Consider the following 57,671-nt stretch of genomic DNA (forward strand, 5'->3'; position numbering starts at 1 on the left):
CGGAAGGTGGTGCCGATCGGGTGGATGGGGGGCAGGTAGACGACGTCGAAGCCCATCGCGGCGATCGCGGGCAGCCGGCGGGCGGCGGTGCGGAAGGTGCCGTGGGGCTGGGTGGCGGTGCCCTCGGAGCGGGGGAAGAACTCGTACCAGGCGCCGTACAGGGCCCGTTCCCGCTCCACCAGCAGCGGCAGCGTCTCCGAGGCCGTCACCAGCTCCCGCAGCGGATGCCGGGCCAGCACCGCGTCCACCTCCGGCGTCAACGCCGCCGCCAGACGGGCGGCGGGCGGGCGGCTCTCGTCGCGCAGGTCGGCGACGGCGGCCAGTACTATGTCACGTTCCACTGGCGGCAGACCGTCCGCCGCCCGCTCGTACAGCCGCGCCCCCTCCTCCAGCACCAGATCCGTGTCCATCCCCGCCGGGATCTTGATCTGGGCGTGATGGCGCCAGGTGGTGATCGGGTCGCCCCAGGCCTCCACGGTGTACGTCCAGCGCCCGGGGGCGCCCGCGGTGACGGTCGCGCCCCAGCGGTCGGTGCCCGGCGCCAGCTCGCGCATCGGCGTCCAGGGGCCCGGGCGGCCCTCGGGATCGGTCAGGACGACGTTCGCGGCGACCGCGTCGTGCCCCTCACGGAAGACGGTGGCCGAGATCTCGAACGACTCGCCGGTGACGGCCTTGGCGGGCCTGCGGCCGTGCTGGACGACCGGGCTGACGTCGAGGACCGGTATGCGCCCGATGCCGGCGGTGTCGCCCGCGGAGGGTGGCTCCGGGGCCGGCGGTCCGGAATCGGCCGGGCGCACGGGAGGCGCTTCGGTGCTGGGTGTCGGGGGTGCTGACGAGTGGTGCGTGGCGGGCATGACCGCTCCTGTCCGCGTCATACAGGTGGTGGGCGGATGGGTGTGGGGAGGTGGGTCCTGCGTGGGGTGGTGCTGGGTGTTTCTCCGGAGTACCCGAGAGACGGGCCGGTCTACCGGAGGAGCCTTCCCACCCTATTCGGGTGGGCAATCCGGCACTTTGTTAACTACTCACGCGTATGTCTACGCACAAGACCGGCCCCGTTCGTGAACGAACGGGGCCGGAAACCGGACTCTTCGGTGACGAGTCCGGGACTGCGCCCCTAGGAGGGCGGTACTTGCAGCAGTTCGTCCGGTGACCCGAGGCCCCGCCCGGACACCTTCCCGGGTACCGCCAGCTTCACCAGCGCCCTGGCGACCTGGGCCGGGGTGGCCTTCGGATGGGCGGCCAGGTAGAGGGCGGCCGCACCCGTGGCGTGCGGAGTCGCCATCGACGTACCGGAGAAGGTGGCTTTCCCGGTGTCGCTCGTGTACCAGGCCGAGGTGATCGACACACCGGGGGCGAACAGGTCGACGGCCGAGCCGAAGTTGGAGAAGGCCGCCCGTGCGTCCTTCTGGTCCGTCGCGCCGACCGTGACGGCCTCGTTGACGTCGGCCGGGGAGTACAGGGCGGCCGCCAGGCCGTCGTTGCCCGCGGCGACGACGTAGGTGACACCGGAGGCGATGGAGTTGCGTACGGCCGCGTCCAGCTGGGCGTTGTGGGTGCCGCCCAGGCTGAGATTGGCCACGGCGGGCTTGCGCGCGTGCCTGGTCACCCAGTCGATACCCGCGATGACCTGCGAGGTCGTACCGGAGCCGTCGTCGCCGAGGACGCGGACGGAGACCACCTCGGCCCGTTTGGCCACCCCGTAGGTGCGGCCCGCGATGGTGCCGGCGACATGGGTGCCGTGCCCGTTGCCGTCGGCGGCGGCCTTGTCGTTGTCGACGAAGTCCCAGCCGTAGCTCGCCCGCCCGCCGAAGTCCTTGTGCGTGATCCGGACGCCGGTGTCGATCACATAGGCCGTCACCCCGGCGCCCGCGGACCGGGGCCAGGCGTACGCCTTGTCCAGGGGCAGGGCCGGCCGGTCGATCCGGTCCAGGCCCCAGGACGGCGGGTTCCTCTGCGTGTCGTCGAGGGCGACGCGGGTGTCCTGGACGACCGAGGCGACCTGCGGGTCCGCCGCGAGGAGCCGGGCCTGTCTCTCGTCGGCCCGGACCGCGTAGCCATTGAGAACCGTGCCGTAGGTCTGGCTTATTCTCGCCCCATATTTCTCGGCGATGCCCTTTCCCGTCGCCGACGGGGCCTTCGTACCCCCCTTGAGCGTCACCAGATAGCTTCCGCTGACGGAGCCGGGCTCACCGGCGCCGAGTATCCGCCCCTGAGCTGCGGCGTGCGCGGGCAGGGTGCCGGACGAGAGCGCGGCGACGCAGGCCACCGCGGTCAGGCCCCCCAGCCGGCGCAGACGCAGTGTTCGCGTCCGTGCCATGTCCGAGTTCCCCCTCCTTCGGCTGCACCTGGCAGCCTCCCGTGCAGCCTCTCGTGCGGTGAGAAACGCCACAAGGGTGCCCACGGGGCGGAATCGGCCATGTCGGCCATGGCGGACGGGCGAAGGTTGCGGTGATTTCCGGACTGTGTACGACTGTGCGACAGGCTTGGGTGTCCCGTGGTTGTGGAACCCCTCTCCCGGATACCGTCGATGTTGACGACGGGGCGCACACTGCCGTGCGTCCTCCTGTTGTGCACGTATGCCGAGGTGGAATGTGAAGGCGATCCGGCGATTCACTGTCCGTCCCGTTCTCCCCGAACCCCTCCGGCCGCTCGGTGATCTGGCGCGCAATCTGCGCTGGTCCTGGCATGCCGAGACCCGTGACCTCTTCCAGTCCGTCGATCCCGAACGCTGGGCCGCCTCGGAGGGCGATCCCGTCCGGCTCCTGGGCGGCGTCTCCCCGACGCGCCTCGCGGAGCTGGCCGAGGACCGCCGCTTCCTGCGCCGGCTGGGCGCGGTGCAGGACGATCTCAACGACTACATGACCGGTGAGCGCTGGTATCAGACGCAGTCCGGTGAACTGCCCGCCGCCGTCGCCTACTTCTCGCCCGAGTTCGGCATCACGGCAGCCCTGCCGCAGTACTCCGGCGGCCTCGGCATCCTGGCCGGCGACCATCTCAAGGCGGCCAGCGACCTGGGTGTCCCGTTGATCGGTGTGGGCCTGCTCTACCGGCACGGCTACTTCCGCCAGTCGCTGTCCCGGGACGGCTGGCAGCAGGAGCACTACCCGGTCCTCGACCCCAACGAGCTGCCGGTCGCCCAGCTGAGCGAGGACGACGGCACCCCCGCCCAGGTCGCCCTCGCGCTGCCCGGCGGCAAGCGGCTGCACGCCCGCGTCTGGCTGGCCCAGGTGGGCCGGGTCCCGCTGCTGATGCTGGACTCCGACGTCGAGGAGAACGACCCCGGCGAGCGCGGGGTGACCGACCGGCTCTACGGCGGCGGCAGCGAGCACCGCCTGCTGCAGGAGATGCTGCTCGGCATAGGAGGGGTCCGGGCGGTACGGGCGTACTGCCGGCTGACCGGCCACCCGGAGCCGGAGGTCTTCCACACCAACGAGGGGCACGCGGGCTTCCTCGGCCTCGAGCGCATCGCCGAGCTGTGCGCCCGGGGGCTGGACTTCGACTCCGCGCTGGAGGCCGTCCGGGCCGGTACCGTCTTCACCACCCACACCCCGGTCCCGGCCGGCATCGACCGCTTCGACCGCGAACTCGTCGCCCACCACTTCGGCTCCGACGCGGAGCTGCCGAGCATCGACGTCGATCGGATCCTCCAGCTCGGCATGGAGACCTACCCCGGGGGCGAGCCCAACCTGTTCAACATGGCCGTGATGGGCCTGCGCCTCGGCCAGCGCGCCAACGGCGTCTCGCTGCTGCACGGGCAGGTCAGCCGGGAGATGTTCTCCGGACTCTGGCCGGGATTCGACCCCGAGGAGGTGCCGATCACCTCGGTCACCAACGGGGTCCACGCGCCCACCTGGGTGGCCCCCGAGGTCTTCCGGCTCGGCGCCCGGCAGATCGGCGCCCAGCGCACCGAGGACGCGCTGACGGTCGGCGGCTCGGACCGCTGGGACGCCGTCGCGGAGATCCCGGACCAGGACATCTGGGAGCTGCGCCGCAACCTGCGCGAGCAGCTGGTGGACGAGGTACGGTCCCGGCTGCGCGCCTCCTGGCGGCAACGCGGCGCCGGGACGGCCGAGCTGGGCTGGATCGACGGCGTCCTCGACCCGGACGTGCTGACCATCGGCTTCGCGCGCAGGGTCCCGTCGTACAAGCGGCTGACGCTGATGCTCCGCGACCGCGACCGGCTGATGGACCTGCTGCTCCACCCCGAGCGGCCCGTCCAGATCGTCGTCGCGGGCAAGGCGCATCCGGCGGACGACGGCGGCAAGCGCCTGGTCCAGGAGCTGGTCCGGTTCGCCGACGACCCGCGGGTGCGCCACCGCATCGTCTTCCTGCCCGACTACGGCATGGCGATGGCGCAGAAGCTCTACCCCGGCTGCGACATCTGGCTCAACAACCCGCTCCGGCCCCTGGAGGCCTGCGGCACCTCGGGCATGAAGGCGGCGCTCAACGGCTGCCTCAACCTCTCGGTCCTGGACGGCTGGTGGGACGAGTGGTTCCAGCCGGACTTCGGCTGGGCGATCCCGACGGCGGACGGTGTGGGCACGGACCCCGACCGCCGGGACGACATAGAGGCCGCGGCGCTCTACGACCTTCTGGAGCAGCGGGTGGCGCCCCGCTTCTACGAGCGCGGCCAGCACGGGCTGCCCGACCGCTGGATCGAGATGGTCCGCCAGACGCTGACGCTCCTCGGCCCCAAGGTGCTGGCCGGCCGGATGGTCCGTGAGTACGTCGAGCGGCTCTACACGCCCGCCGCGCACGCCCACCGGGCCATGGACCCCGACTCGGCGCGCGAACTCGCCGCCTGGAAGGGGCGGGTGCGGGGCGCATGGCACGGGGTGACCTTCGACCACGTCGAGACCTCCGCCGCCACGACCACCGCGGAACTCGGCAGCACGCTCGGGCTGCGGGTGCGCGTCGGGCTCGGCGAACTCGGCCCCGAGGACGTCGAGGTGCAGGTGGTCTCGGGCCGGGTGGACTCCCAGGACGGCATCGCCGACGCGACCACCGTCCCCCTCAAGCCGGCGGGCGGCCCCGACCCCGAGGGCCGCTGGATCTACGAGGGCCCCCTGTCGCTGGACCGCACGGGCCCCTACGGCTACACCGTCCGCATCCTGCCGACCCACCGACTCCTCGCCTCCAGCACGGAGCTGGGCCTGGTGACGGTGCCGTCGGAGGAGACCGCGGAGGGAGCGGGGGTGCTGTTCCGCTGAGGGGCTAGAACTCCGACACGGGGGCGCAGAGCCGGCGCAGCACCCGGCCGCAGCGCCGGGCGTAGGCGTTCTGCAGCCCCCGGGTCGCCGGGCCGCCGGCCCTCGCGTACCACTTGGCGGGGCGGCTGAAGGCGGTCACGGTCAGCCATACCGTGCCGTCGCCGGTGCGCTCCACCAGGAAGGACTCCTCGCCGCACTCCGGGTGGCCGGCCAGCGTTCCGTAGGCCCAGCCGACGCGGCGGGGTTCCTCGACCGTGTAGACGATCCGGCAGGGCGCCTTGATCATGCCGGCGAGGGTGACGGTGACGTCGACGTCCGGTGCGGCCCGCTCCGCCGCCGTGTCGATGCCGACGCCGAGCTCACGGTGCATCTCCCAGGTCAGCACCGCGTCGGCGGCTCGGCGGAAGACCTTCTCGCCCTCGCCGATCCGGGACCGCACATGCAGGGAGTGGAAGCCCGGCGGGCAGAAGCCGGCCCGACGAGTCGCGCCGACGTCTTGGTACGTGAAGGACATGGGACACAAGGGTAGGGCGGTACCCGGGACCGCCTTCGTCCCGGGTACCGCCCGCCAACCCCCCTCGGGTCAGCTCACGTTGACGGCGGACCAGGCGGCCGCCACCGTGTTGTACTCGGTGCTGCCGGAGCCGTACAGGGCGGCCGCGGCGCTCAGCGTGCCGGTGCGGGCCGACTTGTAGTTGGTCGTCGACGTGAAGTACGTCGTCAGCGCCTTGTACCAGATCTGCAGCGCCTTGGCGCGGCCGATGCCGGTGACCGTGGAGCCGTTGTACGTCGGCGAGTTGTAGCTCACCCCGTTGATCGTCTTCGAGCCGCTGCCCTCGGACAGCAGGTAGAAGAAGTGGTTGGCGACACCCGACGAGTAGTGCACGTCGAGGTTCTTGACGGACGAGGACCAGTTGTCGGCGCTGCCGCCGTCCTTGCTGGGCTTGTCCATGTAGCGCAGCGGGCTGCCGTCGCCGTTGATGTCGATCTTCTCGCCGATCAGGTAGTCACCCGGGTCGGAGGCGTTGGCGGCGTAGAACTCCACGCCGGTGCCGAAGATGTCGGAGGTCGCCTCGTTCAGACCGCCCGACTCACCCGAGTAGTTGAGGCCGGCGGTGTTCGCGGTGACACCGTGGCTCATCTCGTGGCCGGCCACGTCCAGCGAGGTCAGCGGGTGGGTGTTGCCGTCACCGTCGCCGTAGGTCATGCAGAAGCAGTCGTCGTCCCAGAAGGCGTTGACGTACGAGCTGCCGTAGTGGACGCGGGAGTAGGCGCCGACACCGTCGTTCTTGATGCCGCTGCGGCCGAAGGTGCTCTTGTAGAAGTCCCACGTCTCCTGCGCACCGTAGGCGGCGTCGGCCGCCGCGGTCACGTCGGTGGTGGAGCTGGAGGCGGTGCCGGTGCCCCACGTGTTGGTGGTGTTGGTGAACAGGGTGCCGGTGCCGGAGCTGGTGGTGTGCTTCAGGTTGTACGTCTTGTGGCCGCCGCGCGAGGCGTCGGTCAGCGAGTACGTCGAACCCGACAGCGTGGTGGTCAGGCTGACCGTGCCCGAGTACAGCGTCTTGCCGGTGCCGGTCGCGTTCTCGATGCCCTGGTACTCGAAGAGCTTCTTGCCGGTCGCGGCGTCGGTGATGACGTGCAGCTGGTTCGGGGTGCCGTCGTCCTGCAGGCCGCCGACGACGGTCTCGTAGGCGAGGACGGGCGTGCCGGAGCCGGCCCAGATCACCTTGCGGGCGCCGTCCGCGGCGGTCTTGGCGGAGCCGAGGCTCTTGGCGGCGGACACCGCCTGCTTCTCGGCCTTGGCGGCGGTGATCTGCGGCTTGAGCGAGGCGACCTTGATGGCCGCCTTGGTCGCTCTGGTGACACCCTCGGCCTTGCCGGCCTTCGAGGTGTGCACCACGAGGTCGCCGCCGAGGACCGGCAGGCCCGCGTAGGTGCGCTCGTAGCGGGTGTGAGTGGTGCCGTCGGCGTCCCTGACGACGTCCTTGACGACCAGCTTCTCCTTGGCGCCGAGGCCTATCCGCTGGGCCGTCTCGGCGACGTCGGCCTGGGCCTTCTGGATGAGCGAGGTGCGTGCGGCGGCCGACAGCAGGGTCGGTGCGGCGGCCGGGTGGGCGATGGCCGTGTCCGCCTGGGTCTGGGCGGAGGCCGCACCGGTGGTCAGACCGGTGGTGAGGAGGGCTCCGGCGGCGACGGCGGTCGCGATGGCCAGAGTCGTGCGCTTGTGACGCGCGTAGAGGGGGGTCACACAAGCTCCTTGTGGTGGGGGAGTCCTCACCCGGCGTGGGGCAGCCGGAGGAGGGGGTGCAGTGAAGTTGTGCGGCGGTTGTGAGGAAGCGTGGCACCAGGGGCGCGTACATGTCATGACCCCGACGTGATGTTGGCCGAAAACCGTCTCCCAGGTGAACGTTTCAGGAATGTAAACGGGCGCCGCCCCGGGGAGTCGCAACCCCCGGGACGGCGCCCTCGTTCCTGTGCCGTCACCCGCGGTCTACGGGAACGTCAGCTTCCAGCTGTTGATCTTCCCGACGTCCTGTGCCGCCTGATCCTGAACCCGCAACTTCCAGGTCCCGTTGGCCGTTTCGGACGAGGCGTTGACCGTGTAGGTCGCCTGGACGTTGTCCGCCGAGTCGGAGGAGCTGAAGTTCTTCAGGCGGTACGCGGTGCCCGACGGACCCAGCAGATCGATCACCAGGTCGCCCCGCCAGGTGTGGGTGATGTCGACGCTCACCTGAAGGTTGCTTGGCGCGTTTCCGCTCCTGCCGGAGACGGTGATCGAGGAGGTGACGGCGGGCCCGTTGTCCGGGATCGACACGGGTGTCGTGTTCTCGTACGACGTCCCGCCTCCGCCGCCCCCGCCGGAGCGCGAGCCGACCGCGATGGCCGCCCAGGCGTCCTGCACCGCCTTGTACTCGGTGCTCGTGGTGCCGTACAGCTCACCGGCCGCCGCGAGGGTGCCGGTGCGGGCGGAGGCGTAGTTGGTGGTGGACGTGAACTTGGTGGTCAGCGCCCGGTACCAGATCTGCAGCGCCTTGTCCCGGCCGATGCCGGTGACCGGAAGCCCGTCCGCGGTGGGCGAGTTGTAGCTGACGCCGTTGATGACCTTGGCGCCGCTGCCCTCGCTCAGCAGGTAGAAGAAGTGGTTGGCCGGACCGGACGAGTAGTGCACGTCCAGGTTGCCGAGCCCCGAGTACCAGCTGTCCTTGGACGAGCCGTCCTTGCTGGGCTTGTCCATGTAGCGCAGCGGGGTGCCGTCGCCGTTGATGTCGATCTTCTCGCCGATGAGGTAGTCGCCGACGTCGGTCGAGTTGTTGGCGTAGAACTCCACGCCGGTGCCGAAGATGTCGGAGGTGGCCTCGTTCAACCCGCCCGACTCACCGCTGTAGTTGAGGCCGGCGGTGTTCGCGGTGACGCCGTGGCTCATCTCGTGGCCGGCCACGTCGATGGCGGTCAGCGGGTCCGCGTTGCCGGAGCCGTCGCCGTAGGTCATGCAGAAGCAGCCGTCGTCCCAGAACGCGTTCACGTACGAGTTGCCGTAGTGGACGCGGGAGTAGGCGCCGACGCCGTTGTTCTTGATGCCGCTGCGGCCGAAGGTGTTCTTGTAGAAGTCCCAGGTCTCCGCGGCCCCGTAGTGCGCGTCGGCGCCCGCCGTCGCGGCGTTCGACGTGGTCCCGTTGCCCCAGGTGTTGGAGGTCTGCGAGAACAGCGTGCCGGTGCCGGACGTACCGTGGTTCAGGTTGTACGTCTTGTGGCCGCCGCGGTCGCCGTCGGTCAGCGTGTAGTTCGAGCCCGACTGGGTCGTCGTCAGCGAGACCGTGCCGCTGTACTGGGTGTTGCCGACACCGGTCGCGGTCTCGATGCCCTGGTACTCGAAGAGCTTCTTGCCCGTGGTCGCGTCCGTGATGACGTGCAGCCGGTTCGGCGTGCCGTCGTCCTGGAAGCCGCCGATGACGGTCTCGTACGCCAGGACGGGCCTGCCGCTCGCCGCCCAGACGACCTCGCGGGCGCCGTCGGCGCTCGCCTTGGTGCCGCCGAGGGCCTTCGCCCGGCTGACGGCCTGCTTCTCGGCGGCCGCCTTCGTGATGTCCGGAGTCAGGTCCGCGACCTTGATCGCCGCGTTCGTCGCCTTGATGACGTCCTTGGTGGCGCCCGACTTGGCGGTGTCGACGACCAGGTCGCCGCCGAGGACCGGCCGCCCGGCGTAGGTGCGCTCGTAGCGGGTGTGCACGGTGCCGTCCGCGTCCTTGACGACGTCCCGGGCTATCAGCTTCTCCTTGGCGCCCAGGCCGATGTCCCGGGCGGTCTGCGCGCGGGCGGTGTCGGCGTCGCGCAGCAGCTCGGCACGCTGCGAGGGGGACAGGTGAACGGCCGCGTGGGCGGGGTTGCCCTTCACTGCGGCCGACGGAGCCTTCTGGGCGGGGGCGGCGGACGCTGCGCCCGACTGGACGGCCGCGGCGAGCAGGGCGGTGACCCCGGCGAGGGCCACGGCGGCGGCCCGGCGGTGCGCGGTGTGGGAGGTGCGTCTGCGAGAGGAACTGCTTCTCAACACTGACTCCTTCTGCATGGCCACGGGGTGCGCGGCCAGGGGAGATCCGGACGGTGGGTCGACCGTCCGGGCAGAACTGGGGGTGGAGCTGTGGGGTTGCTGTGTTGAAGCTGTGGGAAGGGTGGCAGCAGTCTGCGGTTTCTGTCAGGACCGCGTCAGGAAGTTGGCCGGAAATGGTTCGTTGTCCGGAGGTTCATGTTCGGTATGCGGACCATTGGCCGGTCGTCCGTGCTGTAGCTGCCGCCTGCGCCCCTGGTGCGGGGTCACCCGTGCCAGGTCCGCCACAACGCCGCGTACGCCCCCGCCGCGGTCACCAGCTCCTCGTGCGTGCCGAGTTCGGTGAGGAGGCCGTCCGCCATGACCGCCACGCGGTCCGCGTCATGGGCGGTGTGCAGACGGTGGGCGATGGCGATGACGGTACGGCCCTCCAGCACGGCCGCCAGGGCGCGCTCGGTGTGCCGGGCGGTCGCCGGGTCGAGCAGCGCGGTCGCCTCGTCGAGGATCAGCGTGTGCGGGTCGGCCAGCACCACCCGGGCGAGGGCGAGTTGCTGCGCCTGGGAGCCGTCCGTACGGCGGCCCCCCTCGCCGAGCCTCGTGTCGAGGCCGTCCGGCAGCTCCCGCACCCACTCGTCGGCGCCCACCGCCGTGAGCGCCGCCCACAACTCCTCGTCCGACGCGGCCGGTTCGGCGATACGGAGGTTGTCGCGGACGGTGCCGAGGAAGACGTGGTGCTCCTGGGTGACCAGGACGACCTGCCGGCGCAGCTGCTCGGGGCCGAGCTCGACGACGGGCACCCCGCCCACGGTCACCGTGCCCTCGGTCGGCGCGTCGACGCCCGCGAGGAGTCGGCTGAGGGTCGTCTTCCCCGCGCCGGACGGACCGACGACGGCCAGCCGTTCACCGGGCCGCACCGTCAGGTCGACCCCGCGCAGCACCTCGCCGCCGCGGTCGTAGGCGTACCGCACCCCCCTCACGTCGATCCGGTCGCCGGCCGGCACGGCGGCGTCCGACGTCTCCGTCCGCGGGGCCCGGGCCAGCCCCTCCACGCGGGCGAACGAGGCGCCGCTGTTCTGCAGTTGCTCGACCCGCATCAGGATCTCGTCGAGGGGGCCGCTGAGCCGCTGCAGATACAGCGCCGCCGTGACGACCGCGCCCAGGCTGAGGGTGCCGCGGTCGTGCAGCAGGCCGCCGACGAGGAGGACGGAGGCGACCGGGACGAGGTAGGAGATCTCGACCGACGGGAAGAACACGGTGCGCAGGAACAGGGTGTGGAGGCGGGTGCGGCGGGAGGTCTCCAGGGCGTCGCGGCTCGCCGAGACACGGCGCTTCTCCAGGCGCAGCGCCTCGACCGTACGGGCGCCGGCGGCCGTGGCCGCGAGGATCTCGGCGACGTCGGAGGTGGCGGCCCCCTCGGCGAGGTAGCCGGCCCGCGCCCTGGCCAGATACCAGCGCAGGGCGCACCAGATGCCGACCAGCCCGAGCAGTCCGCAGGCGCCGAGCAGGGGGTTCAGCGCGAACACCGCGCCGAGCAGGAACAGCGCCTGAACGCCGTTGACGAGCAGGTCCGGGCCGACGTCGCGCAGGGTGGTGCCGACCAGGGCGACGTCCGCCGTGCCGCGGGCCGTGAGATCGCCGGTGCCGGCGCGTTCCACCACGGCCGCGGGGAGGGCGAGGGCGCGGTCGACGAACTGTTCGCGGACGCGGGCGAGGGTGCGTTCGCCGAAGCGGTGGCCTGTGTAGCGCGCCCAGCGGGCCAGCATCAGCTGGGCGAGGGAGCAGAGCAGGATGGCCAGGGCGAGGTGGTCGACGGCCCCTACACCCTTGCCTGCGCGGACGTCGTCGACGATGCGGCCGACCAGGTAGGGGCCGGCGAGGCCCGCTGCGGCGGCGAGGGCGTTGAGAGTGAGGGTGGCGGTGAATGCCTTTGCGTCCGCGCGGAGGAGGCGGATCATTGCTCGGCGGACGTCTTGGGGGGCGGCTACGGGGAGTTTGGACGGGGAGAGCGGCCCCTGAGGGAGTTGTCCGGCTGTCACCTCAATGCCTCCTCGGCGTCTTCGTCCCGGGCCACCAGCGCCCGGTAGCCCGACGCTCCTTCGAGCAGCTCACGATGGGTGCCCACGGCCTCGGCCTTGCCGTCCACCAGGAAGTACACGACATCCGCCCGGTCAAGGACCAACGGGGACGTGGTCGTGACCAGGGTCGTTCGGCCCTGCCTCGCCTCCCGCAGCCGCTGGGCCACCCGGGCCTCCGTGTGGGCGTCCAGGGCCGATGTCGGTTCGACGGCGAGGAGGATCTCGGGGGCGGCGAGCAGGGCGCGGGCGAGGCGGACGCGCTGGCGTTGGCCGCCGGAGAGGTTGCGGGCCTGGGCGTCGATCGGGGAGTCGAGGCCGTCGGGGAGGCCCTGGACGATGTCCTCCGCGACCGCTGCGCGCACGGCCCGTTCGATGTCCTGCTCCCGGCGTTCCTCGCGTCCGGCGATCAGGGACCGCAGCGGTTCCGCGAACAGGTCGGCCTCGTGGTCGGCGACCAGAATGTGCTCCCTGACCTGCTTCAGGGCGATCTCGTCGAGCGGGACGCCGCCCCAGGTGGCCGTGGAGGGCGTGTAGCGGCCGAGGCGGTCGACCACCGCGGCCGCGTCGGCCGGGCGGGCGCAGGCCAGGGCGGTGAGGCGGCCCGGGGCCACCCGTACACCGGACTGCGGGTCGTGCAGTGCCGACGGCTCGGCGGGCGCGTCGCGGGTGCCGGTGTCCGTCAGCGGCTCCAGGCGCAGGAACCGTACGACCCGGCGGGCCGACACCAGGCCCCGGCTGAGCTGGTAGCCGCACTCGACCCAGAAGGCCACCGGGCCGACCAGGACCGCGACATAGCCGTAGACGGAGACCAACTCGCCGATGGTGATGGAACCCTGGGCGGCGAGGCGGGCGGCGAGCCAGGTGACGACCGCTAGGAAGAGGGTGGGCAGGCCGACGCCCAGCGCCTGGACCCAGCTGGTGACCGCGCCGACCCGGTAGCCCTGGCGGCGCAGGCGCTGTGAGTCGCGCTGGAAGGCGTCCGCGAACAGGCCCTTGCCGCCGAGGCCGTTGAGGACGCGCAGTCCGCCCGCGAGGTCGGCGATACGGGCCGTGAGGACGCCCTGCCGCTCCCGGTACTCCGTCTCGGCGCCCTGCAGCCGGGCGAGCAGCGGTCCGACGAGGACGACGATGACGGGGAGCCCGAGCAGGACGACGGCCGCGATGAGAGGCGAGACGGCGAGCAGGAGGCCGGCCACCACCAGATACGCCACGACGGCGCCGACCCCGGGACCGACCACCGTGAGTGACTGGCTGATCGTCTGGACGTCGCCCACCCCGATGGTGACGACCTCGCCCGCCCCCACCCGGCGGTGCAGCGCGGCCCCCAGGCGGACCGCCTGTCCCACGATCACCTTCACGGTGCGGAAGTTGGCGTCCATCCGCACCCGGGTCATCGTGCGGTGCCGCATGATGCTCACCCAGCCGTTGAACGCCCCGACCGCGAACAGGGCGGCCGTCCAGCCGGCGAGGGCCGGGTAGTCGCCGGGTTCGAGGCCCTGGTCGATCGCGCGGGACAGGAGATACGGCGTGGCGGCCAGCAACACCATCCAGACGCTGCCGAGCACCGCACCGGCGAGCGAGCGGCCGGGCTGGCAGCGCACCAGCCAGAGCAGATAGCGGGCACCGCCGCGACAGTCGGGCTCGCCGGGCTCCTCGTACGCGTCGATCATGCTTCCCCGATCCCGGATCCGCGGATTCCTCTTGCACCGGCGGACCTGGAGGTTACCGACGGTGAGGACGGGCTGCCCATCGAATTGATCCCCGGGGCGGGGAGCCCGGTTGTCACGCCAGGCTGTCGCGCCATGCCCGGTGCAGATCGGCGAAACGGCCCGTGCCGGCGATGAGGTCGGCCGGGGTGCCGTCCTCGACGATGCGGCCGTGCTCCATGACCAGGACCCGGTCCGCGATCTCCACCGTCGACAGCCGGTGCGCGATCACCACGGCCGTACGGCCGCGCAGCACGGTCAGCATGGCGCGCTGCACGGCCCGTTCGCCCGGGATGTCGAGGGAGCTGGTCGCCTCGTCGAGGATGAGCACGGCCGGGTCGGCGAGCAGGGCGCGGGCGAAGGCCACCAGTTGGCGCTGCCCCGCGGAGATGCGTCCGCCGCGCTTGCGTACGTCGGTGTCGTAGCCGTCGGGCAGGGAGCTGATGAACTCGTGCGCGCCGATCGCCTTCGCGGCCCGCTCGATCTCCTCCCGGGTCGCGTCCGGCCGTCCGATGGCGATGTTCTCGGCGACCGTGCCGGAGAACAGGAACGCCTCCTGCGTCACCATCACCACCCCGCGCCGCAGTTCGGGCACGGCCAGGTCGCGCAGGTCGACGCCGTCCAGGAGCACCCGGCCGTCGGAGGGGTCGTAGAAGCGGGCCAGCAGCTTGGCCAGCGTCGACTTGCCCGCGCCCGTCGAGCCGACGACGGCGACCGTCTGCCCGGCGGGGAGGGTCAGGTCGAAGCGGGGCAGGACCTCGCCGCCGGTGCGGTAGCCGAAGCGGACACCGTCGAAGACGACCTCGCGGCCCGGGTGTTCGCTCTTGAGGGGCGGCAGTTCCCGGGGCTCGGAGGGGGCGGGGACGGACGGGGTCTGGGCGAGCAGCCCGGCGATCTTCTCCAGGGAGGCGGCCGCTGACTGGTAGGAGTTCAGGAACATGCCGAGCCGGTCGATCGGGTCGTACAGGCGGCGCAGATAGAGCACCGCCGCGGCCAGCACGCCCAGTTCGAGCGAGCCGCCCGCGACCCGGTAGGCGCCCCACAGCACGATCACCGCGACCGCCGTGTTGGCGACCAGGCGCGAGCCGACGACATAGCGGGCCATCTCCAGCAGCGCGTCGCCGTTGACGCGTTCGTGCCGCCGGTTGAGCACCCGGAACTCGGCGTCGTTGGCGTCCTCGCGGCGGAACGCGCGCACCGGGCGGATGCCGTTCATCGTCTCCACGAACTTCACGATGACGGCCGCGATGGCGGTGGAGCGCACCCGGTACACCCGTACCGCGCGGCGCCGGTAGACCCGTACCAGCAGATACAGCGGCACGAAGGACGCCACCGCGACCGCGCCGAGGCCGAGGTCCAGCCAGAGCAGCATCGCCGAGATGTAGACGAACGACAGGACGACCGTCACCAGCTCCTGCAGGCCCTCGTTCAGCAGCTCCCGCAGGGACTCGACGTCCGTGGTGGAGCGGGAGATCAGGCGGCCGCTCGTATAGCGCTCGTGGAAGTCGATGCTGAGCGCCTGGGCGTGGCGGAAGATCCGGCCGCGCAGGTCGAGCAGCACGTCCTGGTTGACGCGGGTGGAGGCGATGACGAACGCGTACTGCAGCCCGCCGGAGACCAGCGCGCACAGCAGGTACCCGGCGCCGACCGCGATCAGCGGACCGTGGTCGTCGCGCCGGAACGCCGGTACGGCGCTGTCGATCGCGTACGCCACCAGCAGCGGGCCCGCCTGCACCGCCGCCTGCTGGAGCAGCAGCAGGAAACTGGTGAAGGCGACACGGGCCTTCATCGGCGCGAGCAGGGAGCGCAGCAGCGCGCGGGTGGCGCCCGGGGGCGTGGGCAGGACGTCCCGGTCGAAGGGGTCGCGGGCGTCCTTGGGCCGGGGCAGGTCCGGTTCGTCGTCGGCCGTCGGGACGGATGTCGTCGGGGCCGTCATCGCTCGTCCTCCGCTTCCTCGGTACCGGACATCAGATGGGCGTACTCGGCGTTGGTGCGCAGCAGTTCGTGATGGGTGCCGACGGCGGTGATCCGGCCGCCGGAGAGCAGGGCGACCCGGTCGGCGAGCAGGACGGTGGAGGGGCGGTGGGCCACGATCAGGGCGGTGGTGTCGGCGAGGACGTCCCGCAGGGCGGCCTCGACGGCGGCCTCCGTGTGCACGTCCAGCGCGGACAGCGGATCGTCCAGGACCAGGAACCGGGGTCTGCCGACGACCGCCCGCGCGAGCGCCAGCCGCTGCCGCTGGCCGCCGGAGAGGCTGAGGCCCTGCTCGCCGACCTGGGTGTCGGTGCCCTGGGGGAGGGCGTGCGCGAAGTCGGCCTGTGCCACCGCGAGGGCGCGGTTCAGCTCGGCGGCGCCCGCGCTGCCGCCCGCGCCCATGAGGACGTTCTCCCCGACGCTCGCCGAGAAGAGCGTGGGCTCCTCGAAGGCCATGGCGACCTGGGCGCGCAGCTCCTCGCGGGACATGGCGGCGATGTCCGCGCCGTCCAGGGTGATACGGCCCGACGTCACCTCGTGCAGGCGGGGGACGAGCGCGGTGAGGGTGGTCTTTCCGCTTCCGGTGGCGCCGACGAGGGCCATGGACTCGCCGGGCCGGATGTGCAGGTCGACGCGGTCGAGGACGGGCGGGGAGTCGGGCGGCGCGTCGGGGTAGCGGAAGCGGACGTCGTGGAAGCGCAGTCCGCGTTCCCCGGAGCGCTGTGCGCCGGCGCCGACGGCAGGGTCCTCCGGGGCCTCGTCCATCACCTCGAAGTACCGCTCGGTCGCCGTCGCCGCCTCCTGGCTCATCGCCAGCAGGAAGCCGATCGACTCCACCGGCCAGCGCAGCGCCAGCGCCGTCGACAGGAACGCGACCAGCGTCCCCGCGGTCAGCGAGCCGTCGGCGACCTGCACCGAACCCACCACCAGCGCCGCGCCGATGGCGACCTCGGGCAGGGTGACGATGACCGCCCAGATCGTCGCCAGCAGCCCCGCCTTGCGCAGCTCCGTCCCCCGCAGGGTCCGCGCCAGCTCCCGGAACGCCCGCGCCTGGCTGCGGTGCCGGCCGAACCCCTTGATGATCCGGATGCCGAGCACGCTCTCCTCGACGACCGTGGTCAGATCGCCCACCTGGTCCTGCGCGAGGCGCGCCACATGGGCGTACCGCTTCTCGAAGATCACGCACATGACCATCACGGGCACGGCCGGACCGAGGATCACCAGTCCGAGCGTCCAGTCCTGGAGCACCATGATGACCACGCCGATCAGGATGGTCACAAAGTTGACCAGCAGGAACGTCAGCGGGAAGGCCAGGAACATGCGCAGCAGCATCAGGTCCGTGGTGCCCCGCGACAGCAGCTGGCCCGAGGCCCAGCGGTCGTGGAAGGCGACGGGGAGCCGCTGCAGATGCCGGTACAGATCCGCCCGCATGCCCGCCTCGACGCTCGACAGCGGGCGCGCCACCAGCCAGCGCCGCAGCCCGAACAGCACCGCCTCCCCGACGCCGAGCAGCAGCAGGTACAGCGCGCCCAGCCACACACCGGCCGGGTCCCGGTCGGCGACCGGACCGTCCACCATCCACTTCAGGACCAGCGGGATGACCAGACCCACGCAGGAGGCGAGGACCGCCACGGCGGCGGCGGCCAGCAGCCGCGCCCGTACGGGCCGCACATAGGGCCACAGACGCAGCAGGGTGCGTACGGCCGATCGGTCCTTGGTGGTTGCACGTGTCGTGGGCATCAATGTGAGCGTACGGACCGGCACTGACATCGCCCACCGAGTTTTGGCCGGACCGGGGTCGGCCGCTGGTCCTACGACCTGCGCGTTCGAGGGGTCGTACACCGGCATCAACCGATCGGCTGATGCGCCTTCGAGCGCGACGGCCGATGTGGCGGCGGGCCGCCCACCGCGAACCTGATGCCATGTCCGTCATCGAAGTCAGCGAACTGCGCAAGTCCTACGGCGGCCGGCCCGCCGTCGACGGCGTCTCCTTCGCCGTCGAGGAGGGCGAGATCTTCGGGATCCTCGGCCCGAACGGCGCCGGCAAGACCACCACCGTCGAGTGCGTCGAGGGACTGCGCGTCCCCGACGGCGGCCGCGTCCGCGTCACCGGCCTCGACCCCGTCGCCGACCACGCGCGCGTGGCCCGAGTGCTCGGCGCCCAGCTGCAGCAGAGCGAGCTGCAGCCCAAGCTCACCGTCCGCGAGGCGCTGGAGCTGTACGCCTCCTTCTATCCGCACCCGCTCGACTGGGCGCCGCTCGCCGAGCGCCTGGGCCTCACCGCGAAGCTCGGCACCCGGTTCGCCAAGCTGTCCGGCGGTCAGAAGCAACGCCTGTTCATCGCCCTGGCGTTGATCGGCAACCCACGCGTCGTCGTCCTCGACGAGCTCACCACCGGCCTGGACCCGCGGGCCCGCCGGGACACCTGGCAGCTCATCGAGGACGTCCGGGCGAGCGGGGTGACGGTCCTGCTGGTCACCCACTTCATGGAGGAGGCGCAGCGGCTGTGCGACCGGATCGCCGTCATCGACAGGGGGCGGGTGGCCGCCCTGGACACCCCGGCCGGTCTGATCCGCCGCTCGGCGGGCGCCACCGTCATCAGCTTCACCCCGTCCGCCCCACTGGACGACGGTGACCTCCAGGCCCTCCCCGCGCTCGCGTCCGTCGAGCACAAGGACGGCCGGATCACGCTGGCCGGCACCGACGAGACCGTCAACGCCGTCATCACCCTCCTCGCCCGCCACCGCGTCACCGCCCACCAGCTCCGCGTCGTGGACGCCACGCTCGACGACGCCTTCCTCGACCTGACGAAGGCCGACAGGGCCGACACGGCCGACACGGCCGACACGAAGGAGACAGCGTCATGAGCACCGCCGTACTGCGCACCGAGGTCCGGCTCTTCCGCCGCGAACCCGGGGCCGTCTTCTGGATCCTGCTCTTCCCGACCCTGCTGCTGGTGATCCTCGGCTCCATCCCCGGCTTCCGGGAGCACCAGAGCGACCTCGGCGGACTGCGCACCATCGACGTCTACGTCCCGGTGGCCGTCCTGCTCGGTCTGATCGTCGGCGGCCTGCAGTCCATGCCGCAGACCCTCACCGGCTACCGGGAGCGCGGCATCCTGCGCCGGATGGCCACCACACCGGTCCGCCCGTCGGCCCTGCTGTCCGCACAGATGGTGGTGTACGGCGGCGCCGCCCTCGCGTCGGCGCTGCTCGCCCTCGCGGTCGGCCGGCTCGGCTTCGACGTACGACTGCCCGAGCAGCCCCTCGGATACGGCCTCGCGCTCGTCCTCGCCGTACTGGCCGCCCTCGCCCTCGGATCGGTGGTGTCCGCGCTGTCCCGTACGACGAAGATCGCCGGCGCGATCGGATCGGCCGTGTTCTTCCCCGCGATGTTCTGCGCCGGAGTCTGGCTGCCGGTGCAGTCCATGCCGCATCTGATGGGCAGGATCGTCGGGTACACCCCCTTCGGGGCGGCGGCGCAGGCACTGAACCAGGCGGCCGCCGGGCACTGGCCGGGGTGGGGTCACCTGGGTGTGCTGGCGGTGTGGATCCTGCTGCTGACCGGCGCCGCCGGCCGCTGGTTCCGCTGGGAGTAGGGACGGGCCCGTGCAGACTGGGGAGATGACCGCGAGGGACAGCCAGATCGAGCGGCGCTGGGATCAGCTGCACACGTGGGGGCCCTACGCCCTGCTCGCCACCGGTCTCGGCCCCGCGATCGCCATGGCTGATCCGCGGGCCCACCCGGTCAGGTGGTACACCGGCTGGGCCCTGGTCGGCTGCGCGGTCGTACTCCAGCTGCTGTGGCACGGACACCGGCTGCGCCGTCCCGACCGGGCCCGCGTTCCGTCCCGGCTCGGCACGGCGTACTACGTCGTCCGGTGGGCCCTCGCCTTCGCCCTCACCTGGCTCAACCCGTTCTTCGCCTTCTACGCCGCCAGCGGCTACATGGACGCCGACGAGACCATCCCGGGCAGCAGATGGCAGCGGCTCGGTCTGTTCGCGAGCGCGATCACGGTGGCCGCGGCACAGACCGGCGGGATGCCGTTCACCAGCGGGCTCCAGTGGCTGGTGTTCGCCGCGCTCCTGTTCTTCAACTCCGGCCTGCAGATGGTGGTCGCCCACCTCACCACACAGGAGACCCAGCGCTCCCACGAGCGCAAGGAGACGATCGCGGAACTCGAGCGCACCAACGCCGCCTTGCAGCAGGCCCTCGACGAGAACGCCGCCCTGCACGCCCAACTCCTCGTCCAGGCACGGGAAGCGGGGGTCGCCGACGAACGCCGGCGTCTCGCGGCGGAGATCCACGACACCATCGCCCAGGGCCTGACCGGCATCATCGCCCAGCTCCAGGTCGTCGCGAACACCCCGGAACGGGAGCCGGCCCGCCGACACCTGGACCGCGCCATGGAACTGGCCCGGCACAGCCTCGGCGAGGCCCGCCGCTCCGTGCACAACCTCGCCCCGGTCGCCCTGGAGAACGACGGCCTCCCCGAAGCGCTCAAGAAGACCGTCGCCGAATGGGGCGAACGGACCGGGGTGCGCGCCGAGTTCACCGTCACCGGCACCGCCGAACAGCTCCACGAGGAGGTCTCCGCCACCCTCCTGCGGATCGTCCAGGAGGCCCTGTCCAACGCCGCCCGGCACGCCCGCGCCACCCGGGTCGGTGTCACCCTCTCCTTCCTCGGCGCGGAGGTCATCCTCGACATCCGCGACGACGGCACCGGCTTCGAACCGCGCACCGTCCCCGCCCGCAGCAGCACCGGCGGCTTCGGCCTCGACGGCATGCGCGCCCGCGCCGAACGCATCGCCGGCACCCTCACCGTGGAGTCCGAGCCGGGGCACGGCACGGCGCTGTCGGCTCGCGTACCGTTGGTCCGCCATGACCAGTGACCCCGTGACCCTGCTGATCGTCGACGACCACCCGGTCGTGCGCGACGGCCTGCGCGGCATGTTCGAGTCCGCGCCCGGCTTCACCGTCCTCGGCGAGGCCTCGGGCGGCGTCGAGGCCGTGGACCGCGCGGCCGAACTCGACCCGGACGTCGTCCTGATGGACCTGCGCATGCCGGGCGGCGGGGGAGTGGACGCCATCCGCGAGCTGACCCGCCGTGGCGCCCGCGCCAAGGTCCTGGTCCTGACGACGTACGACACCGACTCCGACACCCTGCCCGCGATCGAGGCCGGCGCCACCGGCTACCTCCTCAAGGACGCCCCGCGCGACGAGCTGTTCAGCGCCGTCCGGGCGGCGGCGGACGGCCGTACCGTCCTGTCCCCGGCCGTCGCCTCCCGCCTGGTCTCGGCCGTGCGCGCCCCCGGCAACGAACCCCTCTCCGCGCGCGAGCGCGAGGTCCTCGCCCTGGTCGCCAGGGGCACCTCCAACCGCGAGATCGCCCGTGAACTGTTCATCAGCGAGGCGACCGTGAAGACCCATCTCACCCACCTGTACGCCAAGTTGGGCGTCGGCGACCGCGCGGCGGCGGTGGCCACCGCGTACCAGAGGGGCATCCTCGGCTAGTCCGGGTAGGGCAGCAGGGTGCTTGCGATCCCCTCCCAGGCGTCCTTCAGTTCCGCGAGCAACTCCGGCTCGTCCGGCGCCAGATCGGCCTGCTCGCGCAGGTCGGTGCCGAGGTCGTAGAGGTGGTCGTCGCCGTCGGAGTCCTGGTAGTACTTCCACCCCCCGCGCCGCAGGGCCCGGTTGTCCCGCACCCGCCAGAACAGGTCGCGTTCCGGGAGCCGTTCGCCGCGCAGCAGATAGCCGGCGAGGCTCGTGCCGTCGAGCGGATACGCCGGGTCGGGGCGGGCGCCGGCCACCTCCAGGAAGGTCGCCGTCCAGTCGGGGGAGAAGTTCGGCTCGTGGCTGACCTGGTTGCCGTCGATCCGGTGCGGCCAGCGCACGATGGTCGGGACCCGGATACCGCCCTCCTGCAGCACGAACTTCTCGCCGCTGAGCGGCCACAGGTACGACCAGCGCTCACCGCCGTTGTCGCTGGCGAAGTACACCAGCGTGTGCTCCTCCTGCCCGGAGCGGCGCAGCGCGGCGAGCACCTCGCCGACGGCCGCGTCCAGGCTCTCCACCATCTCCGTGTACTTGGCGACGGAACCGCCGTCCCAGTGGTTGAGGGCGTCGCTGATCTCCCGCTGCGTCTTCGCCGCCCGGATCTTCGCGGCGATCTCGGCACCGGTCTCCGCGTCCCCCTCGGCCAGCCACGGCCAGTGCGGGGTGGTGAAGTTGAGGTTGAGCAGCCAGGGCCGGTCGTGCTCGCGGCGCACGTACTCCACGGCGCGCTCGGTCAGGACGGTCGTGTAGTACCGCAGGTCCTTGTACTCGGCGTCGCCCTCGTAGAGGTCGTGGTCACCGAGCTGCCCGAGCTTGGAGAAGTACTCCAGGACGCCCCCGTGATTGCCGAAGAACTCGTCCCATCCGGACTTGGTGGGGCTGTAGTCGGGCAGCCAGCCGCAGTGCCACTTGCCGATGAGCGCGGTGGCGTAACCGGCCTTCCGCAGCAGCGAGGCGAGGGTCGGGTGACTCGGGTCGAGCCCCTGCGAGCGGTTGTTGACCGGCTCCGCGAGCCCGCCCTTGGTACGTCCCGGATACCGTCCGGTGTAGAGGCTGAACCGGGTCGGCGAGCAGGTCGCGGAGCCCGAGTACGCGTCGGTGAACCGTAAGCCCTGCCGGGCCAGCCGATCCAGGTGCGGGGTCTTGATGTGCGGGGCGCCGTAGGAGGACAGGTCGGCCCAGCCGAGGTCGTCACCGAGGATGACCAGGAGGTTGGGGCGCCGTCCGGACGTGGTGGTCCGGGCTCTGAAGGGCTGTTCGGCGGGGGCGGATCGGGCCGCTTCGGCGGTGGCGGCCGCACCGGCGACGGCGGTGACGGCACCACCGCCGACCAGGCCGGCGAAGGAACGGCGGGAGATCTCAGACATGTGCCTCAGTCGATCAGCGCTCGATGAGCCGTGGCCAGGGGTACGGCCGGGATTTCACCGGTCCGCAACGTTGCCTCAGCCCACCACCCGCAACAACAGCACCGCCCGCGCCGGCACCGTCACCGCCGTCCCCGCCCGGTGCTCCACCCCCGGCTCCTCCGCCTGTGTCTCCCTCGACGTGTCGACGACCACCTCGTACCGCTCCGCCCACGGCGGACCCGGCAGCAGGAAGGCGACGGGACGGTCACCGGCGTGCAGGACGGCGAGGAAGCTGTCGTCGAGGATGGGATCGCCGTGCTCGTCGCGGCCCGGGATGTCCCGGCCGGAGAGGTACATGCCCAGCGTGCCGGCGGGCGCGTACCAGTCGCGTTCCGTCATCTCCGTGCCGCGGGAGGTGAACCAGGCGAGGTCGCGCAGTCCGTCCGCCGAGTGGGCGCGGCCCGAGAAGAAGGCGCGGCGGCGCAGCACCGGATGCCGGTGGCGCAGGGCGATCAGCCGGGACGTGAGGTCGAACAGCGCCCGCCAGCCGGGCTGCTCCAGCAACTCCCAGTCCAGCCAGCTGATTTCGTTGTCCTGGCAGTACGCGTTGTTGTTGCCCCGCTGGGTACGGCCGAGTTCGTCGCCGGCGACCAGCATCGGCACGCCCGTCGACAGCAGCAGGGTGGTCAGCAGATTGCGCAGCTGGCGGCGCCGGAGCCCCCGGACGCGCTCGTCGTCCGTCTCGCCCTCGGCCCCGCAGTTCCACGCCCGGTTGTCGTCGGTGCCGTCCCGATTGTTCTCACCGTTGGCCTCGTTGTGCTTGCGTTCGTACGACACCAGGTCGCGCAGGGTGAAACCGTCGTGCGCGGTGACGAAGTTGACCGAGGCGTAGGGGCGGCGGCCGCCCCAGGCGTAGAGGTCGCTGGAGCCGGACAGGCGGTACCCCAGGTCCCGTACGTCCGGCAGCGCGCCCCGCCAGAAGTCCCGCACCGCATTGCGGTACCGGTCGTTCCACTCCGTCCACAGCGGCGGAAAGGCGCCGACCTGGTAGCCGCCCGAGCCCACGTCCCACGGCTCGGCGATCAGCTTCACCCGCCTGAGCACCGGGTCCTGCGCGATCACCGCGAGGAACGGCGACAGCATGTCGACGTCGTGCATGGAGCGGGCCAGCGCGGCCGCCAGGTCGAAGCGGAAGCCGTCGACGCCCATCTCGGTGACCCAGTAGCGCAGGGAGTCGGTGATCAGGCGCAGGACGTGCGGCTGGACCACGTGCAGGGTGTTGCCGCAGCCCGTGTAGTCGGCGTAGCGCCGCGCGTCCGACTGGAGCCGGTAGTAGCCGCGGTTGTCGATGCCCTTCAGGGAGAGCGTCGGGCCCAGCTCGCCCGCCTCCGCCGTGTGGTTGTAGACGACGTCCAGGATCACCTCGATGCCGGCCGCGTGCAGCGCGCGCACCATCCGCTTGAACTCGCCGACCTGCCCGCCCGTCGTGCCGGAGGCGGCGTACGCGGCGTGCGGGGCGAAGTAGCCGATGGAGTTGTAGCCCCAGTAGTTCTTCAGCCCCCCGCGCAGCAGATGGTCCTCGTGGGCGAACTGGTGGACGGGGAGCAGCTCGACCGCCGTGACGCCCAGCTTCACCAGGTGCTCGATGGCCGCCGGGTGCGCGAGACCGGCGTACGTGCCGCGCAGCTCCTCCGGGATGCCGGGGTGCAGCTTGGTGAAGCCCCTCACGTGCAGTTCGTAGATGACGGAGTCCGCCCAGGGGGTCTTGGGGCGGCGGTCGTCCGACCAGTCGTCGTCGTCGTGGACGACGACGCCCTTGGGGACATACGGCGCCGAGTCCCGGTCGTCGCGGACGGTGTCGGCGACATGCTGCTGCGGCCAGTCACGCACATGCCCGTACACCTCGGGCGGCAGCCCGAAGTCGCCGTCCACCGCGCGCGCGTACGGGTCGAGCAGCAGCTTCGCCGGGTTCCAGCGGCCGCCCGTCCACGGGTCCCAGCGGCCGTGCACCCGGTAGCCGTACCGCTGCCCCGGCATGACCCCCGGCACGAAGCCGTGCCAGATCTCGTGCGTGAGCTCGGTCAGCCGGGCCCGGGTCTCCTTGCCGCCCTCGTCGAACAGGCACAGGTCCACCGCCTCCGCCCCGCCCGCCCACAGCGCGAAGTTGGTCCCCGCCACCCCGTCCGGACCGACCCGGAACCTGGCCCCCAGCGGCGTCGGCGCACCCGGCCGCACCGGCACCGCGGGCACCCTGCGCGGTGCCCCGTTCACCGCGGCGGCCGGAGCGGCGCGCTCCTCCGTCACCGCCTCCTGCTCGGCTGCGCTGGACACCAGACCGCCTCCCACGGCTCCCGGAACGACCTGGCAGGAGCGTACGGCGTCCCGGCCGCGGCTCCCCTTCGCGTCGCCCTCCCCACAGTTCTGCCCAGACCTTGCCTCGCACTCACGTTTCCCCAGGGCGTGCCTGATCGTTGGGGAGTCCGTGAGGCATGCACACAGGCGCGCGCGGCGCGCGGGGGCCGTCCTGGCCGCCGTACTGACATGGGCAGGACTGCTGGCCGGCTGCACTTCGCACGGCGGCGGTATCGACGAGGTGCTTGGCAAACCCCCGGCCCCCGAGGACGTCATCCGCGTCACCCCCGACGACGGCAGCAAGGACGTACGCCCGGACCGGCGGCTGGTGGTCCGGGTGCCCAGCGGGCGCTTGGAGTCGGTGAAGGTCGTCAGGTCCCAGGACGCGCAGGACACCGACGTCCCCGGCCGCGTCTCCGACGACGGACTGCGCTGGGAGCCGACCGACCCGCGTCTGGCGCTGGCCGCCAAGTACACCGTCGACGCGGTCGCGCTGGACGGCCACGGACGCAGATCGGCGCGGCACACGACCTTCACCACCTACGTCCCCGACGAGCGGTTCGTCGGATATGTCACCCCCGAGAACCGCGCGGTCGTCGGCACCGGGATGATCGTCTCCCTGGGGTTCAACCGGGAGATCGACAACCGTGAGGCCGTCGAGCGGGCGATCCGGGTCACCGCCCGCCCGGCCGTCGAGATCCGCCCGCACTGGTTCGGCAAGGACCGCCTCGACTTCCGCCCTGAGCACTACTGGAAGCCCGGCACCCGGGTCACCGTCGATCTGCGGCTGCGGGACGTCGAGGGGGCGCGGGGCGTCTACGGCATCCAGTACAAGACGTTCTCCTTCACCGTCGGCCGCAGCCAGGTCTCCCTGGTCGACGCGGCCCGGCACACCATGGAGGTACGGCGGGACGGCGCGCTGCTGGCGAGCGTGCCCGTCACGGCCGGCTCGCCCAAGCACACCACCTACAACGGGAAGATGGTGGTGATGGAGATGCTCGAGGTCACCCGCATGAACAGCCGCACGGTCGGCTTCGGCGGCGAGTACGACATCCCCGACGTCCCGCACGCCATGCGCCTGACCGACTCCGGCACCTTCGTGCACGGCAACTACTGGGCGCCGGACGCCCCCGGGCACGTCAACGTCAGCCACGGCTGCGTGGGGCTCCGGGACGTCAAGGGCGGCGGCTCCGACACCCCCGCCGGCTGGTTCTTCGACCGCAGTCTCGTCGGGGACGTCGTCGAGGTCGTCCACAGCAATGACAAAAAGGTCGCTCCCGACAACGGACTCGGCGGGTGGAACATGGGGTGGAAGGAGTGGAAAGCGGGCAGTTGATGTTGCGACAGAACGGTGACCTTCGGCTGACACGAATCTCAAAACCCTGCGGTTAATATGCGCCAATGCGCTCGCCTGGCGCGCAGGGGTGGGGCCTGACCAGGCCCGGGAGGGGAGAACCAGTTGAACGTGCGACCGATATCGGGGGCGTCGGTGGGCGCACGCGGGCGGGGGAGCAAGAAGGTCTCGGCGCTGATACTCGGCGCCCTGCTGCTCACCGTCACCGCGTGCGGCGGGGGCGGCTCGGGCTCCGGGGCCGGGGCGGGTTCCGGTGACGGCAAGGGCAAGAACGCGGACAGCGCGCAGAGCAAGCAGTCCGAGGCCGTCGTCGCCATCGCCCCCAAGGACGGCGCGACCTCCGTCGACACCAGCGGCGCCCTCAAGGTCACGGCGAGCAAGGGCAGGTTGACGCAGGTCGAGGTCAAGGACCCCAAGGGCGAGGCGATATCCGGGTCCATCACCGACGGGGGCGCCTCCTGGACGCCGGCCACGCATCTGGCCGCGTCCACCAAGTACACCGTGCACGCGGTCGCCAAGGACTCCGAGGGGCGGCAGGCGGCCGAGGACTCCAGCTTCACCACGCTGACCCCGAAGAACACCTTCATCGGCAGCTTCACCCCCGAGGACGGCTCCACGGTCGGCGTCGGGATGCCGTTCTCGATCCGCTTCACCCGGGGCATCACGCACCCCGAGGACGTCGAGAAGGCCATCAGCATCAAGACCGAGCCGGCCGTCGACGTCGAGGGCCACTGGTTCGGCAACGACCGCCTCGACTTCCGGCCCGAGCAGTACTGGAAGTCCGGCACGAAGGTCACCGTCAGCCTGAACCTCGACGGCGTGGAAGGCCGTCCGGGGGTCTACGGCAAGCAGGCCAAGACCGTGAAGTTCACCATCGGCCGCAGCCAGGTCTCGATCGTGGACGCCAAGAAGCACACCATGAAGGTGATGCGCGACGGCAAGGTCTTCAAGACCCTGCCCGTCACCACCGGCAAGCCCGGCTACGACACCTGGAACGGCCAGATGGTCATCAGCGAGAAGCTCCGGGTGACCCGAATGAACGGCGACACGGTCGGCTACGGCGGCGAGTACGACATCAAGGACGTCCCGGACGCCATGCGCCTGACCGACTCCGGCACCTTCGCCCACGGCAACTACTGGGGCGGCGACGCCTTCGGCAACTACAACGCCAGCCACGGCTGCATCGGCCTGCGGGACGTGCGCGGCGGCTACGACCGCGGTGTGCCGGGCGCCTGGTTCTTCGACCACTCCATCATCGGCGACGTGGTCACCGTGAAGAACTCCGACGACAAGACGGTCGACCCGGCCAACGGCCTCAACGGCTGGAACATGTCCTGGGACGCCTGGAAGTCGTAAGAGCGCCCTGACGCACTGCTTTCGCTGACGTGCGGCCCCGGTGTGAGCTACTGCACCGGGCCCGTTCCCGTTAGTCCCCGTTAACCTGCCTCCATGACCGTGAATCTCGAAGTCGCCGAAGGCGTCGGCACCATTCGGCTCGACCGGCCGCCCATGAACGCGCTGGACGTCGCCACGCAGGACCGGCTGAAGGAGCTCGCCGAGGAGGCGACCCGGCGTGAGGACGTCCGGGCCGTGATCGTCTACGGCGGGGAGAAGGTGTTCGCGGCGGGCGCGGACATCAAGGAGATGCAGACCATGGACCACACGGCGATGGTCCTGCGCGCCCGCGCCCTGCAGGACTCGTTCACGGCGGTCGCCCGCATCCCCAAGCCGGTGGTCGCGGCGATCACGGGCTACGCCCTCGGCGGCGGCTGCGAGCTCGCCCTGTGCGCCGACTACCGGATCGCCGCGGACAACGCCAAGCTCGGCCAGCCGGAGATCCTGCTCGGCCTGATCCCGGGCGCGGGCGGCACCCAGCGGCTGTCCCGGCTGATCGGCCCGTCCAAGGCCAAGGACCTCATCTTCACCGGCCGGATGGTCAAGGCGGACGAGGCGCTGACCCTGGGGCTGGTGGACCGGGTCGTCCCGGCCGACGAGGTGTACTCCGCCGCGCACGAGTGGGCGGCGAGGCTGGCGCAGGGCCCGGCGCTCGCGCTGCGGGCCGCGAAGGAGGCGGTCGACACCGGTCTGGAGACGGACATCGAGACCGGGCTCGCGGTCGAACGGAACTGGTTCGCGGGCCTGTTCGCCACCGAGGACCGGGAGCGGGGCATGCGCAGCTTTGTGGAGGAGGGTCCCGGCAAGGCGAAGTTCCTCTGAACCCCTTGCAATTGACACGGTGTCTGATCCGGGGGTCCCTCGATGGGGCGGTTTATGGGAGCCTTAAGGCAACCTTAAGTCTGCCTTGTCGAGGGGGCCCGTCGATTGCCTTCAGCTGAGCCTTCGCCGCAGGTCGGACGGGCTGCGGAGAGTGCCGAACTGCCTGTGGCATATGCCGATCGGGGGGTTCGGAATGATGGGTTCCGGGGGGTGTATTCCTTCGGAACGGCCCCGGAGCGCGCCGTGGACGGCCATGATGGGGGCATGGCGGGGCTGGAAGGCATCGAACAGCCGCGGGGACAGAGCCGTGCGACCGCGGCGCGCTGGTCGCCTGCGGTGGAGGACGAACGAGCGCTCAAGGCGCTGGAGTTGTTCGGCAACCCGACCGAGGCCGAGGTCCCCCTGCCGTCCCGCCCCGAGTCCGCGGCGACCGCCCGCCGGCTCGCCCAGGTCGTGGTGCTCCGGCACTGGGGGCTCACCCCGAAGATGACCGAGGACGCGGTCCTGCTGGTCTCGGAGCTCGTCGGCAACGCCGTCCGGCACACCGGCGCCCGGGTGTTCGGCCTGCGCATGCGGCGCCGGCGGGGCTGGATCCGTGTCGAGGTCCGCGACCCCTCCCGGGGGCTGCCCTGTCTGATGCCGGTTCAGGACATGGACATCAGCGGCCGGGGCCTGTTCCTGGTCGACAAGCTCGCCGACCGCTGGGGCGTCGACCTGCTTCCGCGCGGCAAGACAACCTGGTTCGAAATGCGCGTCGCCGACCGCTAGGGCCTGCCGCACCATTCCCGCCTGCCACCCCACGCCTGGCGCGGGCTCGCGCGGGGATCCATGGGGCGGATTGTGCTCGCCGCGACCCGAACATTGTCCCCAATCGCGGCAATCAGCCGTTTTCTTACCTGGCGCCCCTTAAATGGTGCGGGTGACCCCGACCGACCGCCGCACGGCCCTGCGCACGGGTGCCGGCCTCCTCGCCGCAGGCGCCCTCACCGCCGGATGTGCCACGCACGGCGCCGTCGCACATCCCGCGTCCACCGCGTCCTCCCCGTCGTCCACGACGTCCCCCGACCCCTCGGCCCGGGCCCCGCAGGCGGCCCCCGGTCCCCGCCGCTACCCGGGCCGGCCCGCCCAGCTCACCCACGGCCCCCGCACCCGCCCCCGGGTCGCCCTCACCTTCCACGGGCAGGGCGACCCCGCCATCGCCCACTCCCTGCTGACCGAGGCCGAGAAGCGCGGCGCACACCTGACCGTGCTGGCCGTCGGCACCTGGCTGGACGAGCATCCGGACATCGCCCGCCGCATCCTCGACGGCGGCCACGACCTCGGCAACCACACCCAGCGGCACCTGGCCATCGACACGATGCCCGAGGCCCGGGCCCGTACCGAGATCACCGCGTGCGCCGACCGGCTGCGGCACCTCACCGGCTCCATCGGCACCTGGTTCCGCCCCTCCCGCGCCCCGCAGGCCTCTCCTCTGGTCGCCCGTCTGGCCCGGGACGCCGGGTATCCGCACGTCCTGTCGTACGACGTCGACTCGCTCGACTACACGCGGCCCGGCGCCGCCGCCATCACCCGGAAGGTGCTGGCCGAGGTGCGGGGCGGTTCCGTGGTGAGTATGCATTTCGGTTATCCGGACACGGTCGCCGCCCTCCCCGCCGTACTGGAAGGACTCGCCCACCGCGGTCTGGCCGCGGTGACCACCACGGAGTTGTTCAGCTGATGCAGCGCACCCGAATCGCCCACGCCCTCGTCGTGACCGTCGCCCTCGCCTCCCTGGCGGCCTGCTCCCAGGGCTCGAGCGGGCACAAGGACGAGGCGCTCGGCAGCAAGGCGCCCGTCGCCCCGGCGCAGCGCAAGGCCGTCCCGGGGCTGCCCGGCATGCCCCCGGTCCTCGACCCGAGGGACGTGTACGCCGCCGACCGCCCGAACCGGCTCTCCCCGGTCGTCCGGGACTTCCCGTCCCGGGTCTACGTCCCCAACACCAACTCCAACACCGTCTCGGTCATCGACCCGAAGACGTACCAGGTCGTCGAGACGATCCCGGTCGGCGTGCAGCCCCAGCACGTGGTGCCCTCCTGGGACATGAGGACGCTGTGGGTCAACAACGACCGGGGCAACACCCTCACCCCCATCGACCCGCGCACGGGCAAGGCGGGCAAGCCGGTCGACGTGCACGACCCGTACAACCTCTACTTCACGCCGAACGGCAAGTACGCCATCGTGATGGCCTCCCTCGACCGCCGGCTCGTCTTCCGCGACGCGCACACCATGGAGACGGTGAGGTCGGTCCCGGTCAGCTGCTACGGCGTCAACCACGCCGACTTCTCCGCCGACGGCCGCTACTTCATCGTCTCGTGCGAGTTCAGCGGCGAACTGCTGAAGGTCGACACCGAGCAGATGAAGGTGATCGGGCAGCAGAAGCTGCCGTTCCACGGCTCCATGCCGCAGGACGTCAAGATCTCGCCCGACGGCAAGCGGTTCTACATCGCCGACATGATGGCCGACGGTGTGTGGATCCTCGACGGCGACACCTTCGCCAAGCCGTCCTTCCTGCCCACCGGCAAGGGCGCCCACGGCCTCTACATCAGCCGCGACTCGCGCGAGATGTACATCTCCAACCGCGGTGAGGGCACCATCTCCGTCTTCGACTTCGCCGAGAACAGGCTCACCAAGAAGTGGCGTCTGCCGAACGGCGGCAGCCCCGACATGGGCGGCGTCTCCGCCGACGGCAAGGTGCTGTGGCTGTCCGGCCGCTACAACGCCGAGGTGTACGCCATCGACACCCGAACCGGCGAACAACTCGCCCGCATCAAGGTCGGCAGCGGCCCGCACGGCCTCGCGGTCTACCCCCAGCCGGGCCGCTACTCCCTCGGCCACACCGGCATCTTCCGCTGACTCAGCCGCGCCGCAGCAGCAGGGCCTCCGCGCCCACCGGCCGGTAGCCGGCCGCCAGGAACGTCCGCATGCTGCGGGCGTTCCCCGGCGCGACCTGGGCCCACAGCGGCTCGGTGACGAGATGCCGGGCGGCCCTGACCAGCGACCGGCCAAGGCCCCGGTGCCGTACCGCCTCGTCGACCTCGACCGACACCTCGAGCCGGCCGCCGATCCCGCGGCCCGTCACCAGCACCCCGCCGTCCGTCGTCCACGCGCGCACGTCGTCGCGCCGGCCGCGGGCGTACACGATCCGCGGATGCGCGCCGTCCTCGATCTCCCGCAGCGCGACCGGCGGTTCACCCGGCAGGGGCGCGCCGACCAGCATCGCGTCGATGGTCTCGGCCGTACGGCCCGTGCGCTCGGCGAACGCCGCCAGGAACCGGGGGTTCATCGGCGCGGCGAGCGCGTCGCAGCCGGTGGCGCGCAGGGCGTCGTACACCCAGTCGGGGTCCTCGTCGGTGAAGACGACTGCGTGCGCGGTGAACGCGAGGACGCCCGCGTCCCGTTCGCAGGCCTGCGGCACGACCGTGGTTCTGCCGTCCGCGGGTGGGAGGACACCGCGGGCCGCCGCGTCGAGAATGTCCCGCAAGGTCTCCATGACCGCGCTCCTTGAGTCTCCACCCACTGGAAGGCCCAGACTCGCAGACATGATCGACGACAGCACCGGGCTTTTCACCATCGGCGAGCTGGCACGGTCCACCGGGCTGACCGTGCGCACCATCCGCTACTGGTCCGACGAGGGCGTCCTCACCCCGGTGGGCCGTTCCACGGGCGGTTACCGGCTGTACGACGCCGAGTCCGCGGCCCGGCTGGAGCTGATCCGCACCCTGCGCGAGCTGGGGCTCGGCCTCATCGACGTACGCCGGGTGCTGGACGGCGAGCGGACGGTGGCGGAGGTCGCGGCGGCGCACGTGGCGGCGCTGGACGCGCAGATCCGCTCGCTGAGGGTGACCCGCGCGGTGCTGTCGACCGTGGCACGACGTGGCTCGAGTGCGGAGGAGATGACCCTGATGAACAAACTGGCGCGGCTGTCCGCGGCCGAACGCAGGCGGATCATGGAGGAGTTCGTGGAGGAGATGTTCCACGGTCTTGACCTCGCGGACCCGGACGTCCGGGAGCGGATGCGCAGCACCGCCGTGAACCTGCCGGACAACCCGACGCCGGAACAGGTCGACGCCTGGGTGGAGCTGGCGGAGCTGGTGCAGGACCCGGAGTTCCGGGCGCGGATGCGCAGGGCGGCCGAGCTCAATCACGCCGGGCGGGGGCCCGACACCCCCGCCGGCGCGTCCAGGTGGTTCGCCAAGCGGCTCGTGGAACTGGTGGGCAACGCGCGTGAGCGCGGGATCGCCCCCGAGTCGCCGGAGGCCGACCAGGTCCTGCGGGACCTTTTCGGCGACACCGACCTCACCGCGGTCCTGGAGCGCATCGACGCGACCCACAACCCGAGGCTCGCCCGGTACCGCGAACTGCTGGGCATCCTCAAGGGAGCGCCGGTGCACACCTACGCCGAGGAGTTCGCCTGGGTGGGGGCCGCACTGCGGGCGCGCACGGGCGGCTAGTCTGACCTGCGGCAGTACGCCGGTAAGACAGAGCAAACGCGACAAAAAGGGGCGGATCGGTGGCGGACATCGAAGCAGCGCGCAAGGAGTTTGAGCGGATCGACACCGACGGCGACGGGGTCATCACCGCCGCCGAGTTCAAGGCCGCTCTCGCCCAGGGGGGCGACTGGAACGTCACCGAGTCGGTGGCCGAGGTGATCATCAAGACGCGTGACCTGAACGGCGACAAGGTCCTGTCGTTCGACGAGTTCTGGGCCTATCTGAACAAGTGACGCGCGCGGTCGCCGCGCACGGTGAAGGGGGCGCCGCCGGCGCCCCCTTTGTCTTCCCCGTCCGGCCCACCCCGCGGAATACTCCGCGGACCGCCCGGGTTGACGCCGCTCAGACCTATGCGTGTGCATCGACCATGGAAGGGCCAGTCATGAAGATCGGCATCATCGGGGCGGGCAACATCGGCGGCAACCTCACCCGGCGGCTCACCGCACTCGGCCACGACGTCTCCGTCGCGAACTCGCGCGGTCCCGAGACGCTGGCCGCGCTCGCCGAGGAGACCGGCGCGACGGCGGTGCGCGCCGAGGAGGCGGCGCGGGGCGCCGAGGTCGTCGTGGTCACCGTCCCGCTCAAGGCGGTCCCCGACCTCCCGGACGGCCTGCTGGACGGTGCCGCGGAGAACGTCGCGGTGATCGACACCGGCAACTACTACCCGCAGCAGCGGGACGGCCGGATCGCCGGGATCGAGGACGAGGGCCTGACAGAGAGCGCCTGGACCGCGCGGCAGATCGGGCACACCGTGATCAAGGCCTTCAACGGCACCTACGCCCAGGACATCCTGGACCGGCCCCGCCCGGCCGGCGACCCCGACCGCATGGCCCTCCCGGTCGCCGGCGACGACGAGGCCGCCAAGCGCGTAGTACGGGACCTGATCGACCAGCTCGGCTTCGACACGGTCGACGCGGGCACCCTCGCCGACTCCTGGCGCCAGCAGCCGGGCACCCCGGTCTACGGCCTGCGCGAGGGCGTGGACGGAGTGACCAAGGCCCTGGCGGAGGCCTCCCCGGAACGTCCGGCGGACTTCCGCGGCTGACCCTTCCGTGGGCCGCTCAGCCCTCGGCGGCCCACTTCTTCAGCGCCGCCTTGTCGGCGAAGTCGGCGACGTCCTTGTCGTGGGGTTCGCTGGTGTACTGGTGGAAGCGCCACGTGGCCTTGATACGGGGCTTGCCCGCCGTGACGTAGTCGGCGATCCAGAGACCGTCGCCGGCGTACGAGGTGTCGTCGATGTTGAGCCAGAAGTCGCGGTTGCAGTAGAGGAGGACCCTGTTGTCCGGGCGCAGGGCCTTCACCTTGCGGATGAAGCGGTCCTTCTCCGCGTTGCTCGCGTGGGTGCCGGAGCTGGTCGTCTCCCAGTCGACGGCGAGGATGTCGCCCGCCCTCTCCGGGGCGTGCTGGACGAAGTACTCGGCCTGGGCGTCGAGGTTGCCCGGCCACAGGAAGTGGTAGAAGCCGACGACCAGGCCGGCCTCGCGGGCCGTCCTGGTCTGGGCCGCCAGTCTCGGGTTGACGTACGAACGGCCCTCCGTCGCCTTGACGAAGGCGAAGGAGAGGCCGTCCGTGGCGTACGAGGACGACTGGTAGGCGCTGACGTCGATACCGTGCAGCATGGGGGGACTCCCTGAAGTTCCGTCGTGGGGACAGGAGTTTGCGGCACCCCATACCTTAGGACGTCAACTTCTCGCGGCCACCGAACTCAGTACGGACGCCGACTTGGCCGACCAGTCCGAGGTGATCACGCTCGCGTGGTCCGCCGCCAACAGCGCCAGCCTGGCGGCCACTTCGGCGTCCGTCGGGGCCGTCGAGGAGATCGCCGGCGAGACGCCGTACGCGTCCGTCATGATCAGGATGTAGTGGTTCGCGGAGTAGAACGACGTGTCGTAGCCGTTGTTGACGTACGTCGCCGCGTCACCGTCGAAGAAGACGAACCACGGGCGGATCGAGGCGTCGTAACGGGACGTGCGCGGGTCGCCGTTCGCCGCGCCGAGTACCGCCGGGAAGGCCTCGGCCGCCGAGATGTCGCCCGCCGCGTACAGGTCGCGCAGATGGTCGCCGTACTCCTCGTCCGTCCAGTAGTGGTCGAACGGGTTGGACTCCTCCACCGTGCCCGGGATCAGCTCGAAGATGAACTTGCCCTTCAACTGGTCCCGCGTCGGCCAGGCGTTCGCCTTCGCCGCCGCGTCCGGCGTGGAGTACGAGGAGCCCAGCAGATCGGCCGGCTTGTAGACGCTGCTGCCGAGCTTCCGCGAGACCAGGGTGTCGAATTCGTCGGGGCCGAGACCGACGTCGTTGTTGAAGCCGACCTTCATCTCGACCTTCACGACGATCGGCGCGTGGTCGGGGTGGAGCTGCTCCCAGGCCGCCATGTTGTCCAGGCAGCTGCCGAGGTCCTGGTTGCGGTTCTTGCTGTAGAGCTCGCTGGGCTTGCTGGCGTACTCGCAGTTGTTGTTGTCGCCGAGCGGGTTGCTGTGGCTCACCCGCCAGCGCCGGCTGACGCTGTCCGCGTACACGTCCAGCTCCAGCAGCGAGGCACCCGAGTCCAACGCCTGCGCCCAGTAGGTGTACTTGTCCTTCTCGTACGCGTTGTGCGTACCGATCGTCGTCGTCTGCGCGAACGTCGGCGACGCCGCGTGCGCGTGACCGGGCACCACCACCAGCATCGCGGCCGCACCCACGAGCGCCGCCAGCCGTCTCACCACCCGCATGGGTCAATTCCCCTTCACCTTGGCCGAGTTGGCCGAAGCGTACGGGCAGGGGGTTACTGAGCGGTAGACCTAAGGGGAACGTCGACTTCCGTACGGCAAAGGGGAGTTCAGCACTCGATGATGTTCACCGCGAGCCCGCCCCATGCCGTCTCCTTGTGCTTCACGTGCATGTGGACGGCTGTTGATCATGGATTCGACCTGCAGTTATGGCATATCCGGACTCACTTTGAGTCACGCCAGGGACTTTTTGGCGCGGTATTATCAGCACGAGTGAAGGAGCGTGATCGTGCAGGGAATCTCCTCCGACGATCTGGTCGTGCAGCTTGTGCGGCTGGTCCCGGAAGTGAATCCTTTCCTCGAGGAGGAGGCCGAGCGTGAGGGGTTGCGTGCATCGCAGGTAACTCACTGGGAACAACTCGATATTCATCCGATGAATTTCCTGTCAAATGTGCTGATTTACCCTCTGCTCAAGCCCTTGATGAGGTCTCCCGAGCTCGACGCGGAACAGAAGGAACTTCTCGAGCGTTGCTTCGAGTTCATCGAGGCGCTCGAGGAAGACCCTACGGGTTGGCTGGTCACCACGGCCTACCACGCTTTCTTGGAGTTCTTCCTGGACAGTGAGGAAGTGCTCGACCGCGCCGTCCGGTTCGCCTGGCGGAAGACCCGGGCGGAGATCCTGGCGATGCTGAGAGGCTGGAACGTCCCCGTGGTCCCCTCCTGGGAGGACCCGTCACGTGAAGCTTCTCCTTGATCGTGGGCACCTGGAGACCGGGCCCTGTGAGCCGAGAAGAAGCAGTGCCGGGTGCGCAGTAAAAATACGAGCGGTACCCAGAGGGTGAGGTCCTGAGCGAGTTCCCCGGGCGTCATGAGTGCTGGGGTTCGCGGCCGAGGTCGGGGCAGCAGCACGGTTATCGCGCTCAACCTCGATCTTTCGTGGCGGGATGGACGGTTCTGGATTGCCTCGTCTGTCGGCCGGTTGGCCGGCCGGTACTGCTGAACCTGCACCGCACCGCAGCGACGCTGCCGACGTTAGGACGGCCGGTACGCAGTCCTCTACCTGAACCGCCTCGGTTGCCGCCGCACACTACCCTGACGCGGATTTCGAGTGGAGCCAACCACGGGGTGGCAGACAATTGCTGTAAGAATTCTCGCCGTCTGTGAGAAGACGACAACCTCGGTGCGCCGGCTCTTTGCCGCCCGTCTGATCAGGAAAAACGTCACTCAGCAGCGCGACCGGGCACCACGCGGCACGATCGCTCACGGGCTCGTAATGCGTGGGTCCCGAGTTTGCCACGAAGGCCTGCGGTCGGTCAGGTCCCGTTCATGACCACGTGAGGGTCGCCGCTCTCCAAGTCAGGGTGATGGCGTCGCCGTTGAGAAGTGTGTCTGCGAAGGCGGTGACCTGCCGGACGACGTCCGTGAGGCGTTCGGGGTAGCTGGTTGCGGCGGGGCCTTGTCGGCGGCGCCAGGCGGTGTAGGACGTCTGGCGGCGCTCGCCGAGGTCGGTGATGGTGGAGCTGAGCGGTTTCAGAGTGATGCCGCGGTGTGTGGCGGTAGCGGTCAGTGCTGTGGTGAGTTCTTGGCCGTCCAGGTCGTTGAGGGTGAGCAAGCGGTAGAGGTCGCCGTAGTCGCGGTCGCGGGTGTTGAGGTCGCCGAGTGAGACGGCGGTGGAGAGTTTCTCGGCGATGACGGTGATCAGTGGGTAGCCGAAGATCTGGAAGCTTTCCTCCTTGAGCTGTTGCGGGTAGTCGATGAGCCGAGGACCGGGCGTGACGGGGTCGCCGAAGCTGACGTCCAGTTGGAGCTTGAGCCGGGCCCGGGCGATGGAGGCAGTCATGGACAGACGCAGACCGTGGTACTCATCCTCCTCGCGGATAGGGACGGTCTTGAGCGTCGCGGGATCGAATACGACGCCGTCGTCGCTCTCGGTGGCGGCGATGGCCGCGATCCTGTGGATGATCTCGGTTTCTGTGCCTGGGAACGATCGACCGAGGATGTCGATGTCGCGGGTCATTCGACGTGCGCCGAACTGGGCGAGCAGCAGGCCGCCCTTGAGGACGAAGTGCTCCCGGCCCAGGGGCGATGAGGCCAGACGGAAGAGGAACCTTTCAAGGACGTACTCCACCATGACCTCGTCCGTGGACCGGCTGTTGCGGCGGGCCAGGTTGCGCAGGTCGTCGTAGACGCGGCCGGCGGTTGTGTCGCGGGTGGGGTTGGCCATCAGGCGAGCACCGCCTCTACGGCGGGGCGGACGACGGAGAGAGCCTCCAACTCGCGTGCGATTTGCTGGATTTCGCCGACCCCGCCGCGTCCGCTCCGGCGCAGGTAGCGGCCGAGCGCGGACAGGGCGAGGGTTTCACCGAAGCGGCTGCGGTGGCGCATCGCGTCGACGACGCTGCGGGCTGCGTTGTACATGGGGATGGTCTCTCCCGGGGCTGCTTCGAACCGTTCGATACCGAGGTCGAAGGTCTTCACGGCGTACTGCGCCACCACGGTCGGCGGGTAGGAAATCGTCGGGCGGCGTGTACCGCGCGGCACGGCGATGTGTACTGCTGCGGGGATGTCGTCGATCAGCTCATGCAGGGCCAGGGCGGACTCACCGCACACGACGGCGCGAGGGGCCCGTGCGCACACGGCCAGCAGATCCGCGTGGGCCGTCTCCGGCGCGTCTGCCCGCCGGTACACCCCACGGGATAGTTCGTCTATCCGAGCTTCTGCGACCAATTGCGCCAGATCGCGGGGGGAGAGCAGGGCCTGACGTGCTTGCGCCGTCGTGAATGTGGGGGAGAGGTCGGCCAGCCGCTGTTCCAGGCGTGAGTTTTCCGCAGCGTCCATGTATCGAATCGTACCCCTCAGGTGGACCCAGGGGATCGATTTAATACTTCTAGTGTGGGTGAGCGCTGTATCCGGTGTTGATCACACACCGCGAACCCGTAGGTCAAGAGCCCCTTCCATGGGGACTTCCTGGGGACTTTTCAGGGACTTTCACGTCTGTCTCAGGGACATTTCGGGGACTCTCCGCCGCGTAAGCAGGGAAGGCCCCGACAGCACTGAAAGAAACGAATGCGCTGGTCAGGGCCTGTTGCCTCAGCACTCGATGATGTTCACCGCGAGCCCGCCCCGCGCCGTTTCCTTGTACTTGACGGACATGTCCGCCCCCGTGTCCTTCATCGTCTTGATGACCTTGTCCAGGGACACCTTGTGGGAGCCGTCGCCGCGCATCGCCATCTTCGCCGCCGTGACCGCCTTCACCGCGGCCATGCCGTTGCGCTCGATGCAGGGGATCTGGACCAGGCCGCCGACCGGGTCGCAGGTGAGGCCGAGGTTGTGTTCCATGCCGATCTCGGCCGCGTTCTCGACCTGTTCGGGCGAGCCGCCGAGCACCTCGGCCAGCGCGCCCGCCGCCATCGAGCAGGCCGAGCCGACCTCGCCCTGGCAGCCGACCTCGGCGCCGGAGATGGACGCGTTCTCCTTGAAGAGCATGCCGATCGCGCCAGCGGCCAGCAGGAAGCGCACCACCCCGTCCTCATCGGCGCCCGGCACGAAGTTGATGTAGTAGTGCAGCACGGCCGGGATGATGCCCGCGGCGCCGTTCGTCGGGGCGGTCACCACGCGGCCGCCCGCCGCGTTCTCCTCGTTGACGGCCATCGCGTAGAGCGTGATCCACTCCATGGCGTGTGCCAACGGCTCGCCCTCGGCCCGGAGCTGACGGGCGGAGACGGCGGCCCGGCGGCGGACCTTCAGACCGCCCGGCAGGATGCCCTCCCGGGACATTCCGCGCGCCACGCACTCCCGCATGACCCGCCAGATCTCCAGCAGGCCGGCCCGGATCTCGTCCTCCGTGCGCCAGGCGCGCTCGTTCTCCAGCATCAGCGAGGAGATCGACAGACCGGTCTCGTTGGTCAGGCGCAACAGCTCGTCACCGGTGCGGAAAGGATACTTCAGCACGGTGTCGTCCAGCTTGATCCGGTCCGCGCCCACCGCGTCCTCGTCGACGACGAACCCGCCGCCCACCGAGTAGTACGTCTTCGACAGCAGCTCGGCGCCCGAGGCGTCGTACGCCCAGAGCGTCATGCCGTTGGCGTGGTACGGCAGGGCCTTGCGGCGGTGCAGCTTCAGGTCGTCGTCGAAGGAGAACGGGATCTCGTGCCTGCCGAGCAGCCGGATACGGCCCGACTCCTTGATCTGCTCCACCCGGTCGTCCGCCGTCTCGACGTCCACCGTCCGCGGGGAGACGCCCTCCAGGCCGAGCAGCACCGCCTTGGGGGTGCCGTGGCCGTGGCCGGTCGCGCCCAGGGAGCCGTAGAGCTCGGAACGCACGGACGCGACGGAGCCCAGCAGCTCCTCGTTGGCCAGGCGGCGGGCGAACATGCGGGCCGCACGCATCGGTCCCACCGTGTGGGAGCTCGACGGGCCGATGCCGATCGAGAACAGGTCGAAGACCGAGATGGCCACGGGAACTCCTCCGAAAAGGGTGGGGGCACACGTCGTCGGGTGCCCCCACCGGGGAACTACTTGTTCAGACCCGGGTACAGCGGGTGCTTGTCGGCAAGCGCCTTCACCCGGGCCTTCAGCGCCTCCACGTCGTCCTTCCCGAAGGGAGAGGGCGCCTTCAGCGTCTCGGCGATGACGTCCGCGACCTCGGTGAAGTCCTCGGCCGTGAAGCCGCGGGTCGCCAGGGCCGGCGTACCGATCCGCAGCCCCGAGGTCACCATCGGCGGCCGCGGGTCGTCGGGGACGGCGTTGCGGTTGACCGTGATGCCGACCTCGTGGAGACGGTCCTCGGCCTGCTGTCCGTCCAGCGCTGACTCGCGCAGGTCGACGAGGATCAGATGCACGTCCGTGCCGCCGGACAGGACGTTCACCCCGGCCTCTCGGGCGTCGGCCGCCGTCAGCCGCTCGGCGAGGATGCGCGCACCGTCCACCGTACGCCGCTGGCGCTCCTTGAACTCCTCGCTCGCCGCGACCTTGAAGGACACCGCCTTCGCCGCGATCACGTGCTCCAGCGGACCGCCCTGGAAGCCCGGGAAGACGGAGGAGTTCAGCTTCTTCGCGAAGTCCTTGCCGCGGGCGAGGATGATGCCGCCGCGCGGACCGCCGAGCGTCTTGTGCGTGGTGGAGGTGACGACGTCGGCGTACGGCACCGGGTTCGGGTGCAGCCCCGCCGCCACCAGCCCCGCGAAGTGCGCCATGTCGACCCACAGGTACGCCTCGACCTCGTCCGCGATCCGGCGGAACTCGGCGAAGTCCAGCTGCCGCGGGTACGCCGACCATCCGGCGATGATCACCTTCGGCCGGTGCTCCTTGGCCAGCTTCTCCACCTCGGCCATGTCGACGAGTCCGGTCGCCGGGTCCACGTGGTAGGCGACCACGTCGAACTGCTTGCCGGAGAAGTTCAGCCGCATCCCGTGGGTGAGGTGGCCGCCGTGGGCGAGGTCGAGCCCGAGGATGGTGTCGCCGGGCTGGGCCAGCGCGAACAGGGCGGCCTGGTTGGCGGAGGCGCCGGAGTGGGGCTGGACGTTGGCGTACTCGGCGCCGAACAGCGCCTTGAGACGGTCGATGGCGATCTGCTCGGCGACGTCGACGTGCTCGCAGCCGCCGTAGTAGCGGCGGCCCGGGTAGCCCTCCGCGTACTTGTTGGTGAGGACCGAGCCCTGCGCCTCCATGACCGCGAGCGGAGCGAAGTTCTCCGAGGCGATCATCTCGAGGGTGGACTGCTGGCGCACGAGTTCGTCGTCGACCGCGGCGGCGATCTCCGGGTCGAGCTCGTGCAGGGACGTGTTCAGGACGGTCATGCGGCCTCGACTCCTCAGCCGGCGTTCTGGGCGGTGTACTCGTCGGCGGAGAGCAGGTCGACGGGCTCCTCGGTGACGCGCACCTTGAAGAGCCAGCCGCCCTCGAAGGGGGCCGAGTTGACCAGGGACGGGTCGTTCACCACGTCCTCGTTGATCTCGGTGACCTCACCGGTGACGGGGGAGTACAGGTCGCTGACCGACTTGGTCGACTCCAGTTCGCCGCAGGTCTCGCCCGCAGTCACGGCGGAGCCCACCTCGGGAAGCTGGGCGTAGACGACGTCGCCGAGCGCGTTGGCCGCGAACTCGGTGATGCCGACCGTCGAGACGCCGTCCTCGGCGGCCGACAGCCACTCGTGCTCCTTGCTGTAGCGCAGCTGCTGGGGGTTGCTCATGGCCTGAATTCTCCTGTACGCGGGGTGATGAGAAATGCCGGGGGACTGCTGGGGACGTGGACGGGCGGCGGGAAGGCGGGCGGGACCCCGAAGCGGGACCGCCCCCGCACAGTCTCTACTTCTGGCGCTTGTAGAAGGGCAGTGCCACGACCTCGTACGGCTCGTGGCTGCCTCGGATGTCCACACCGACCCCGAGCGTGCCGGGCGCCGAGTGGGCCGCGTCGACGTACGCCATCGCGATCGGCCTGCCCAGCGTGGGGGAGGGGGCGCCGGAGGTGACCTCGCCGATCACCTCGCCGCCGGCCACGACCGGGTACCCGGCGCGCGGGACGCGGCGGCCCTCGGCGATCAGGCCGACCAGGACGCGCGGCGGGTCCTCCTGGGCGCGGGCGGCGGCCTCGGCGAGCGCCTCGCGGCCCACGAAGTCGCCCTCCTTGTCGAACTTCACCACCCGCCCGAGCCCGGCGTCGAAGGGCGTCAGCGCGGTGCTGAGCTCGTGCCCGTACAGCGGCATGCCCGCCTCCAGGCGCAGGGTGTCCCGGCAGGACAGCCCGCAGGGGACCAGGCCGGCGGCCTCGCCCGCCTTGCTCAGCGCCTGCCACAGCTCGACGGCGTGCTCGGGCTTCACGAACAGCTCGAAGCCGTCCTCGCCGGTGTAGCCGGTGCGGGCGATCAGCGCGGGGACGCCGACGACCGTGCCGGGCAGGCCCGCGTAGTACTTGAGGCCGTCGAGGTCGGCATCGGTGAGGGACTTCAGGATCCCGGGCGACTCGGGTCCCTGGACGGCGATGAGGGCGTAGGCGTCCCGGTCGTCGCGCACCTCGGCGTCGAAGCCGGCCGCGCGCTCGGTCAGCGCGTCCAGCACGACCTGGGCGTTGGAGGCGTTGGCGACGACCAGGTACTCGGTCTCGGCGAGCCGGTAGACGATCAGGTCGTCCAGGATCCCGCCGTCGGCCCGGCAGATCATGGTGTAGCGGGCGCGGCCCACGGCGACGGACGCGATGTTCCCGACCAGGGCGTGGTTCAGCAGGGCGGCGGCCTGCGGGCCGGTGACGGTGATCTCGCCCATGTGGGAGAGGTCGAAGAGGCCGGCCCGGGTGCGCACGGCCAGGTGCTCGTCGCGCTCGGAGCCGTAGCGCAGCGGCATGTCCCAGCCGGCGAAGTCGGTCATCGTCGCACCCAGCGAACGATGCAGGGCATCGAGCGCGGTACGGCGGAGTTCGGTGCTGCTCATCGGACGGTCGTCTCCCAGGGCATGACGGGACAGGGCGAGGTCATTCCTCCCCATCTGTCATCGGTACCTGAGAGGTTCGCCCTGATCACGCGAATGACCGGGCTTGCACCGTGGGTGGGGCCACCGCACGGCGGCCCGCTTTTCAGATGTGCCTCGCCCGCGCGGTAACGGGGCCTGAGAGATTCAAGGGAGGGACTTGCTCCTTCGGCGCCCCAGCGACGCAGACGTACTCGCGTACTGGGGACTCTCCCGCGCGGATTCAAACGGCCGGTATGCAGTTGGCGCGCACATCATTGCACGCCTCGTCCGCTCGCGTCAGACCGCTCTTTGTGACGGGCCTGTGGCCGGAACCGAACGGAACCGCGAGACACCGTGCATTACCTTCTCTTTACATTCAGTGGGGAGAAGCTTTCCTGACCCCGCAGGGAGGACGATCACGGTGAACAGGCCCACGGCGTACGCCACGACCTCGGCTCTCACGCTGCCCCGGCAGCCCTCGGCCCCGGCCCGCGAGCGGTGCGACGAGCTCCCGGCCCCCGTCGTCCGCGATCTGCGCGACCGCTCCGGCCGCAGTCCGCACGCCCTGCTCTTCGGACCCCGTGACCTCGTCGTCGTCACCGGCCTGCCCGGCAGCGGCAAGTCCACGCTGATGGCCCGCGCGGTCAGGGGCGCCCGCGTCGACTCCCAGGACGCCCGTGACCGCTGGGAGCGCCGGCTGCCGGCCGCGCTGCCGTACGCGCTCTACCGCCCCCTGGTCCGCCTCGCCCACTACGCCGGTCTGCGCCGGGCCGTGCGCGGCGGCGAGGGAGTCGTCGTGCACGACTGCGGTACGCAGTCCTGGGTCCGCGGCTGGCTGGCCCGCGAGGCCCGCCGCCGCGGCGGCACGCTGCACCTGCTGCTCCTGGACGTCACGCCGGACGCGGCGCTGGCGGGCCAGCGCGAGCGTGGCCGGGGTGTCTCCCGCTACGCCTTCCTGCGCCACCGCACGGCGGCCGCACGGCTAATCCGGTCCGTGGAGCGGGGCGAGCTGCCCGAGGGCGTCGGCTCGGCGGTCCTGCTCGACCGGGACGCTGCGGACGCCGTCGCCAGGATCGGCTTCACGGGCTGACCCCGCGTCGGTCCCGCCCATGCGGCCTCACCCGGATCGGCTTCACGGGCTGACCCCTTGCCGGTCCCACCCGCTAGCCTTTCCGGTCATAGCAGTGGTTCCCAGCAGACGGTCGGACACAGATGGACTTCCCAGCGGATCTCCCCGCGGACTTTCCCGCCCAGGCACACCCCCATCCGCACGGCGGCTGGCCGGGCAACGAGCTGGAGGAGGTGCTCTCGGCCTCCCTCGGCATCCCCTCCGCGGGCGGCCGGATCATCGAGGTGCTCGGCCGCAGCTTCCTGTGGATCCCGCTGCCCAACGGCGGCGGTCCGCTCAGCGGTCCCCTCGACGTGCCCACGCTGGAGATCGAGGGCCAGGCCTACGTCCCGGTCTTCAGCTCCGAGGAACAGTTCCGCCAGGTCGTCGGCGGCCATCTGTCGTACACCGTCGCCCCGGCCGTCGAGTTCGCCCGCGGTCTGCCCCCGCAGGTGGGCCTCGCGGTCAACCCCGACGGCGTCGTCGGCATCCCCCTTCCGCCGGCCGCGGTCGCCGAGCTGTGCCGCGTCGGCCGCACCGCCCTGGACGGCCCCGCCTCCGGCGGCCGCGTCAAGCTCTACGAGCCGGACTGGCAGGACGACCCGATCGACTTCCTGGCCGCGGCCTCCGAGGAGTTCGCCGCCGTCGGCGTGGTGGCCACGGCCCGCCGCTGCCTCGCCGCGATCGAGACGGCGGACCCGGTGATGTTCGTGGGCGTCGAACTCTCGCAGCGCGAGGGCGACCTGAGGGCGCTTCCGCTGGCGGCCCTCGGCCGGGCGGTGACCAGGATCCCCACCCAGTGGCCGGTCAACCTGGTCCTCCTGGACGTGACCGACGACCCGGTGGCCGTCTGGATGCGCGACCGCGTACGCCCTTTCTATACGAGGGATCACTTTTAGGCCGCCGGCGGCGGGGGCAACGCCGCACCTGGGCTCGCGCACGCACAACGGGCCCCGAGCAGCCAGGCGCTTAAGCTGTCACCCAATGCGGGGCAACTCTTCGAAGGGGCGGTACGTCAGGTGAGCGCGAGCCTCAGCGGCGGCGTCGAGCAGATGCTGCGCCAGGTGACGCCCGGGCGCTACGACGCCTACGAGGCACTGCTCAGGGCGCTCGCCACCCCTGGCCAGGGCCAGATCTGGATGCTCCTGTGGCACGGCCAGGCGGGCGCTCCGGACGCCCAGTACGGAAACATGGAAGTGGACGGCTACGGCTACGCCCCGTGCGTCACCTCGGCCCAGGAACTCTCCGCCAGCGGCTGGAACCGCTCCTACGAGGTGGTCGACGGGATCGACGTGGCCCGCACCCTCTACCCCGACCACTTCGGCCTCTGGCTCAACCCGCACGCACCCGGCGGCGGCGTCGGCATCCCCTGGCCGGATCTGCGCCGTATCGCCACCGGCCTGGAGCGCCAGCCCGCCGGCCCGCTGCGGCTGCAGGAGCCGACCATCGAGATCCCGCAGTTCTACGCCCTGCTCACGCAGAACGCCCACCGCACCCCGGCCGTCCGCTCGCTGCGCCGCGCCTGGGTGCAGCCGGCGCTCGGGGCGCCGTATCTCGCCATCGGCCTCGACGTCTACGACACCAGTCCGCCCGCCGTGGACTCGGTGCGGGCGATGATGCAGCAGTCCATCGGCGCGGTCCCCGACGGCCTGCCCGTGTCGACCGTCGCGATGTCCGACGAGTACGACCCCGTCGCGCTGTGGATGCGGGCGAGCGCCCGCCCGTTCTACGACCGCGAGGCCCACGCGCCCGCGCCCGCCCAGGCCCCGGCAGCCGGATACGGCTATCCGCCGGCGCACGGCGCATACTGATACTCGTCTTCTGGTCCAGACCGGACCTCTGGCGATCTGCGCGCGTAGATGGCGCCGTAAGATCCTTTGATGTGCTGAATGTCCGAAATGAACCCGTCCGCCCCCCGTTACCCACTGTCCGGATAACGGAACCCTGCAGCCCGCATCACGTTTACGCATCCTTTCACCGCCAAGTCTGGCAACAGATCGCCAAAGCGTTGAAGACTCCCGCTCCAGGGGACTTCGTCCCCGTGTACGAGGACTGATCACGCCGCCACAGCGGCAAGTGCGGGCCGGCTACCGCCGGTTGAAATCGAAGAGGGGTCCCTGCCTGATGACGGCACCATTGCACGAGCCGACCGCGGAAGCGGCCCCGAGCGCGGCCGAGGAAGCGGCGGTCGCCAGCGCCGACGCGAAGGCCGTACAGGGACGCTCCCTGGGCCGGATCGCCTGGGAGCGCCTGAAGCGGGACAAGCTCGCCCTGGCGGGCGGCATCATCGTGCTCCTGCTCATCGTGGTCGCGGTGTTCGCGCCCCTGATCGCCAGCCTGTACGGCCAGGACCCGGACGCCTACCACGAGAGCCTGATCGACCCGCTCTTCAGCACCCCCAAGGGGTCGCTCGGCGGCGTCAGCGGCACCCACTGGCTGGGCGTCGAACCGGTCAACGGCCGCGACATCTTCGCCCGCATCCTCTACGGCGCCCGGATCTCGCTGCTGGTCGGCTTCCTGTCCGCGATCGTCGCCGTCGTCCTCGGCACGGTGCTCGGCATCCTGGCCGGCTTCTTCGGCGGCTGGGTCGACTCGGTCATCAGCCGCGTCATGGACGGTCTGCTGGCCTTCCCCCAGCTCCTCTTCATCATCGCGCTGGTCTCCGTCATGCCGGACCAGATGCTCGGGCTGAGCGGCTCCAGCGTGCGCGTGTTCGTGATGATCCTGGTCATCGGCTTCTTCGGCTGGCCCTACATCGGACGCGTGGTGCGCGGTCAGACCCTCTCGATGCGCGAGCGCGAGTACGTCGAGGCGGCCCGGTCCCTGGGCGCGGGGCGGTTCTACATCCTGTTCAAGGAGCTGCTGCCCAACCTCGTCGCCCCGATCATCGTCTACACGACGATGATGATCCCCACCAACATCCTGACCGAAGCGGCACTGAGCTTCCTGGGCGTGGGCGTCAAGCCGCCCACCTCGTCCTGGGGGCAGATGCTCTCGACGGCGATCGACTACTACGACTCGGACCCCATGTACATGATCGTCCCGGGTGTAGCGATCTTCATCACCGTTCTGGCCTTCAACCTCTTCGGCGACGGCGTGCGGGACGCGCTCGACCCGAAGGGCTCCCGCTGAACCGCCGTACCGCACAAGCGTCCCGTGGCACCAACACGGGGTCTCTCATCAAATCCGGAGGATCCGAGATCGTGACTACCCAACGCACCTCAGGGCGGCGTAAGCAGGCGTTGGCCGCTGCTGCCGCGGTCGCCGGGCTGCTGACCTTGGCAGCGTGCGGCGGCGGCAACGACAACGGGGGCTCGTCGTCCGGCGCCGCCGGCTTCGACGCCGCGAACAACAAGGTCGCCCAGGCCGATCAGGTCAAGAAGGGCGGCACCCTGAAGTTCGTCAGCACCCAGGACGCCGACTTCTGGGACACCACGCGCGGCTACTACGGCTTCATGTGGGACTTCGCGCGCTACTACAGCCGTCAGCTGCTGACGTACAAGACCGCGCCGGGTGCCGAGGGTGCCAAGCTCACCCCGGACCTCGCCACCGCCATGCCCGAGGTCACCGACGGCGGCAAGACCTACACGCTGCACCTGCGGGACGGCATCACGTGGGAGGACGGCAAGCCGATCACCTCCCAGGACGTCAAGTACGGCATCGAGCGTGTCTGGGCGCAGGACGTGCTGTCCGGCGGTCCGATCTACATCCAGCAGATGCTCGACCCGAACAACACCTACAAGGGTCCCTACAAGGACACCTCCGCGGACAAGCTCGGCCTGAAGGCGATCTCCACGCCCGACGCCAAGACGATCGTCTTCCACCTGCCGAAGCCCAACTCGGACTTCCCCGAGGTGCTGGCGATGGTCGCGTCCTCCCCGGTCCGCCAGGACAAGGACACCAAGGCCAAGTACACGCTGCACCCCTTCTCCTCCGGCCCGTACAAGTTCCAGTCGTACAGCCCGGGCAAGGGCCTGGTCCTGGTCCGCAACACCAGCTGGAAGGCGTCCTCGGACCCCGTCCGCAAGGCGTACCCGGACAAGATCACGCTGGACATCTCGTCCAACCAGAACGACTCCGACCAGCGTCTGATCAACGGCGACTACGACATCGACGCCAGCCAGACGGGCCTCGGCCCGCAGGCGCGCCAGATCGCCCTGAAGCAGCACAAGGGCAACCTGGACAACCCGGTCTCCGGCTTCATCCGCTACGCGGTCTTCCCGCAGACGGTCAAGCCGTTCGACAACATCCACTGCCGCAAGGCCGTCATCTACGCGGCCGACCACGTGTCGATCCAGACCGCGCGCGGTGGCCCGGTCGCCGGTGGTGACATCGGCACCAACATGCTCCCGCCGTCCGTCTCGGGTGGCGAGGGCCAGAAGTACGACCCGTACCAGATCGCCGGTGCCAACAAGAACGGCAACGTCAACCTGGCCAAGCAGGAGCTCAAGGCCTGCGGTCAGCCGAACGGCTTCAAGACCACCATCGCCGTCCGCAACAACAAGGCGCAGGAGGTGGCCACGGCCACGTCCCTGCAGGCGTCGCTGAAGAAGGTCGGCATCAACGCCGACATCTACCAGTACGACGGTTCGCAGAGCTCCGGCATCATCGGCGCCCCGGCGAACGTGGAGAAGAAGAAGCTCGGCATCATCATCATGGGCTGGGGTCCGGACTTCCCGACCGTCCAGGGTTACGGCCTGCCGCTGTGGAACAGCCACTACATCCTGCAGAGCGGCAACAACAACTTCGCCATGATCAAGGACAAGACGATCGACGGCCTGTTCGACCAGTACACCACCACGCAGGACGAGGCCGGCAAGACGCAGATCGCCACGCAGATCAACCACAAGGTGAGCGAGGGCGCGTACTACCTGCCCTTCACCTTCGAGCGGCTGCTGAACTTCCGTTCCTCGCGTGTCGGCAACGTCTACACGTCGAACGCGTACAGCGGCTACTACGACTTCGTCAACCTCGGTCTGAAGTCCACGAAGTAAACCCGGCACACCCGCCGAACGGCACGAAAGGCAGGTGAAGGCCGGCGCGGCGGGACCGTGGGCCACCGGAAGACCTCCGGGGGCCCGCGGTCCTGCGGCGGGCCGTTAGCTGTGCTCGCTTACCTCATCAGGCGGCTCTTCGCCGCCGCAGTGATGCTGGTGGTCATCATCCTGGTGGTCTTCTGCATCTTCTTCCTCGTCCCCAAGTGGGCGGGCGTGGACATCGCCTCAAGCTTCGTGGGCAAGCAGGCCGACCCCGCGTCGGTGGCAGCGGTGCGCGAGAAGCTCGGACTGAGCGACCCGATCTTCGTTCAGGTCTGGCACTTCTTCAAGGGCATCTTCGTGGGCCGCACCTACGCGGCCGGCGGCGATGTCACCCACTGCGCCGCGCCCTGCTTCGGCTACTCGTTCCGTACCGAGCAGGACGTCTGGCCCGTGCTCACCGACCGCTTCCCGGTGACCCTGGGTCTGGCGCTCGGTGCCGCCGTGCTGTGGCTGGTCTTCGGTGTCGCGGCCGGTGTGCTCTCCGCCCTCAAGCGGGGCAGCCTGTGGGACCGCGGCGCGATGGTCATCGCGCTCAGCGGCGTCTCCCTCCCGATCTACTTCACGGGTCTGCTGTCGCTCGCGATCTTCAGCTACGGCCTCGGCTGGATCGACGGCAAGTACGTGCCCCTCACCGACAGCTTCTCCGGCTGGCTGGGAGGCATGATCCTGCCCTGGGTCACCCTCGCGTTCCTGTACGCGGCGATGTACGCCCGGATCACCCGCGCCACCATGCTGGAGATCCTCGGTGAGGACTACATCCGCACGGCGCGCGCGAAGGGCCTCAAGGAGCAGGTCGTCATCAGCAAGCACGCCATGCGCTCCACGATGACCCCCATCCTGACCATGCTCGGCATGGACCTCGGCGCCCTCATCGGCGGCGCGATCCTGACCGAGACGACGTTCAGCCTGCCCGGCCTCGGCCAGGCGGTGCTCAACGCCATCAAGACCCAGGACCTGCCCATCATTCTGGGCGTCACCCTGATCACTTCTCTCGCGGTGCTGATCGCCAACCTCGTGGTCGACGTCCTGTACGCCGTGATCGACCCCCGAGTGAGGCTCACATGACCGAGCTGAGCAAGAGCGGAGCGGCCGTGGGCGAGCCCACGAGCACCTCCCCCGCCCCGACGTCCTTCCTGGAAGTGCGCGACCTGAAGGTGCACTTCCCGACCGACGACGGTCTGGTCAAGTCCGTCGACGGGCTCTCCTTCACGCTGGAGAAGGGCAAGACCCTCGGCATCGTGGGCGAGTCGGGCTCCGGCAAGTCGGTGACCTCGCTCGGCATCATGGGCCTGCACACCGCCGGTCAGTACGGCAAGCGCAAGGCGCAGATATCCGGTGAGATCTGGCTGGACGGCACCGAGCTGCTGTCCGCCGACCCGGACGAGGTCCGCAAGCTGCGCGGGCGCGAGATGTCGATGATCTTCCAGGATCCGCTGTCCGCGCTGCACCCGTACTACACGATCGGCCAGCAGATCGTGGAGGCGTACCGCATCCACCACAACGTCGACAAGAAGACCGCGAAGAAGCGCGCGGTCGAGATGCTCGACCGGGTGGGCATCCCGCAGCCCGACAAGCGGGTGGACAACTACCCGCACGAGTTCTCCGGCGGTATGCGCCAGCGCGCGATGATCGCGATGTCGCTGGTGAACAACCCCGAGCTGCTGATCGCGGACGAGCCGACGACCGCCCTCGACGTGACCGTCCAGGCGCAGATCCTCGACCTGATCCGGGACCTGCAGAAGGAGTTCGGCTCCGCGGTCATCATCATCACCCACGACCTGGGCGTCGTCGCCGAGCTGGCCGACGACATCCTGGTGATGTACGGCGGCCGCTGCGTGGAGCGGGGCCCGGCCGACAAGGTGTTCTACGAGCCCCGCCACCCCTACACCTGGGGTCTGCTCGGCTCGATGCCGCGCCTGGACCGTGAGCAGCAGGAGCGTCTGATCCCGGTCAAGGGATCCCCGCCGTCGCTGATCAACGTCCCGTCCGGCTGCGCCTTCAACCCGCGCTGCCCGTACGCCGACGTCCCCAAGGACAACGTCACCCGCACGGTCCGCCCCGAGCTGACCGAGGTCGGCAGCCAGCACTGGGCCGCCTGCCACATGACGCAGGAGCAGCGGGAGCGTATCTGGACCGAAGAGATTGCGCCGAAGCTGTGAGCGAGGACAAAGCCGTGACCACTCCCGCGAAGAGCGACGGTGCCACCCTCACCAAGGACGCCGCCGCCGGCGAGACCCTGCTGAAGGTGACGGGACTGCAGAAGCACTTCCCGATCAAGAAGGGTCTGCTGCAGCGCCAGGTCGGCGCCGTGCACGCCGTCGACGGCCTCGACTTCGAGGTCCGGGCCGGTGAGACCCTCGGTGTCGTGGGCGAGTCCGGCTGCGGCAAGTCGACCATGGGCCGGCTGATCACCCGGCTGCTGGAACCGACCGGCGGCAAGGTCGAGTTCGAGGGCAAGGACATCACGCACCTCGGCGTCAGCGGCATGCGCCCGCTGCGCCGCGACGTGCAGATGATCTTCCAGGACCCGTACTCCTCGCTGAACCCGCGCCACACCATCGGCACGATCATCGGCGCCCCCTTCAAGCTCCAGGGCGTCGAGCCCGAGGGCGGAGTGAAGAAGGAGGTCCAGCGGCTGCTGTCGGTGGTCGGTCTCAACCCCGAGCACTACAACCGCTATCCGCACGAGTTCTCCGGTGGTCAGCGCCAGCGCATCGGTATCGCCCGCGCGCTCGCCCTGAACCCGAAGCTGGTCGTGGCGGACGAGCCGGTGTCCGCGCTGGACGTGTCGATCCAGGCCCAGGTCGTCAACCTGCTGGACGACCTCCAGCAGGAGCTGGGCCTGACGTACGTGATCATCGCGCACGACCTCTCGGTGGTCCGGCACGTCTCGGACCGGATCGCGGTGATGTACCTCGGCAAGATCGTCGAGCTGGCCGACCGTGAGTCGCTGTACAGGGCGCCGATGCACCCGTACACCAAGGCGCTGATGTCGGCGGTGCCGATCCCGGACCCGCGGCGCAAGAACGAGAAGAGCGAGCGGATCCTGCTCAAGGGCGACGTGCCCTCGCCGATCTCCCCGCCGAGCGGCTGCCGCTTCCACACCCGGTGCTGGAAGGCGACGGAGATCTGCAAGACCACCGAGCCGAAGCTCACCGAGCTGAAGCCCGGCCAGCAGGTCGCCTGCCACCACCCGGAGAACTTCGAGGACCAGGCTCCGCAGGACACGGTCCTGCTGACCATGGCCAAGGAGGCGGCCGAACTGGTCGCCGACGAGGTCCTCGCGGAGTCGGCGGAGACGTCGGCGGCGGTGGCGGCGGAGGTCGCGGAGACCCCGGCGGGCCCCGCGGCCGAGGAAGCCGCCGAGACCCCGGCGACCGAGGAAGCCGCCGCGAGCGCCGAGACGCCCGCGGCCGCCGAGCCGGAGACCGGCGAGAAGTAGGCCGGATTCGTCCACGGGAAGGCCCCGGCAGTCCGAACGGGCTGCCGGGGCCTTCCCGTGTCCCGCGTGGAACAGGAGTCAACCGGCGAGTAGCGCATGACGAGTTGGCAAAGTCGTGTACATGACCGAATGGGGGGAGGCAGGGTCGGCGTATCCGGCTGAATCGGATCACGCACCGAAGGGACGACCCATGGCCTTCTCCCGTTCGGCACGTTTAGGGGCCCTCGCGACAGCGGCGGCCTCTTTTCTTGTCATCGCCGCCTCTCCCGCCCCCACCCCGGGCGCCCCCGGCATCGGCGACACCTACTTCCCGAACCTCGGCAACGGCGGCTTCGACGGCCGGCACTACGACCTCGACGTGGCGTACAACCCGGACACCGACCGCCTCGACGGCCGTACGACCCTCACCGCCCGCGCGACCCAGACCCTCTCGTCCTTCGATCTCGACCTGCAGAAACTGGAGGTCACCCGGGTCGAAGTGAACGGCAGACGGGCCGAGTTCACCCGCGACGGCGACGAACTGCACGTCACGCCCGAGGGAGTTCTCCGCAAGGGGCGCACCTTCAAGGTCACCGTCACCTACGGCGGCGTACCCGAACCCCTCAGCGGGCCCATCGTGTTCGGCTCCGACTACGGCTGGATGAAGACCCCCGACGGCGTCTTCGTCGCCTGCGAGCCCAACGCCGCCTCCACCTGGTTCCCGTCCAGCGACCACCCCTCCGACAAGGCCACCTACGACATCCGCATCAAGGCCCCGAAGGGCCTGACCGGCGTCTCCAACGGCCGGCTGGTCTCGACGTACGACAAGGACGGCTCGACGTACGCCCACTGGCGCGAGAGCAGGCCGATGGCGAGCTACCTCGCTACCGCCACGATCGGGAAGTTCGACGTGAAGACCGGCCGGACCCCGTCCGGCATTCCGATCTACGTCGCCATCGACCCGGTGCTCGCGGGCAGCAACAGCGTCGACGTGTACGGCGTGACGGCCGCCGCCACCGACTACTGGTCGCAGGTCTTCGGGCCCTACCCCTTCGAGGAGACCGGCGCGATCGTCGACGACATGCCCCAGGTCGGGTTCTCGCTGGAGGTGCAGAGCAAGCCGGCCTACTCGGCCGTGCGCAACGAGACCACGATCGTCCACGAGCTGGCCCACCAGTGGTTCGGCGACTCGGTGTCGGTGGAGCGCTGGAAGGACATCTGGCTCAACGAGGGCTTCGCGACGTACGCCCAGTGGCTGTGGGCCGAGCACCGGGGCACCCGCAGCGCCCACGACTCGTTCCTCGCCGCCTACAACTCCCGCCCGGCGGACAGCGCCTTCTGGCAGACCGTCGTCGCCGACCCGCAGCGCGACACCATGTTCGCCTCCGCGGTCTACCAGCGCGGCGCGATGACCCTTCAGGCGCTGCGCGAGCGCATCGGCGACACGGCGTTCTTCCGGCTGCTGCCGACCTGGACCAAACTCCACCGGTACGGCAACGCCGACACCGCCCAGTTCATCGCGCTCGCCGAGAAGGTCTCCGGGCAGAAGCTGGGCGACCTGTTCCAGAAGTGGCTCTCCACCACGGGCAAACCGGCTCTGTGAAACAGCCCGGGTAAGAATGTGGGGTGCTCCAGCAACTGTTCAGCCCCTCCGTCCAGCACACGCTCGACCTCGTCGGCATCTTCGTGTTCGCCATCTCCGGCGCGCTGCTGGCCGTCCGCAAGAACTTCGACGTGTTCGGCATCGCCGTGCTCGCCGAGGTCACCGCTCTGGGCGGAGGGCTGTTCAGGGACCTGGTCATCGGCGCGGTGCCGCCCGCCGCCTTCACCGACCTCGGCTACTTCGTGACCCCGCTGCTCGCCGCCCTGCTGGTGTTCTTCCTGCACCCGCAGGTGGAGCGCATCCAGGTCGGGGTGAACGTCTTCGACGCGGCCGGCCTCGGCCTGTTCTGCGTGGCCGGCACGACCAAGGCGTACGAGTACGGGCTGGGCCTCACCGCGTCCGCCTGCCTGGGCCTGGCCACCGCCGTCGGCGGCGGCGTGCTCAGGGACGTACTCGCCAACGAGGTGCCGTCGCTGCTGCGCTGGGACCGCGACCTGTACGCGGTCCCGGCGATGGTCGGCGCCACCATGGTCGTGCTCTGCATCCGCTACGACGTCCTCGGTCCCCTCACCAGCGGACTGGCCGCGCTCACGGCTTTCGTCCTACGCCTGCTCGCGATGCGGTTCCACTGGCGAGCGCCGCGTGCGTGGAACCGCCGGTCGACGGTTCGCGAGGAGTAGTACCCCCGAGGTGCGCCCTGTGCTGGCCCATCTCCAGCGACAGCCAGCGGAACGCCGGGACGACCTGCGGCCGCCACAGCGCCATGTTGTGGCCGCCGGCGCTCTTCGGGATGAAGACGACGTGCACGGTCGTCGGTGCCTTCGCGATCTGTTCGAGGCCGACGGCGGCCTCGTAGCCGTCGTGCGGCTGGCCGGACATGTACAGCGCGATCCGGGGCGGGGTGAACCGCTTCTTCAGCAGCAGGTAGGGGTTGTTCTCGGCCCGGACCGTGGGGTTCTGCGAGGCGAGCGAGTTGCGTTCGCCGATCGGGTCGTTGTAGCCGGAGAAGCTGATCGCCCCCATGTAGCGGTCGGGGTGCGCCACGGCCAGCTTCACCGCGCAGTGCCCGCCCGCCGAGTAGCCGGCGGTCGCCCAGCCCCGGGGCGCGGGCTCGGCGCGGAAGTTGTCCATGACCATCTTCGGCACGTCGATGCTGAGCCAGCTGTCCGCGTTGACCGTGCCCGGGATGTTCGCGCAGCCGGTGTCGACGCTCGCCAGCAGGTTGGTGCGCGGCGCCACCAGGATGAACGGGGCGACCTGTCCGCTGCGCATCAGCGGCTCCAGCTCGCGGATCACGTGCAGCGAGCCGAACCAGGCCTTCGCCGAGCCGGGGTAGCCGGGCAGCAGCTCCACGACCGGGAACTTGTGGTTCTTGTACCTCGCCTCGTTGTACTGCGGCGGGGTCCACACGTAGACCTCGGCGTTCACGCCGGAGATACGGCCCTTGAGCTGGGTCTCGCGCACGCCCCGCATACCGGGTCCGCTGGCGGCGGTGAAGTCCTGCTTCACCTTGGGCAACCGTTTCAGTGCTATGCCGCCGGTGCCGTCGGCGCCGAGGTCGGCGGCCTGCTGCACATGGTTGCCGGTGCCGAGCAGGTCGGCCCAGTTGTCGTACAGGCTGTTGGCGTTGTTGACGAGGACGAAGACCAGCGCGACCGCCGTCCCCTGCGCGAACAGCAGCATCAGCATCCGGGCCGCGGCGCGCAGGGCTTTTGGCCCGCGCATCCGCGACCACAGGACAAGAGGCAGTATCAGGGCGATCGCGAACAGCACGATCAGCGTGTAGAGGAACGGAGTCCCGGTGAGGCTCATGTCCCCATAGAGGGGGAGGAGGGGGTCCGGGTTTCGGACAGGATCGGACACTTACCAAGAAATTGCCGGAACCTCACCCGGGAGGCGGGGTGCGCTTCATCCGGCCGTAACGCTGCAAGCTACCGCTTAGTAATTTCTCGTTGTACCGTTCAGGCATGCCAGAAGCAGCTTCCGCACAGGCCACCCGGGCCACCGTCGGCGACAGCGAGTTCGACCGCGACACCGCGCTCACCCGGCGCGCCGACGGGGTCTACGCGATCGACCTCTCGGCCGGCTGGACCATCATCAACGCCGTCAACGGCGGCTATCTGCTGGCCGTTGTGGGCCGTGCCCTCGCGGACGCCCTGCCGCACTCCGACCCGTTCACGATCTCGGCCCACTACCTGACCGCCTCCCAGCCGGGCCCGGCCGTGGTCCGCGCGGACGTGGTCCGCACCGGCCGCACCCTCTCCACCGGCCAGGCCTCCCTCCTCCAGTACGACGAGGAGGGCAACGAGGTCGAACGCATCCGCGTCCTCGCCTCCTACGGCGACCTCGACGCCCTCCCCGACGACGTCCGTACGACGGCCCGGCCGCCCGCGATCCCGCCGATCGAGGAGTGCTTCGGCCCCAGCGACGGCCCGGCCCCGATCACCGGCAGCTCCGCCATCGCGGACCGTCTGATGATCAAGCTGGATCCCGCCACCCTCGGCTGGGCGGTCGGCGCGCCCTCCGGCAAGGGCGAGATGCGCGCCTGGTTCGGCCTGGCGGACGGCCGGGACGCCGACCCGCTCTCCCTCCTGCTCGCGGTGGACGCGCTGCCGCCCACCGCCTTCGAAATCGGCCTGAAGGGCTGGGTCCCCACGGTCGAGCTCACCGTCCACGTGCGCTGCCGTCCCGCCCCCGGCCCGCTCCGCGTCGCCATCACCACCCGCAACCTCGCCGGCGGCTTCCTGGAGGAGGACGCCGAGGTCTGGGACAGCGCCGACCGCCTGGTCGCCCAGTCCCGCCAACTCGCGCGCGTCAGGCTGGGATAGGGGGTCAGGCCCGGACGAGCGGTTCACGGCCGAGCCAGGCCGCCAACCGCCCGTAGGCGTCGGCCCCTTCGGGCGCCGGCACCACCGAGGCGAAGGGCGTGTCGGCGTCCCGCTCCGGGTCGGGGAGGACGCGACGGGCGACGGCGAGGGCGAACTCGGCCGACTCCGGGTCGAGTTGATGCGGCCGGCCGAGGGACTCCGACAGATCCCAGGTGTGCGTGACCAGCTCCATGACGTAGCCGGAGAGGGCGGCGCGCCCCGGGACCTCTCCCCACGGCACGCGGACCGGCGCCTCCAGACGGGCGTCGCTCTCCCAGGCCTTGAGGACACGGACGCGCACCTCGTCGTAGGCGGCCGGCCACTCGTCGTCGCCGACGCCGTCCACGAAGGGGTGGACGGCGAGACCGTCGCCGCCCTCGCCGACGACCGCGATCCGCAGGGTGCCGCCGACCATGTGACCGAGCAGGGTGCGGACGTCGAACTCGGCGCACGGGGTGGGGGAGTCGAGCTGGTCCGCCCGAACGCTCGCGATGAGCGCGGCCGCCTGCTCGGTGGCGCGGGCGTAGACGGGGCGGGGGTCGATGGCGTTCATGGCCGGCCTCTCTGTGCTGTCCTTGCGGTGCTTTCCGGTGCTCGAAGACTCCGCCCATAACCTGA

General features: G+C 70.4%; 48 protein-coding genes and 2 riboswitches. Of the genes, 26 read left to right on the forward strand and 22 right to left on the reverse strand.

Annotated features, from left to right (window positions below; all coding sequences use genetic code 11):
* Both ACWCQ1_RS09065 and ACWCQ1_RS09070 read right to left on the reverse strand, forming a co-directional pair.
* Positions 1–854: maltotransferase domain-containing protein (locus ACWCQ1_RS09065; RefSeq protein ID WP_451026155.1), on the reverse strand; the 854-nt coding region annotated here is incomplete at its 3' end.
* 260 nt (positions 855–1,114) lie between these two features.
* Entirely contained in the window at positions 1,115–2,317 is a 1,203-nt protein-coding gene (locus ACWCQ1_RS09070; RefSeq protein WP_358595349.1) for a S8 family peptidase, read from the reverse strand.
* 274 nt (positions 2,318–2,591) lie between these two features.
* On the opposite strand from ACWCQ1_RS09070, the gene ACWCQ1_RS09075 reads away from it, so the two are divergent.
* Positions 2,592–5,210, forward strand: coding sequence for a glycosyltransferase family 1 protein (locus ACWCQ1_RS09075; protein ID WP_451026156.1), 2,619 nt, complete (start codon positions 2,592–2,594; stop codon positions 5,208–5,210).
* Positions 5,211–5,214: 4 nt separating this feature from the next.
* Here ACWCQ1_RS09075 and ACWCQ1_RS09080 read toward each other — a convergent pair whose 3' ends face one another.
* From ACWCQ1_RS09080 to ACWCQ1_RS09110, 7 genes are all read right to left on the reverse strand, one after another.
* The gene (locus ACWCQ1_RS09080; RefSeq protein ID WP_358595352.1) at positions 5,215–5,724 is read right to left on the reverse strand and encodes a DUF1990 family protein; all 510 of its coding nucleotides are present in this window, start codon (positions 5,722–5,724) and stop codon (positions 5,215–5,217) included.
* Between the two features lie 69 nt (positions 5,725–5,793).
* Complete coding sequence (locus ACWCQ1_RS09085; RefSeq protein WP_358595355.1) at positions 5,794–7,458, reverse strand: M4 family metallopeptidase; 1,665 nt, start codon at positions 7,456–7,458, stop codon at positions 5,794–5,796.
* Positions 7,459–7,701: 243 nt separating this feature from the next.
* The gene (locus ACWCQ1_RS09090) at positions 7,702–9,756 is read right to left on the reverse strand and encodes a M4 family metallopeptidase (RefSeq protein WP_358595358.1); all 2,055 of its coding nucleotides are present in this window, start codon (positions 9,754–9,756) and stop codon (positions 7,702–7,704) included.
* A gap of 263 nt (positions 9,757–10,019) precedes the next feature.
* The gene (locus ACWCQ1_RS09095; RefSeq protein WP_451026157.1) at positions 10,020–11,708 is read right to left on the reverse strand and encodes an ABC transporter ATP-binding protein; all 1,689 of its coding nucleotides are present in this window, start codon (positions 11,706–11,708) and stop codon (positions 10,020–10,022) included.
* Positions 11,709–11,785: 77 nt separating this feature from the next.
* Positions 11,786–13,498, reverse strand: a complete 1,713-nt coding sequence (locus ACWCQ1_RS09100) for an ABC transporter ATP-binding protein (RefSeq protein WP_451026158.1) — start codon at positions 13,496–13,498, stop codon at positions 11,786–11,788.
* Between the two features lie 112 nt (positions 13,499–13,610).
* A complete protein-coding gene (locus tag ACWCQ1_RS09105) occupies positions 13,611–15,470 on the reverse strand; it encodes an ABC transporter ATP-binding protein (RefSeq protein WP_451026159.1) in 1,860 nt (619 codons plus the stop codon).
* Positions 15,467–17,248, reverse strand: coding sequence for an ABC transporter ATP-binding protein (locus tag ACWCQ1_RS09110; protein ID WP_133046644.1), 1,782 nt, complete (start codon positions 17,246–17,248; stop codon positions 15,467–15,469). The genes ACWCQ1_RS09105 and ACWCQ1_RS09110 overlap by 4 nt, the downstream gene beginning before the upstream one ends.
* A 182-nt stretch (positions 17,249–17,430) precedes the next feature.
* On the opposite strand from ACWCQ1_RS09110, the gene ACWCQ1_RS09115 reads away from it, so the two are divergent.
* The 4 genes from ACWCQ1_RS09115 to ACWCQ1_RS09130 are packed head-to-tail and all read left to right on the forward strand — an operon-like array spanning position 17,431 to position 21,022.
* Positions 17,431–18,375, forward strand: coding sequence for an ATP-binding cassette domain-containing protein (locus ACWCQ1_RS09115; protein ID WP_451026160.1), 945 nt, complete (start codon positions 17,431–17,433; stop codon positions 18,373–18,375).
* Positions 18,372–19,106, forward strand: coding sequence for an ABC transporter permease (locus ACWCQ1_RS09120; RefSeq protein WP_133046645.1), 735 nt, complete (start codon positions 18,372–18,374; stop codon positions 19,104–19,106). Before ACWCQ1_RS09115 ends, ACWCQ1_RS09120 begins: the two co-directional genes overlap by 4 nt.
* Positions 19,107–19,131: 25 nt before the next feature.
* Positions 19,132–20,400 carry a sensor histidine kinase gene (locus ACWCQ1_RS09125; RefSeq protein WP_133046646.1) on the forward strand — a complete coding sequence of 423 codons (1,269 nt, stop codon included), beginning with the start codon at positions 19,132–19,134 and terminating at the stop codon, positions 20,398–20,400.
* Complete coding sequence (locus ACWCQ1_RS09130; RefSeq protein WP_451026161.1) at positions 20,390–21,022, forward strand: response regulator; 633 nt, start codon at positions 20,390–20,392, stop codon at positions 21,020–21,022. The genes ACWCQ1_RS09125 and ACWCQ1_RS09130 overlap by 11 nt, the downstream gene beginning before the upstream one ends.
* Here the strand turns inward: ACWCQ1_RS09130 and ACWCQ1_RS09135 are convergent.
* Both ACWCQ1_RS09135 and glgX read right to left on the reverse strand, forming a co-directional pair.
* A complete protein-coding gene (locus tag ACWCQ1_RS09135; protein WP_451026162.1) occupies positions 21,019–22,431 on the reverse strand; it encodes a sulfatase family protein in 1,413 nt (470 codons plus the stop codon). The genes ACWCQ1_RS09130 and ACWCQ1_RS09135 overlap by 4 nt on opposite strands.
* Before the next feature lie 75 nt (positions 22,432–22,506).
* The gene (gene glgX / locus ACWCQ1_RS09140; RefSeq protein ID WP_451026163.1) at positions 22,507–24,741 is read right to left on the reverse strand and encodes a glycogen debranching protein GlgX; all 2,235 of its coding nucleotides are present in this window, start codon (positions 24,739–24,741) and stop codon (positions 22,507–22,509) included.
* 151 nt (positions 24,742–24,892) lie between these two features.
* Here glgX and ACWCQ1_RS09145 point away from each other — a divergent pair, with 151 nt between their 5' ends.
* The 6 genes from ACWCQ1_RS09145 to ACWCQ1_RS09170 all read left to right on the forward strand — a co-directional run bounded on the left by ACWCQ1_RS09145 (position 24,893) and on the right by ACWCQ1_RS09170 (position 31,225).
* A complete protein-coding gene (locus ACWCQ1_RS09145; RefSeq protein WP_358595385.1) occupies positions 24,893–26,098 on the forward strand; it encodes a L,D-transpeptidase in 1,206 nt (401 codons plus the stop codon).
* A 123-nt stretch (positions 26,099–26,221) separates the two neighbouring features.
* A complete protein-coding gene (locus tag ACWCQ1_RS09150) occupies positions 26,222–27,472 on the forward strand; it encodes a L,D-transpeptidase (RefSeq protein ID WP_358595388.1) in 1,251 nt (416 codons plus the stop codon).
* A gap of 93 nt (positions 27,473–27,565) precedes the next feature.
* Positions 27,566–28,333 carry an enoyl-CoA hydratase/isomerase family protein gene (locus ACWCQ1_RS09155; protein ID WP_133046651.1) on the forward strand — a complete coding sequence of 256 codons (768 nt, stop codon included), beginning with the start codon at positions 27,566–27,568 and terminating at the stop codon, positions 28,331–28,333.
* Between the two features lie 159 nt (positions 28,334–28,492).
* Entirely contained in the window at positions 28,493–29,101 is a 609-nt protein-coding gene (locus ACWCQ1_RS09160) for an ATP-binding protein (RefSeq protein WP_358595981.1), read from the forward strand.
* Between the two features lie 142 nt (positions 29,102–29,243).
* Complete coding sequence (locus tag ACWCQ1_RS09165) at positions 29,244–30,050, forward strand: polysaccharide deacetylase family protein (protein ID WP_358595391.1); 807 nt, start codon at positions 29,244–29,246, stop codon at positions 30,048–30,050.
* Positions 30,050–31,225 (forward strand): YVTN family beta-propeller repeat protein, encoded by a 1,176-nt coding sequence (locus ACWCQ1_RS09170; protein ID WP_358595394.1) that lies wholly within the window; start codon positions 30,050–30,052, stop codon positions 31,223–31,225. Before ACWCQ1_RS09165 ends, ACWCQ1_RS09170 begins: the two co-directional genes overlap by 1 nt.
* 1 nt (position 31,226) lies before the next feature.
* Here the strand turns inward: ACWCQ1_RS09170 and ACWCQ1_RS09175 are convergent, their stop codons facing one another.
* Positions 31,227–31,862 carry a GNAT family N-acetyltransferase gene (locus ACWCQ1_RS09175; RefSeq protein ID WP_358595397.1) on the reverse strand — a complete coding sequence of 212 codons (636 nt, stop codon included), beginning with the start codon at positions 31,860–31,862 and terminating at the stop codon, positions 31,227–31,229.
* 49 nt (positions 31,863–31,911) lie between these two features.
* Here ACWCQ1_RS09175 and ACWCQ1_RS09180 point away from each other — a divergent pair, with 49 nt between their 5' ends.
* The 3 genes from ACWCQ1_RS09180 to ACWCQ1_RS09190 all read left to right on the forward strand — a co-directional run bounded on the left by ACWCQ1_RS09180 (position 31,912) and on the right by ACWCQ1_RS09190 (position 33,907).
* On the forward strand, positions 31,912–32,823 hold the full coding sequence (locus ACWCQ1_RS09180) for a MerR family transcriptional regulator (protein ID WP_451026164.1): 912 nt from the start codon (positions 31,912–31,914) through the stop codon (positions 32,821–32,823).
* Between the two features lie 59 nt (positions 32,824–32,882).
* On the forward strand, positions 32,883–33,095 hold the full coding sequence (locus ACWCQ1_RS09185) for an EF-hand domain-containing protein (RefSeq protein ID WP_133046657.1): 213 nt from the start codon (positions 32,883–32,885) through the stop codon (positions 33,093–33,095).
* Between the two features lie 134 nt (positions 33,096–33,229).
* Positions 33,230–33,907, forward strand: a complete 678-nt coding sequence (locus ACWCQ1_RS09190; protein ID WP_451026165.1) for an NADPH-dependent F420 reductase — start codon at positions 33,230–33,232, stop codon at positions 33,905–33,907.
* A gap of 16 nt (positions 33,908–33,923) precedes the next feature.
* Here the strand turns inward: ACWCQ1_RS09190 and ACWCQ1_RS09195 are convergent, their stop codons facing one another.
* Positions 33,924–34,481 carry a glycoside hydrolase family 25 protein gene (locus ACWCQ1_RS09195; RefSeq protein WP_133046659.1) on the reverse strand — a complete coding sequence of 186 codons (558 nt, stop codon included), beginning with the start codon at positions 34,479–34,481 and terminating at the stop codon, positions 33,924–33,926.
* A gap of 63 nt (positions 34,482–34,544) precedes the next feature.
* A complete protein-coding gene (locus tag ACWCQ1_RS09200; RefSeq protein ID WP_451026166.1) occupies positions 34,545–35,576 on the reverse strand; it encodes a phosphatidylinositol-specific phospholipase C domain-containing protein in 1,032 nt (343 codons plus the stop codon).
* A gap of 286 nt (positions 35,577–35,862) precedes the next feature.
* Here ACWCQ1_RS09200 and ACWCQ1_RS09205 point away from each other — a divergent pair, with 286 nt between their 5' ends.
* Entirely contained in the window at positions 35,863–36,327 is a 465-nt protein-coding gene (locus ACWCQ1_RS09205) for a hypothetical protein (RefSeq protein ID WP_451026167.1), read from the forward strand.
* Between the two features lie 570 nt (positions 36,328–36,897).
* Here ACWCQ1_RS09205 and ACWCQ1_RS09210 read toward each other — a convergent pair.
* From ACWCQ1_RS09210 to gcvT, 6 genes are all read right to left on the reverse strand, one after another.
* A complete protein-coding gene (locus tag ACWCQ1_RS09210; protein ID WP_451026168.1) occupies positions 36,898–37,797 on the reverse strand; it encodes a nucleotidyl transferase AbiEii/AbiGii toxin family protein in 900 nt (299 codons plus the stop codon).
* Positions 37,797–38,411: a type IV toxin-antitoxin system AbiEi family antitoxin domain-containing protein gene (locus ACWCQ1_RS09215; RefSeq protein WP_451026169.1), complete on the reverse strand. Its 615-nt coding sequence runs from the start codon at positions 38,409–38,411 to the stop codon at positions 37,797–37,799. The genes ACWCQ1_RS09210 and ACWCQ1_RS09215 overlap by 1 nt, the downstream gene beginning before the upstream one ends.
* Before the next feature lie 252 nt (positions 38,412–38,663).
* Complete coding sequence (locus ACWCQ1_RS09220; RefSeq protein ID WP_133046664.1) at positions 38,664–40,031, reverse strand: L-serine ammonia-lyase; 1,368 nt, start codon at positions 40,029–40,031, stop codon at positions 38,664–38,666.
* Positions 40,032–40,087: 56 nt separating this feature from the next.
* Positions 40,088–41,371: a serine hydroxymethyltransferase gene (gene glyA, locus ACWCQ1_RS09225; RefSeq protein WP_451026170.1), complete on the reverse strand. Its 1,284-nt coding sequence runs from the start codon at positions 41,369–41,371 to the stop codon at positions 40,088–40,090.
* 14 nt (positions 41,372–41,385) lie between these two features.
* Entirely contained in the window at positions 41,386–41,763 is a 378-nt protein-coding gene (gene gcvH / locus ACWCQ1_RS09230) for a glycine cleavage system protein GcvH (protein ID WP_358595426.1), read from the reverse strand.
* A gap of 115 nt (positions 41,764–41,878) precedes the next feature.
* Positions 41,879–42,997: a glycine cleavage system aminomethyltransferase GcvT gene (gene gcvT, locus ACWCQ1_RS09235; protein ID WP_451026171.1), complete on the reverse strand. Its 1,119-nt coding sequence runs from the start codon at positions 42,995–42,997 to the stop codon at positions 41,879–41,881.
* 44 nt (positions 42,998–43,041) lie between these two features.
* Positions 43,042–43,149, reverse strand: a riboswitch (glycine riboswitch).
* A riboswitch (glycine riboswitch) is annotated at positions 43,150–43,259 on the reverse strand.
* A 177-nt stretch (positions 43,260–43,436) separates the two neighbouring features.
* Between gcvT and ACWCQ1_RS09240 the strand changes: the two genes are divergently transcribed.
* The 10 genes from ACWCQ1_RS09240 (at position 43,437) to ACWCQ1_RS09285 (ending at position 54,866) form a co-directional block, all read left to right on the forward strand.
* Positions 43,437–44,105, forward strand: coding sequence for an AAA family ATPase (locus ACWCQ1_RS09240; RefSeq protein ID WP_358595432.1), 669 nt, complete (start codon positions 43,437–43,439; stop codon positions 44,103–44,105).
* A gap of 122 nt (positions 44,106–44,227) precedes the next feature.
* Positions 44,228–45,022: an enhanced serine sensitivity protein SseB gene (locus ACWCQ1_RS09245; protein ID WP_451026172.1), complete on the forward strand. Its 795-nt coding sequence runs from the start codon at positions 44,228–44,230 to the stop codon at positions 45,020–45,022.
* 153 nt (positions 45,023–45,175) lie between these two features.
* Entirely contained in the window at positions 45,176–45,934 is a 759-nt protein-coding gene (locus ACWCQ1_RS09250; protein ID WP_133046804.1) for an enhanced serine sensitivity protein SseB C-terminal domain-containing protein, read from the forward strand.
* A gap of 313 nt (positions 45,935–46,247) precedes the next feature.
* A complete protein-coding gene (locus tag ACWCQ1_RS09255; RefSeq protein WP_133046669.1) occupies positions 46,248–47,255 on the forward strand; it encodes an ABC transporter permease in 1,008 nt (335 codons plus the stop codon).
* Positions 47,256–47,326: 71 nt separating this feature from the next.
* Complete coding sequence (locus ACWCQ1_RS09260; RefSeq protein WP_133046670.1) at positions 47,327–49,117, forward strand: ABC transporter substrate-binding protein; 1,791 nt, start codon at positions 47,327–47,329, stop codon at positions 49,115–49,117.
* 111 nt (positions 49,118–49,228) lie between these two features.
* Positions 49,229–50,227 carry an ABC transporter permease gene (locus ACWCQ1_RS09265; protein ID WP_133046671.1) on the forward strand — a complete coding sequence of 333 codons (999 nt, stop codon included), beginning with the start codon at positions 49,229–49,231 and terminating at the stop codon, positions 50,225–50,227.
* Positions 50,224–51,321 (forward strand): ABC transporter ATP-binding protein, encoded by a 1,098-nt coding sequence (locus ACWCQ1_RS09270; protein WP_133046672.1) that lies wholly within the window; start codon positions 50,224–50,226, stop codon positions 51,319–51,321. Before ACWCQ1_RS09265 ends, ACWCQ1_RS09270 begins: the two co-directional genes overlap by 4 nt.
* Before the next feature lie 14 nt (positions 51,322–51,335).
* The gene (locus ACWCQ1_RS09275; RefSeq protein WP_358595441.1) at positions 51,336–52,604 is read left to right on the forward strand and encodes an ABC transporter ATP-binding protein; all 1,269 of its coding nucleotides are present in this window, start codon (positions 51,336–51,338) and stop codon (positions 52,602–52,604) included.
* A gap of 190 nt (positions 52,605–52,794) precedes the next feature.
* Entirely contained in the window at positions 52,795–54,186 is a 1,392-nt protein-coding gene (locus ACWCQ1_RS09280; RefSeq protein WP_451026173.1) for a M1 family metallopeptidase, read from the forward strand.
* A gap of 23 nt (positions 54,187–54,209) precedes the next feature.
* On the forward strand, positions 54,210–54,866 hold the full coding sequence (locus ACWCQ1_RS09285; RefSeq protein WP_133046674.1) for a trimeric intracellular cation channel family protein: 657 nt from the start codon (positions 54,210–54,212) through the stop codon (positions 54,864–54,866).
* On the opposite strand, the gene ACWCQ1_RS09290 is transcribed toward ACWCQ1_RS09285, so the two are convergent.
* Positions 54,775–55,998, reverse strand: a complete 1,224-nt coding sequence (locus ACWCQ1_RS09290) for an alpha/beta hydrolase-fold protein (protein ID WP_133046675.1) — start codon at positions 55,996–55,998, stop codon at positions 54,775–54,777. The genes ACWCQ1_RS09285 and ACWCQ1_RS09290 overlap by 92 nt on opposite strands.
* Before the next feature lie 155 nt (positions 55,999–56,153).
* Between ACWCQ1_RS09290 and ACWCQ1_RS09295 the strand changes: the two genes are divergently transcribed.
* Positions 56,154–57,014 (forward strand): thioesterase family protein, encoded by an 861-nt coding sequence (locus ACWCQ1_RS09295; RefSeq protein ID WP_358595453.1) that lies wholly within the window; start codon positions 56,154–56,156, stop codon positions 57,012–57,014.
* Positions 57,015–57,018: 4 nt separating this feature from the next.
* Here the strand turns inward: ACWCQ1_RS09295 and ACWCQ1_RS09300 are convergent, their stop codons facing one another.
* On the reverse strand, positions 57,019–57,606 hold the full coding sequence (locus ACWCQ1_RS09300; protein WP_451026174.1) for a TIGR03086 family metal-binding protein: 588 nt from the start codon (positions 57,604–57,606) through the stop codon (positions 57,019–57,021).
* Positions 57,607–57,671: the final 65 nt, after the last annotated feature.

This window comes from Streptomyces sp. NPDC002144 (genome assembly GCF_053593695.1).

Bases quoted from the DNA above. Each gene is read 5' to 3' on its own strand.
- ACWCQ1_RS09070 (WP_358595349.1), bottom strand. From the start codon at position 2,317: ATGGCACGGACGCGAACACTGCGTCTGCGCCGGCTGGGGGGCCTGACC.
- ACWCQ1_RS09080 (WP_358595352.1), bottom strand. From the start codon at position 5,724: ATGTCCTTCACGTACCAAGACGTCGGCGCGACTCGTCGGGCCGGCTTC.
- ACWCQ1_RS09095 (WP_451026157.1), bottom strand. From the start codon at position 11,708: ATGATCCGCCTCCTCCGCGCGGACGCAAAGGCATTCACCGCCACCCTC.
- ACWCQ1_RS09100 (WP_451026158.1), bottom strand. From the start codon at position 13,498: ATGATCGACGCGTACGAGGAGCCCGGCGAGCCCGACTGTCGCGGCGGT.
- ACWCQ1_RS09105 (WP_451026159.1), bottom strand. From the start codon at position 15,470: ATGACGGCCCCGACGACATCCGTCCCGACGGCCGACGACGAACCGGAC.
- ACWCQ1_RS09110 (WP_133046644.1), bottom strand. From the start codon at position 17,248: ATGCCCACGACACGTGCAACCACCAAGGACCGATCGGCCGTACGCACC.
- ACWCQ1_RS09115 (WP_451026160.1), top strand. From the start codon at position 17,431: ATGTCCGTCATCGAAGTCAGCGAACTGCGCAAGTCCTACGGCGGCCGG.
- ACWCQ1_RS09120 (WP_133046645.1), top strand. From the start codon at position 18,372: ATGAGCACCGCCGTACTGCGCACCGAGGTCCGGCTCTTCCGCCGCGAA.
- ACWCQ1_RS09125 (WP_133046646.1), top strand. From the start codon at position 19,132: ATGACCGCGAGGGACAGCCAGATCGAGCGGCGCTGGGATCAGCTGCAC.
- ACWCQ1_RS09130 (WP_451026161.1), top strand. From the start codon at position 20,390: ATGACCAGTGACCCCGTGACCCTGCTGATCGTCGACGACCACCCGGTC.
- ACWCQ1_RS09135 (WP_451026162.1), bottom strand. From the start codon at position 22,431: ATGTCTGAGATCTCCCGCCGTTCCTTCGCCGGCCTGGTCGGCGGTGGT.
- ACWCQ1_RS09155 (WP_133046651.1), top strand. From the start codon at position 27,566: ATGACCGTGAATCTCGAAGTCGCCGAAGGCGTCGGCACCATTCGGCTC.
- ACWCQ1_RS09165 (WP_358595391.1), top strand. From the start codon at position 29,244: ATGGTGCGGGTGACCCCGACCGACCGCCGCACGGCCCTGCGCACGGGT.
- ACWCQ1_RS09170 (WP_358595394.1), top strand. From the start codon at position 30,050: ATGCAGCGCACCCGAATCGCCCACGCCCTCGTCGTGACCGTCGCCCTC.
- ACWCQ1_RS09175 (WP_358595397.1), bottom strand. From the start codon at position 31,862: ATGGAGACCTTGCGGGACATTCTCGACGCGGCGGCCCGCGGTGTCCTC.
- ACWCQ1_RS09180 (WP_451026164.1), top strand. From the start codon at position 31,912: ATGATCGACGACAGCACCGGGCTTTTCACCATCGGCGAGCTGGCACGG.
- ACWCQ1_RS09190 (WP_451026165.1), top strand. From the start codon at position 33,230: ATGGAAGGGCCAGTCATGAAGATCGGCATCATCGGGGCGGGCAACATC.
- ACWCQ1_RS09195 (WP_133046659.1), bottom strand. From the start codon at position 34,481: ATGCTGCACGGTATCGACGTCAGCGCCTACCAGTCGTCCTCGTACGCC.
- ACWCQ1_RS09200 (WP_451026166.1), bottom strand. From the start codon at position 35,576: ATGCGGGTGGTGAGACGGCTGGCGGCGCTCGTGGGTGCGGCCGCGATG.
- ACWCQ1_RS09210 (WP_451026168.1), bottom strand. From the start codon at position 37,797: ATGGCCAACCCCACCCGCGACACAACCGCCGGCCGCGTCTACGACGAC.
- ACWCQ1_RS09215 (WP_451026169.1), bottom strand. From the start codon at position 38,411: ATGGACGCTGCGGAAAACTCACGCCTGGAACAGCGGCTGGCCGACCTC.
- glyA (WP_451026170.1), bottom strand. From the start codon at position 41,371: ATGACCGTCCTGAACACGTCCCTGCACGAGCTCGACCCGGAGATCGCC.
- gcvH (WP_358595426.1), bottom strand. From the start codon at position 41,763: ATGAGCAACCCCCAGCAGCTGCGCTACAGCAAGGAGCACGAGTGGCTG.
- gcvT (WP_451026171.1), bottom strand. From the start codon at position 42,997: ATGAGCAGCACCGAACTCCGCCGTACCGCGCTCGATGCCCTGCATCGT.
- ACWCQ1_RS09245 (WP_451026172.1), top strand. From the start codon at position 44,228: ATGGACTTCCCAGCGGATCTCCCCGCGGACTTTCCCGCCCAGGCACAC.
- ACWCQ1_RS09250 (WP_133046804.1), top strand. From the start codon at position 45,176: ATGCTGCGCCAGGTGACGCCCGGGCGCTACGACGCCTACGAGGCACTG.
- ACWCQ1_RS09255 (WP_133046669.1), top strand. From the start codon at position 46,248: ATGACGGCACCATTGCACGAGCCGACCGCGGAAGCGGCCCCGAGCGCG.
- ACWCQ1_RS09270 (WP_133046672.1), top strand. From the start codon at position 50,224: ATGACCGAGCTGAGCAAGAGCGGAGCGGCCGTGGGCGAGCCCACGAGC.
- ACWCQ1_RS09280 (WP_451026173.1), top strand. From the start codon at position 52,795: ATGGCCTTCTCCCGTTCGGCACGTTTAGGGGCCCTCGCGACAGCGGCG.
- ACWCQ1_RS09290 (WP_133046675.1), bottom strand. From the start codon at position 55,998: ATGAGCCTCACCGGGACTCCGTTCCTCTACACGCTGATCGTGCTGTTC.
- ACWCQ1_RS09295 (WP_358595453.1), top strand. From the start codon at position 56,154: ATGCCAGAAGCAGCTTCCGCACAGGCCACCCGGGCCACCGTCGGCGAC.
- ACWCQ1_RS09300 (WP_451026174.1), bottom strand. From the start codon at position 57,606: ATGAACGCCATCGACCCCCGCCCCGTCTACGCCCGCGCCACCGAGCAG.